The organism is Mesorhizobium sp. M6A.T.Ce.TU.002.03.1.1 (assembly GCF_003997275.1).
Taxonomy (GTDB): domain Bacteria; phylum Pseudomonadota; class Alphaproteobacteria; order Rhizobiales; family Rhizobiaceae; genus Mesorhizobium; species Mesorhizobium mediterraneum.
Genome location: NZ_RZTI01000002.1, coordinates 12125 through 69354, shown reverse-complemented (window position 1 = coordinate 69354; position 57230 = coordinate 12125). Strand labels below are relative to the sequence as shown.

Genomic DNA, 57230 nt, shown 5'->3' with positions numbered 1-57230 from the left:
ATCACGCCGGAGGGATACACCTTCTTGGCGATCCAGTATTCGATGTCGGCGATGTCGTAGCTGTCCGGCTGGGTCACCGCGCGCTGGGCGGCGGCGTCGGAATCGGTCGCCGTCATCTCCAGCGTGATGCCGAGGTCGGCCTTGCACTTGTCGGCGATGGCGTTGAGGTTGGACACGCCGGTGCCAAACTGGCGCAGCGTGATCGGGTTCTGCGCCCAGATCGTCGGGAAGCCGGTGATGACGCCGGAGCCGGCTGCAAAACCGACGGCGGCGGCACCTGTCTTGAGCAGCGAGCGGCGGGAAATTCCTGTCTTCTTGTCGGTGGTGTTGGTCATGTCAGTTCCCCTTTTTTGATTGGTTGTTCTGGTTCAGGAATCGAGACGGCCAAGGACGATCGCGTCCTCGGGGTCCCAGGCGATCGGCACCGCGTCGCCGACGGCGACCGGCTTGGCGAAAAAGCTGGTGTCGTCGACGATCACCGTGAAATCCTCGATGCCGGCGCCATTGACCGAGAGCTTCACGGTCGAGCCGCGGTATTCGACGTTGGAGACGATGCCGGTGAAACCCAGCCCCACGGCCGGCGGGTCGCCGATCCGCACATGGTCGGTTCGAATGGCGATATCGATCGGCTCGCCGATCGCCTTGCCCTGGCCGCTGGCCGCAAGCGAGGCGCCACCCGGAACATCGAAGACAATCATGCCGTCCCGGCTGCCGCTGACGCGGCCGGAGACGACGTTGTGATCGCCCATGAAACGGGCGACGAAGGCGGTGGCCGGCCGCTCAAAGACGATGCGCGGATGCGCCGCCTGCTCGATGCGGCCGTCGTTCATCACCACGATCAGATCGGCGAGCGCCATCGCCTCTTCCTGGCTATGGGTGACGTGAACGAAGGTGATGCCGAGCGACGTTTGCAGCTTCTTCAGTTCGGCCCGCATCCTGATCTTCAGGAACGGATCGAGTGCCGAGAGCGGTTCGTCGAGCAGCAGCGCCTCGGGGTCGGTGATCAGCGCCCGGGCCAGAGCGACGCGCTGCTGCTGTCCGCCCGAAAGCTGCGCCGGGCGGCGGCCGGCATAGGCTTCCATCTGCATCAGCTTCAGCATGACGAGCGCCTTGGCGCGGCGCTCCTCCTTGCCGACACCCTTCATCTTGAGGCTGAACGCAACATTGTCGATCAGGTCGAGATGCGGAAACAGCGCGTAGGACTGGAACATCATGGCGGTGCCGCGCCTAGCCGGCGGCAGGTCGGTGACCACAATATTGCCGAGCCGCACGTCGCCGCTCGATATGCTCTCGTGCCCGGCAATCATGCGTAACGTCGAGGTCTTGCCGCAGCCGGACGGGCCGAGCAGGCAGCAATAGGTTCCCGCGGGAATTTTCAGGCTGATGTCTTCGACGGCAGTCGTTGCGCCATAGATTTTCGAAACGGACACGATGTCGATTTCGGCGGCTTTGGACATCCGGCTTCCTCTCTAAATCAACTTAAGCAAAGCATCATGCATGCCAATTGCTCCACATCGGCCTCAAGCGATTGAAAGCTTAGGAAAATCAGGATTGCATCCGGCTGGCTGCCGAAACGGCACGCTTGTGCAATGCACAAATTATAGGCGATAGCGGGCGATTCCCGCAAAAATCGTATGCAATCTTTTTTGGGATCGTATTCACTTTGGCCCTCGTGCACGCGACCCGATTCAGGGTAGAAAGGTGCAGGGACTACCATCATGAATATAGCCGACCAGACTTTCCCTGCTGTCGACAATGCCAACGAGGACCGCGCCCAAGCGATCCGCGACCAGTTGCGCGACGCGATCGTCGATCGCCGGCTGGCGCCCGGAACCAAGCTGTCCGAAGGCGAGGTCGGCACTTTGTTCGACGTCAGCCGCACCGTGGCCCGCGCGGCGCTGCAAATGCTCTCCTTCGAAGGTTTGGTGCGGACCGAGCGCAACCGCGGCGCCTTCGTCGCCAATCCGTCGCCGGAGGAAGCGCGCCAGGTTTTTGCTTCGCGCCGGCTGATCGAGCCCGGCATCGCGATCGCCGCGGCCGGGCGCATGACGCCGGCGCATGTCGTTGCGTTCAAGGCCCAGCTCGATGAAGAGGGCCGCTTCATCGCCGAACGCGGACCAAGCGCAAGACGGTCGGAGATCAAGGCTTCTGGCGATTTTCACCTGCTGCTGGCGTCGGTCGCGGGAAACGTCATCCTTCAGCGTTTCATGGAGGAGCTGGTCGCGCGTTCATCGCTGGTGATCGCGCTTTATGGCCGCTCGGGCGTCTCGAGCTGTGGCCATAGCGAGCACATGAATATCCTCGAGGCGCTCGAAAATGGCAATTCCGAACGCGCCAGCGCACTGATGCTGCACCACATCGACCATATCGAGGCCGACCTCGATCTGCGCGTCAGGAGCGGTCCGGCACTCAGACAGGCGCTCGAATTCTGACGGTCATTCCGGAGGGACGCGAAAGACACGCCCCTCAAAGCCGTTCGGCACGGGTTTTCAGGATCTGGTGCAGCATGTCCCGAATGCGCCGCAGCCTCATCAACCATCTCTGGCTCATCTGCTTTCCAGTTCTGTTTGCCCACCGCGCGCCGGTTGCTTCACTCGGAAGAGGTCCCTTACTCAGAAGGCTTGGACCGCCATGGCCATTCCAACCAGCGAGGTGGCGATACCCGCGGTGCGGACCGTCGTCGGCCAACGGGCGAGCGTGAGGACGGACAAGACCCCGATCGCATGCAGCATCGATGTGCCGAGCACGAAGCCCGCAGCGTAGGCGATGCCGCCGGCGCTCTCGGGAATTTCGAGGCCGTGGGCATTGCCGTGGAAGAGGCCGAACAAGGCCGTCAGTGCAGCCGCGGCAGCAAGCGGCAGAGGTCTGGCAAGGCCGATCATGGCGCCGAAGACGACAAGCGACAGCGCGATGCCGGTTTCAAGGGAAGGCAGGCCGATGCCGGCCATGCCGAGCAAGGCTCCGGCGACCATCGCCGAGACAAAGAACAGCGGCACAAGGGCAATGCTGCGCCCGCCGGCGCGGGCGCCAATCATGCCGACCGCGACCATGGCGAGCAGATGATCCATGCCGAGGAGCGGGTGTTCGAGGCCGGCGAAAAGGCCGTGGACGTGAAGGCCGCCGCTATGGGCAAACGCCAGCGACGGTGTGAGGGCGGCCATAGCTGAAAGTGTGCCAAGTCTTGCTAGTGTTTTCATGCCTGCGAATGTTTTCATGGTTGTACCTGTTCGATGAGAGTGACGGGTTCTGGTTTCAGTGCCCGGGAACGGTGAATTGCGAAGCGGCGGAACGGTCCGCGAGAGCGCGCGCCGCGGCGAAGCCGAGAGGCTTTTGCTCACTGCCATCGTGATAGATGAAAGCGAGGCGGCGGCGGTGCGATGTCAGGCGCGCCGGCAACGGGTGATAGGCGACGCCGGTGCCGCCGACGAGCGGCATGACCGCGCCGACATCGACCAGATCCTCGGTCTCGACGCGCAGCAGATGAAGCCGCACGCCGTCCGCCCTCTCACCGACAAACGGTATGCCGGCCAGACGTAGAAAGCTGGACGGGTCCGGCGCCCGCGCAAAGCCTTCGAGGAAAGCGGATTCGACAAGATCGAGGTCGACCGTCGCTGGATCGGCCGGCGGCTCGTGAGCCTGGTCCGGCAGGTGCGGCGTCTGCCATTGCAGCGGCTTGCCCGCGGGCCCGTTGTGGCCGAGCGCGTGCGGATGGTCGTGGTGATGGTGGCCGTCGCCATGGTCGTGACTGTGGTGGTGGTGATCGTCGTGCATGGTCAAAAACTCACCGGTTTGTCGATGATCGATTTATGCTTGCCGAGATTGCCGTGAGCGACCATCGAGCCGAGCGCCTCGACGACGACCCGCACGCCGAACAGCGCTGTGATGTCCGACGTGTCGTAGGGCGGCGAAACCTCGACCACTTCCAGCCCGCAAATGCCCGGCGCCGTCACCAGCCCAAGCAGCTTGAGCGCCTCGCGCGGCAGGAAGCCGCCCGGCTCAGGCCAGCCCGTGCCCGGCACGAAGCCGCAGTCGAGGCTGTCGACGTCGAAGGAGATGTAGACGGCGTCGGTGTCTTTCCATGCGAGCTCGAGCGCGATTTCCGCCGCCTTCTCAAGCCCCATCTGCTCGATGTCGGCAATGGTGAGCACGTTGGTGCCGCGTTTCCTCGCTTCGGCGACGCCGTAGCGGGGAACCTGCCAGCCGCCGATGCCGAGCTGCACGAGATTGGTCGCCGAGACATTCGGCAGGTTGGTCGCCCAGTACCAGGGCGTGGTGTGCATGCGCTCGTCGAGATCCTTTTCCTGGATGTCGATATGGCGGTCGAAATGGATGATGCCGATGCGTTTCGAGGTCACGTCGGCGATGCCGCGCACGCAGGGAAATCCAATCGAATGGTCGCCGCCAAGCATGATCGGCAGCGCGCCGGACGAGGCGACATGGCTGACGCCCTTGGTGATCTGGTCAAAACTCTTTTCGAGATTGGCGGGAATGGTGAAGACGTCGCCGGCATCGCACAGCGTCATCTGCTCGCGCAGGTCGACACCGAGCTCGTAGTTGTATGGCGTGTAGAGCGCCGAGATGCGACGAATGCCTTGCGGGCCGAAGCGGGTCCCCGGCCGGTAGGTGGTGCCGCTGTCGAAAGGAATGCCGATGACGGCGGCATCATATTTGCCGACGTCGCGGACGTTCTCGACATAGGGCGCCTTGAGAAAGGTGTTGATGCCGGCGAAATGCGGCAGCTCGCCGCGCGCGAATGTCGGGATCGACTTGTCGACGATCGACTCCGATCCCGGCAGGCCCATGTCGAGCGCCCATTGCTGCTCCTTGCGCCAGCCGCTTTCCGGCAGCTTTCCCTCGGCCTCGATCGACTTCCAGCCCTGCGTTCCGCGGGCATCGAAATCCGGGTGGTGGAAGCGTTCCCTTGCCTCCCGAGCGACGAGCCCTGCCCGGCGGTGGCTGCGTTCGGGGATATTTCTGAACATACACGGTCTCCGTTACGACGCCGTCGTCGCCATTGCTGTATCCGGCCGGGTCGTCCCGACCATCGCGGCCACCTTGGCCAAGTGATGAGAGGAAGCCCGGGTCTTGCGATCGAGCCTCAAGTCGTAGGTGATCGTCGCGCCATAAGCCGACGGAAACTGCGGATCGTGGCGCACCTTGTCGAAGACCAGCACGCGGGTGCCGAGCTTGAAGGCCTCGCCGATATCGTGGGTGACCATCACCACCGTCATGCCGTGCTCGGTCCAGAGCTCGGTGAGCAGCTCGTGCATCTCGACGCGGATGCCCGGATCGAGCGCACCGAACGGTTCGTCGAGAAGCAGTATCTGCGGCCGGCCGAGCAAGGTCTGCGCAATCGCAAGCCGCTGCTGCATGCCGCCGGAGAGCGATGTCGGATACAGGTCGCGCGCATGGGCAAGCCCGACCCGTTCCAGCATGGTCTCGGCCTCTTGCCTGGCGTTTGCGCGCCTGGCGCCGAAGACGCGGCCAAACGGCCCGCCCGAGCGAAAGTCTTCGACCAGCTGCAGGTTCTGGATGGCGGTCAGATGGGGAAACACCGAATAGCGCTGAAAGACGATGCCACGCTGCGGCGTCGGCTCTGGGACGATCGGGCCATCGCCGACGATGACGACGCCACTGCTCTGCTGCTCCTGGCCGAGCAGGATGCGCAGGAACGTCGATTTTCCGCAGCCGCTGGCGCCGACCAGCGACAGGAATTCGCCGGCTTCGGCAGTGACGTTGACCCGCTCGAGCACGCGGGCATCGCCGTAGCTCTTTTCCAGCCCATGGACGACGATGCGGCTCATCTGGCCTCCACGGGATGCGCCCAAGGGGAGACCGCCCGCGACAGCCGCACCAGCAGCCAATCGGTGATGACGGCAAGCAGCGTGATCCAGGCGACATAGGGCAGGATGACGTCCATCGAGAGATAGCGGCGGACGAGGAAGATGCGGTAACCCAGCCCTTCGGTCGAGGCGATGGCTTCGGCGGCGATCAGGAACAGCCAGGCCGGCCCGAGCGCCAGCCGCACGCAAGTGATGAGGCGCGGCATGACTTGCGGCAGCACCAGCCGCAAGACCATGGTCCAGCTGTTGCCACCAAGCGTCTGTGCCTTGGCCACCAGTTCGGACGGCAACTCCATCACCCGGTTGGCGATGTCGCGCACCATCACCGGCGCGACGCCAAGGGCGATCAGCGTGATCTTGGCCGTTTCGCCGAGGCCGAGCGCGATGAACAGGATAGGCAGCAGCGCCAGCGGAGGGATGACGCAGACGACGGTGACGAAGGGCAGCAGGAAGGCCCGCACCCGTGGAATGAAGCCGATGGCGACGCCGAGCGAAAGCGCCGCGAAGGTGGCAACACCCACGCCGGCGAACAGCCTGAGGAGACTGGCATAGGTGTCGACCCACAGGATGAGATCGCCCGAGCGTTTGTCCGGAACCGTGGCAAGGTCAAGAAAGGCCGACCACATCTGTGCCGGCGAAGGCAGCAGCTTATCGCTGGGATTGACCGCCAGTCGTTGCGCCGAGGCGATCAGATAGGCGATCGCCACGAACAAGAACGGCAAGCCGCCGAGGAACAAGGCGCTGCCGCGCGAGACCTTCGCATTGATCATGCGAAGGCGCACCTTCGGCCTTGGCCGGGAAGGACGCATGCCCTCCCCGCCCGTTTCGGAGACTGTATTCATGTCGCTCGGTCCCCTGGCCAACATGTCGTGTCAGGGCGTTGCGGTTGCGGCCTCGGCCATAAAGGCTGGATCGAAACGCAGCTTGACGTTTTTGGCGTCGCCCAGCGTGGATCCGTCGGGAAAGCTCATGCCGATCACGTCGACACTCGCCGCGTTGGTGCCGAGAATGCCGTGGCTGAACAGGAAGTTGCGGACAAGATCCATCGTCTTCGGCAATTCGGCGCCGTTGGTGAACTCGACCGCCTTGGCAGGGTCGAAGAACATCGCCGTCGAGGCGAGCTGCGCGTCGAAGCCGGCGAGGTCCGTGCCGGACGCCTTGGCCATCTCCTCCTTGGCTGCCTTGCCTTCCGGCGTGTCGGAGGTCATCAGGTCCATCGCTTCGTACCATGCGCCGACAAGCGCCTTGCCCAGCGCTGGATTGTCCTTCAGCGTCTCGGTGTTGACGACCATCATGTCGATGATCTCGCCGGGAATCTGCGAGGAATCGAACACTTTGCGAGCACCCGGCATGGCGGTGATCTCGGAAACCAGTGGGTTCCAGGTGACGACGGAGGTGACGTCGCTGGTGCCATAGGCGGCGACCATGTCGGCGTCGGATGTGTTGACGACGGTGATGTCCTTCTCGGCGAGCTTGACCGTGTCCAGCGCCCGCGCCAGCAGGTAATGCGAGACGGAGAGCTCGACGAGATTGACCTTCTGGCCGGCAATATCGGCGAGCGCGGACTTGTCCTTGAGGATCACCGCATCATTGCCGTTGGAGAAGTCGCCGATGATCACGGCGGTGGTGTCGACGCCGCCGCCAGCGGGGATCGACAGCGCGTCCATGTTGGTCATCGAACAGCCGTCGAAGCCGCCGGCGGTGTACTGGTTGATGCTTTCGACATAGTCGTTGATGCGGGTGATTTCGACATTGATGCCGTATTTGTCGGCCCATTTCTTCATGATGCCGCTGTCTGAGAGATAGCCCCACGGCATCCAGCCGACATAGATCGACCAGCATATCTTGAAGTCTTTCTTGGGCGCCGCGTCGGCGGCGGAAATCATGGGAAGGCTGAGTGATGCGGCTAGGATGATTGCGGCCAGCTTGCGAAGCATTGCGTACCCCTGTTCGCGATCCGGATTGCGTCCGGACTTTATGTTGGGGTTTACGGAGCGCGCATCCGGGAGAGGTTCGCGCCAGCAAACCCGTGCAGGGTTCTCCCGGGATTTTGGCCCGCCGTGTTCCGCCGGATGCCTCAGTGCACCCCTGGCGGTCGCATCTCTTGGACCAGCACCGCTTTGTCGCGGCCGGAACCCTAGACGCTCTGCACATCACCAACGATGCAAGGAGCATGCCAATGCCGAATTATGCCAAAAGGCCGGCATCTGTGGGCCTGTGCGGCTTCGAGCATTCGCACGAGTGACGCGAAAATCATCGCATCGCCGACGGATTGGGCAGTTTGCCTGATTGCTAGTGGTCCCGCTTGACATAAGAGTCCGACGGGAGATTCTCTTTGACGCGTGCGACTCGATGCCTACTCACTGGGGGAGGCCAGCGAGACGGAGGCTCTCAGCGAGGTATTGGACGTGCGGACCACGCTGGGCGGTTATCTCTAGCCAGGTCCTCACAGTAAAGCTTGGGCTTTCCGCCAGTATGCCTGCCACCACCCGTCGCGCTTCTTCAACTAGCCCGAGGCGAGCGTACGAGGCGGCGAGCACCCGCCGCACGAATGGAGGAGGTTCTGGATGTTCTCGCATGGCGCGGAGAGACCATTCCAATGCCATCTCGTGCCTTCTTGCCGCAAGGTGGCACTCAGCAATCGAGGCATGAAAAAGGTACAACAGCGGGTCGAACGGGCTCAATCGCATTGCCCTTTCCAACGAAGGGATCCCATCAAGTCCGATCCAGGAAGTCACCCAACCTTTTGCTGCCCAGGCCTGTGCGGAATTATGGTCGATTGCCAACGAGCGCTCGATCAGCTCGAGAGCATGTTCATGTTCGTGTACGACACTTGCGAGCGCCGTAGCGGATGCCCACAGTACGGCTGGATCTTCCATATCGAGCTTGAGCGCTTCCCTGGCAAACCGAACACACAACTCCTGCTGGTCGGGCCGCCAAGAGTGCCAACCCGAATTCTTGCTGAACATCAAAGACCAGGCCGCCATCGCGTAGGCATACGCATAAGAAGGATCGACGGCGGTTGCTTTTTGAAGGAGATCGTGGGCGATTGCACTCCTTTCGGGCGACCCTGACCAGGCATGTGGCAGGGCACGCAGAACAAAGTCGTAAGCAGTCAAATCTTCGGTTCGCTTTCGCGACGTGCGATCGATTTCCGCTCGCTGAAGCTTCGGAGCGATCGCACCGACCACGCTCTGGGTCACCCCATCTTGCAGTTCGAATACGTCTTCGAGACTGCCATCAAAGCGATCAGCCCAGACATGATTCCCGCTTTCCGCCTCGATGAGCTGTCCCGTGATCCTGACCCGATTGCCCGCCTTGCGGACACTCCCTTCCAGCACGTAACGCACGCCGAGTTCGAGCCCGACCTGCTTCACATTGACCGCTTTGCCTTTGTAGGTGAAACTCGAATTCCGCGCGATCACGAAGAAGCTGCGCACCCGGGACAGCGCCGCTATGATGTCCTCCACCATGCCGTCGCTAAAATACTCCTGCTCCGGATCGCCGCTCATGTTAGTGAACGGCAGAACGGCAATCGACGGCTTGTCGGGAAGCGCCAAGGCAGGCCGCGCCATCGCCGCTTCGCGGTCCGGCCGCAGTCGGTAGATCCGCACCCGCTCGGCGATGTTCTTGAGTTGCTGCTCGCCGAGATCATCGAATCCGAGCTTCACCTTGCCCCGGACGTGGTTGAAGACAGTGCGAGAGACGACGATGCTCCCAGCATCAGCCAAGGCCTCGAGCCGAGCCGCGATGTTGACTCCATCACCATAGAGATCGCCGCCTTCGACCATCACGTCGCCCAGGTTGATTCCGACGCGCAGCACAATCCGGGAATCTTGGGGCACGTCGGCGTTGGCAGCTGCCATCGCGTTCTGGAGCTCGACCGCGCATTGGACAGCATTCACGGCGCTGGCAAATTCCACCAGCACCCCGTCACCCATCAGCTTGACGATGCGGCCATTATGCTTGGCGAGCAGTGGCTGTAGGATGTCTTTGCGACGGGACTTGATGGCAACAAGGGTCCCAGCCTCGTCCCGCTCCATGAGGCGGCTGTAGCCGACCACATCGGCTGCCAATATCGCAGCAAGGCGGCGTTGGACGCGTTCTTCTGCCATGTCATGCATCAGCCTTCGGAGGCCCACGGGACCGGGATTGTATTGGGGGCCACGCTGCGAGTCCATTGGGCGAGAGTCTGCGATGGGGTGGGTCGGAAAACGTCTTCCACGTCGGGTACCGAGCGTCAGATTTTCACTTGTAGGAAGACACTCCGATCGAATCCGTCTCCGACTTCATCGGGTCAACCGCGGCAAAAACGGCGCTCGCCTCGCTGACGATCGAAACATGATCCTTGGCTGCGTTTCCCGCGGCGGCGCCGTCACCGCGCATGATCGCGGTAACGATGACGTCGTGTTCCTGCCAGGATTTGGCCAGGCGGCCCGGCAGCATGAATTGCGCGCGCCGGAACGGCGCCAGCCGGCTGCGCGTCATGACGGTCAGTTCATAGATGTGCTTGCTGTGCGCGCCGCGATAGAGCCGGGTGTGGAACTCGGTGTTGAAATACTCATAATCCTCCTCCGCAGCCAACTGCACAAGGCGCGCCGATGCCTGATGCTCGACCTCGAGCGCGCGGCGCTCGCCGGCGGTCATGCGCTCGGCCGAGAACCGCGCGCAGATCGCTTCAAGCTCGGCCATGCTCTCGAACATCGAGGCGAGATGCTCCTGCGTCACCACGGCGACGGTGGCGCCCCGGTTGGGCCGCCTTTCGACCAGCCCCATGGCGCTCAGCCGGCCAAGCGCCTCCCTGACGGGGGTGCGCGAGACATCGAAACGGGCCGCCAGCGAGGCCTCGTCGAGCTTTTCGCCGGGGCGCAGGAAGCCGGTGACGATCCGGTCACCGATCGCCCTCACCATCTGATCGACGGTCGTGCCCGACCTGATCAAGCTGCGCTTCCCCGACAATTCTCCTCCGTCCAGTCTGTTCGCGGCTATGCGGCAAGCGGCTCGCCGGCCAGTTTCGACTCGGGCGCGCCTCTCTATGCCTCTATTTTAATCTACATGTCAAACTGGCTATTTGAAAGGCAAAAAGTGTATGCAATTGCCTTTCGCTTGAGCAGGGCGGCTCGGCACATCCGCTGATTTCATTGAATAAATTTTATGTTTTGAACTGGCACACCGATTGCATGCACTTTCGTGAGAAGGGAATTAATCGACCCGGAAAAGGGTCCAACAGGGAGCATTCACATGACCGAGAGATTCATGCTTAGCCGCCGCGATCTGCTCAAGACCTCCGCCGCCGGAGCGGCGCTCGGTCTGGCCTCGGCGTCATTTCCGATCAGCAGGGCGTTCGCCGCGGCCGCCACTGTCGGCTTCATCTATGTCGGGCCGAAGGACGACTACGGCTATAACCAGGCGCATGCCGAAGGTGCCGCGACATTGAAGGCCGTCGAGGGCATCTCCGTTGTCGAGGAGGAGAACGTCCCCGAGACGGTCGATGTCCAGAAGACGATGGAATCGATGATCAACCTCGACGGCGCCTCGCTGATCTTTCCAACCTCGTTCGGCTATTTCGATCCGCACATGCTGGCCATGTGCGCGAAATTCCCCGACGTTCAGTTTCGCCATTGCGGCGGCATGTGGAACAAAGACAAGCATCCGATGAATGCCGGTTCCTATTTCGGCTATATCGGCATGGGCCAGTATCTCAACGGCGTCGCCGCCGGTCATGCCACCAAGACCAAGAAGATCGGCTTCGTCGCGGCAAAACCCATTCCGCAGGTCCTGCTCAACATCAATTCCTTCCTGCTTGGCGCACGCTCGGTCGACCCGGCAATCACCTGCCAGGTGATCTTCACCGGCGAATGGTCGCTGGCGGTCAAGGAGGCGGAAGCCACCAATGCGCTGGTCGATCAAGGCGCCGACGTCATCACCTGCCATGTCGACAGCCCGAAAGTGGTGGTCGAGACGGCGGCGGGGCGCGGCGCCTTCATCTGTGGCTACCACGCCAACCAGAGCCCGCTGGCGCCCGAAAAATATCTGACCGGCGCGGAATGGAACTGGGCAAAAGTCTACAAGATGTTCGTCGATGACCTCATGGCCGGCAAGCCGCTGCCCAATTTCACGCGCGGCGGACTGGCCGACGGCTTCGTCAAGATGAGCCCGCTCGGTCCCGCCGTCAGCGAGGCGGCGCGCGCGCAGTTCGACGGCACGCTCGCCGAGATGATGAAGGGCGGCTTTTCGGTCATCAAGGGTCCCCTGAAGAACAACAAGGGCGATGTCGTCGCAACCGAAAGCCAGACGTTCGTCGAGACCGCGATCGAGCTGGAAAGCATGGACTATCTCGTCGAAGGTGTCGTCGGCTCGACCGCTTGATCATGCATCGGAGACGGGGGCCATGGCAGACACGGTGAGCAGCGCGGGCGCGCCAGCGATGTTCGGCGCCAAAAGCTATCCGGCGGCGCTCGAATGGATCGCCCGGCGAGCGGAAGCCTTCGTCATCCCGCTCGCGGCGCTGATCGTCGGCATGGCCCTGTTCAGCCTGTTCATCGCGCTGGTCGGCAAGTCGCCCGTGCAGCTCTATGAAACGATGTGGCGCGGCGGCTTCGGCTCGTGGTTCTCGATCCAGAACTCGCTGTCGCGGGCCGCACCCCTGCTGCTTGCGGCGCTCTGCGTGGCGCTGCCGGCCCGGCTCGGCCTCGTCGTCATCGGCGGCGAAGGCGCGATCGTGCTGGGCGGCGTTGCCGCGGCCGCCATGGGCGTCGCCACCAGCGGCGCGCCCGCCTTTTTCGTTGTTCTTGCCATGGGCGTGGCGGGCCTGGCCGCCGGCGGCATCTGGATCGGTGCCGTCGGCGCGCTACGCCACTACCGTGCCGTCAACGAGACCATATCGAGCCTTTTGATGGCCTATATCGCCATCGCGCTGATGAACCATCTGGTGGAAGGACCGCTGCGCGATCCCGCCTCGCTCAACAAGCCCTCGACCGAGCCGCTGGCGGAGGCCTACCGCATCGGCAACATTCCGGGCATGGACGTGCATTGGGGCCTCGTCGTCGGCGTCATCGCCTGCATTCTGTCCTGGCTGCTGATCGAAAAGACCCGCTGGGGGTTCGCCGCCCGCATCGCCGGCGGCAATGTCAGGGCGGCCCAGGTGCAGGGACTTGCGGTCGGACCGCTGATCGTCGGTTTCACCGCGCTGGCCGGCGGTTTCGCCGGCCTTGCCGGCATGCTGGAAGTCGCCGCCGTGCAAGGCAGCGCCAACGCCTCGCTCGCCGCCGGTTATGGGTATACCGGTATCCTCGTCGCCTTCCTCGCCCGCCACAATCCGCTCGCCATCATCCCGGTCGCCTTCCTGCTTGGCGGCATCGACGCCTCCGGCGGGCTGATCCAGCGCCGCATGGACCTGCCCGACGCCACCGTGCTGGTGCTGCAAGGCATGCTCTTCGTCGTCATCCTGTTCAGCGAAACCTTCTACGGCCGCTTCAAGGCCTTCAATCCCGACCTCTGGCAGAGGCCAGTTCTTTTGAAGGGGACTGCGTGATGGACTCGACCGAGATCGGCCTCTGGGGCGTTCCGCTCGCCATGCTCGGCGGCGCTATTCGCGTGTCGACCCCCTTCATCTTCGTGTCGCTGGGCGAAGCCATCACCGAGCGTTCGGGGCGCATCAACCTCGGCCTCGAAGGCACGCTGGTCTTCGGCGCGATGACCGCCTATGCCGTGGCGGTGATGACCGGCTCGCCATGGCTCGGTCTGCTGGCCGCCGCAGCCGCCGGTCTTTGTTTCGGCCTGTTCCACGGCTGGATCTGCAAATTCCGTGGGGTCAACGACATCGCCATCGGCATTGCGCTAATGCTGTTCGGCTCGGGTCTCGCCTTCTTCTTCGGCAAGCCGTTCATCCAGCCCTCGGCGCCCGACCTGCCGGCGATCCCCTTTGGCGGCTGGTCCGATGTTCCGCAGGTGCAGGCGGCGCTCAACGTCAACGTGCTGTTCCTGATCGGCGCAGCACTTGCCGTGTTCCTGTGGTGGGCTTTCCGCAACACCCGCGCCGGTCTGATCCTGCGCGTGGTCGGCGACAGTTCCGACGCCGCGCGCGCCATGGGCCTCAACCCGAACACGGTGCGCCTCCTCGCCACCGGCCTCGGCGGCGCGCTGGCCGGAATCGGCGGCGCCTACCTGTCGCTCTACTATCCCGGCAGTTGGACCGAAGGCATTTCGTCGGGCCAGGGGCTGATGGCGGTGGCGCTGGTCATCTTCGCGCGCTGGAACCCGCTTGGCTGCTTTGCCGCGGCGCTATTGTTCGGCGGCGCCGGCGCGCTGGGGCCGGCGCTGCAATCGGTCGGCGTCACGCAAGGCTACTATCTATTCTACGCCGCACCCTACATTCTCACGCTCATCATCATGATCGCCACCTCGTCGCCGAGCCGTTCGCTCGCCGGCGCGCCGGGCGAACTGTCGATCACCAAATGACGTTTCCAGACTGGAGTTTTGCTCAATGAACGCCAGAGCCGAGGTCACGCAGCGCTACATCGACGCCGATCCCTATCCATGGCCCTACAATGGCGAGCTCCGGCCCGACAACACGGCGCTGATCATCATCGACATGCAGACCGACTTTTGTGGGCCGGGCGGCTATGTCGACCATATGGGCTACGACCTTTCGCTGGTGCGTGCGCCGATCGAGCCGATCAAGTCGGTGTTGTCGGCCATGCGGGCGAAGGGCTACACCATCATTCATACGCGCGAGGGCCACCGGCCCGATCTCGCCGACCTGCCGGCCAACAAGCGCTGGCGCTCACGCCGCATCAATGCCGGCATCGGCGATCCCGGACCTTGCGGACGCATCCTGGTGCGCGGCGAGCCGGGCTGGGACATCATCCCCGATCTCTATCCGGCCGAAGGCGAGCCGATCATCGACAAGCCAGGAAAGGGCTCGTTCTGCGCCACCGACCTGGAGCTGATCCTCAACCAGCGCGGCATCGAAAACATCGTGCTCACCGGCATCACCACTGATGTCTGCGTCCACACGACGATGCGCGAGGCCAATGACCGCGGCTTCGAATGCGTGATGCTGGAGGATTGCTGCGGGGCGACCGACCACGGCAACCATCTGGCTGCGATCAAGATGATCAAGATGCAGGGTGGCGTGTTTGGCGCGGTGTCGAACTCGGCGTCCTTCGTTGCCCAGTTACCATGAGGCTCGACCATGAGTGACCGCAAAAAAGCAGTCGGCGTCGAGACGATCGGCATGACAATGCGCTTCGGCGCCTTCACCGCGCTGGACGACGTGTCGATCAAGGTGCCGGCGGGATCGTTCCATGCGCTGCTTGGCGAAAACGGCGCCGGCAAGTCGACGCTGGTCAAATGCATGATGGGTTTTTATCACCCGACCGCCGGCGACATTCTGGTCGACCGCCGCGAGGTCGCGATCACCAGCCCGAAGGATGCCTCGGCGCTCGGCCTTGGCATGGTCTACCAGCATTTTACCCTGGTCCCGTCGCTGACAGGTGCGGAAAACCTGGTCATCGCCCGCGAAAAGGTGCCGGGGATTATCGACTGGCGCAAGGAGCGCGCCGCACTTGCCCAATTCATGCAGCGGATGCCGTTCAAGTTGCCGCTCGACGTCAAGGTGGCCGAACTTGCCGCCGGCGAGAAACAGAAGCTCGAGATCATCAAACAGCTTTATCTCGGCCGCAGTTTTCTGGTGCTGGACGAGCCGACGTCGGTGCTGACCCCCGGCGAGGCGCAGGAAGTGCTCGGCCTCGTGCGCGGCATGACCAAGGCGGGCGACCTCACCGTATTGATGATCTCGCACAAATTCCATGAGGTGACGGCATTCGCCGACGACATCACGGTGTTGCGCAAGGGCAGACTGACAGGAACAGGGAAAGTCTCGGAACTCTCTCACAAGCGGATGGCGGCGATGATGATCGGCGACCAGCCGATTGCCGCGCTCGACAGCCGCGCTCCAGTGCCTGTCGGCGCCCGGCAAATCCTGACGGTGAAGGCACTGAAGGCGCCCGACCGAACAGGGCTGAAGACAATCCATATCGGCGCGCTTGATGTGAAATCCGGCGAGATCGTCGGCGTCGCCGGTATTTCCGGCAACGGCCAGAAGGAATTTCTCGAAGTCCTTGCCGGACAGCGTGCGCGTGATGCCGGCGACGTGCTGGTGAAGGGCTCGCCCTATGGCGCCAGCCGCGCCGAGGCCCGCACGCTCAACGTGCGCTTCATCCCGGAGGAACCGTTGCGCAATGCCTGCGCGCCAAGGATGACGGTGGCGGAAAACATGGCTTTCCGAACCTTCGACCTGAACGAGGCTGGCAAACCGATCAACTGGATCAAGATGAGTGCCATCAGGGACTATGCGGCCCGCCTAGTCGAGCATTTCAAGGTCAAGACGGCCTCGCTCGCCTCGCCGATTTCGTCGCTCTCCGGCGGCAACGTCCAGCGCGCTGTGCTCGCCCGCGAACTGACCGGCGAGGTCGATCTGCTGATTGTTTCGAATCCGTGCTTCGGACTCGATTTCTCCGCCGTCGCCGAGATCCGCGCCCGCATCATGAAGGCACGCAACGCCGGTGCTGCGGTGCTGCTGATGTCGGAGGACCTCGACGAATTGCTGGAACTCTCCGACCGCATCTTCGTCATGTCCGACGGCGCGCTGGTCTACGAGACGCCGATCGCGCAGGCGAGCGTGCAGACCATCGGCGAGCACATGGCTGGACATCATTGATGGCCGAGATCGACGCGCTGCCGTTTCCGTTTGCTTTCAAGCCTGAGGCGGTGGCGCTGGTCGTCATCGACATGCAGCGCGATTTCGCCGAGCCGGGCGGCTTCGGCGCCAGTCTCGGCAACGACGTCAGCCGGGTGGTGGCGATCGTTCCAACGGTGAAGAGACTGATCGAGGGATTTCGCGCCGCCGGCCTGCCGGTGATCCACACAATGGAGTGCCACAGATCAGACCTCTCGGACCTGCCACCGGCCAAGCGCAACCGCGGCAATCCGTCGATCAGGATCGGCGATGTCGGCCCAATGGGCCGCGTGCTGATCGTCGGCGAGCCGGGAACGGCGATCCTCGACGAGCTTGCCCCGCTGCCTGGCGAAATCGTTATCGAAAAACCTGGCAAGGGCGCGTTCTACGCCACCAGCTTCGGCGAGGACCTGAAGCGGCTCGGCGTGCAGCAACTCGTCTTCGCCGGGGTAACGACGGAAGTCTGCGTGCAGACGACGATGCGCGAGGCCAACGACCGCGGCTATGAATGCCTGCTGGCCGAGGATGCGACGGAGAGCTATTTTCCGGAATTCAAGGCGGCCGCGCTGGCCATGATCAGGGCGCAGGGCGCGATCGTCGGCTGGACGGCGATGACGGACCAGGTGCTCAAGGGAATTGCCGATGCCTAACATTGCATATCCGGCTCTCACCGATGGGGCCTGGCGTGATCTGACATTCGAGCATTTTCGCGAAGGCATCTCGGTGCATTGGCTGCTCAAGGGCGGACCGGCTGAACCGTCCGTCGCGATCCTGAACTATCGGCCCGGCGCCGGCGTGCCGCGCCATCGCCATGTCGGGCTGGAAACCATCGTCGTGCTGGAGGGCATGCAGAGCGACGGGAATGGCGACTATCCTGCCGGAAGCGTGGTGCTGAACCCGGCCGGGACCGAGCATTCGGTGTGGACGAAAGACGGCTGCGTCGTGCTGATCCAGTGGAATCTGCCGGTGATCATTCTGGACGAGACGAAATGAGCGAAATCCGCTTCGATATCGGCAGCCTGCACGCGGCCTATGCCTCCGGCATGTCGGTTGCGACCGTCGTTGAAACCGTGTTTCAGCGCATAGCGGAAGCGGACGATCCCGGCATCTTCATCCATCTGGCAAGCAAGGCCGAGATGCTCGCCGAAGCCGAGGCACTCGGCGGATTCGATCCCGTGGCAAAGCCGCTCTGGGGCGTGCCGTTTGCGGTCAAGGACAACATCGATGTTGCCGGCATGCCGACCACGGCCGGCTGCGCCGAATATGCCTACTTGCCGACGAAAGACGCCACCGTCGTCGCGCATCTGAGGGCGGCCGGCGCGCTGGTCGTCGGAAAAACCAATCTCGACCAGTTCGCCACCGGCCTCGTCGGCGTGCGCACGCCCTATCCGATACCGAGAAACGCGATCGATCCTAAACTGGTGCCGGGCGGCTCCTCGTGCGGCTCGGCCGTGGCGACGGCGCGCGGCATTGTTTCTTTCGCGCTCGGCACCGACACCGCCGGCTCCGGCCGTATCCCCGCCGGCCTCAACAACATCGTCGGGCTGAAGCCGACGGTCGGCGCGCTGTCGGCCGCCGGCGTCGTGCCGGCCTGCCGCACGCTCGACTGCGTCTCCGTCTTCGCGCTCACCGTCGATGACGCCTACAGCGTCTTCAGGGCCGCGGCGGCAAAGGATGACGCCGATCCTTATTCGCGCGTTATCGCGGCGCCGTCGCTCGGTCCGCGTCCACCGGTGCCGTCTGTCGGCATTCCGGCAAAGACGGACCGGCAATTTTTTGGCGACGCCGCCATGCAGGCGGGATTCGAAACGGCGCTGCGGACGCTGGAACAGCTCGGCTGCCGATTGGTAGAAATCCCCTTCGGCGATTTCTACGCCACCGCCAACCTGCTTTACGAAGGCGCATGGGTGGCCGAGCGCTATGCGGCGATCGCGGATTTCATGGAAGCGAACGAAGCAGCCATGCACCCGGTGACGCGCACGATCATTGGCGGCGCGCGAAAACTTTCGGCAACGGATGCTTTCAAGGGCTTTTATGCGCTGCAGGCCTACAAGGCCGGGCTGGCGCCTGTCATCGCCTCGGTCGACCTCTTCTGCGTGCCGACGGCGCCGACGCACTATTCGCTGGCGGCTGTTTTGGCCGATCCGATCGTCACCAACAGCCGGCTCGGCACCTACACTAACTTCGTCAATCTGCTCGACATGTGCGGCATCGCCGTGCCGACGGGCAAGCGCGACGATGGCTTGCCGATGAGCGTCACCTTGCTTGCCGCTGCCGGCAAGGACGCTCTGACGGCGGCGCTCGGCAGCGAGCTCCATGCAGCCGGCGGTCTCGGGCTTGGTGCGACCGGCTGGCCAATGCCTGCCTCATCCGCCAAAACGCCTGATTTCGATGACGCCATGATCGAGCTCGTGGTCGTCGGCGCACATTTGTCGGGGATGCCGCTCAACGGCCAACTCTGCGCGCTGGGCGGCCGAATGAGCAGGATCGCCAAGACAGTTGCTTCCTATCAGCTCTATGCGCTTGCCGGCCAATCCGTGCCGAAGCCGGGGCTGGTGCGCGTTGCCGATGGCAACGGAGCGGCGATCGATGTCGAGGTTTGGCGGCTTTCAGCAGACGCGTTCGGACGGTTCGTGGCCGCGATCCCACCGCCGCTCGGCATAGGCACGATCGAGCTCGATGACGGGACATCGGCCAAAGGCTTCCTGGTCGAAACCGCCGGATTGTCACAGGCTATCGACATTTCGGCCTATGGCGGTTGGCGCAGCTTCATCGCAAAAGCCGGCGGAAATCGACTGGGAACCGCTCCGGCCGGTTGAACGATCGGCGTTCGCGCCGCAACGTCAGCGCGACCTCAAATCATAGCAGCGATGCTCGGCTCGCAGTTGATACGGCGAGCCAGTTACGCCGAATGCCGTAAGCGATCCGTAAGCGCGCGTGGTCGAAACGTTGCACCGTGAGTGGCAGGCGTCACCGAGCGCTTGCGACCGCCGGAGACCTCGCGATGCGAACAGGCAGTGCAGTGGCCCCCACGGATTTCGCCGGGACTCATCAGACCCGGCGATGGTCCGCGCTGTCGGGGTTTTCTGCTCGCTGGAACATGGCGACGGCGGCGATACTTGTCGGCCTGCTGCCGACCTGGGCGTTCGCGGGAGATCAGACCCCCAACTGGCGCCTGAACGCGCGTGTCGTCGCGGTCGGGCTGCCCGACGTGGCCGGCGTGCGCGAGGTGGGCCGCTTTCATGTCGGCGGGCCGATTCCAGGAAATCCGGAATTCCTCATGGCGACGCGCGAAGGGCGGGTGCTCGATCCGCTCAGGGTTCTTGTCGCCGTAGGTAGCAATTTCGGCGCGCCGCCGGGCGATCCAGTATTTGAGGTCGGGACGATCCTGTCCATCGATCCGCGCGCGGGCAAGTCTGCTGGCACCATCATCGTTCCGCAAGATCTCACCGGCAAAGACGCGGATGCGAGGGTTCAGCTCTACACGGCGCAGAGCGAACGGTTTCTCAACCGGCGGTACAATGCCGGGGCTCGAACCGCGCGCCACGCAGCTGCGTCCGGACCGCGATACATTTCCATCAACAACGCGTTCGGAAGGCCCTGGATCGCAAACGCGCCTGGCGGGGTCAATGGCGAGGGCAGCGTCACGGTCGTCGACCCCGACGGTGCGCCACTCGCCAACGCGCCAAGCCGCGAGGCCGGCGGCGTGTTCGCCGGCCGGCATACCGATCGCGAGAATACGCCGAAAGCGCAGCCCAGCGGCTGGCTTGGCAAGCTCATGAATTACCAGGCAAGCGGCCAGCTGACATCAGGCGGAATGCAGACGGGCGCGCTCGGAACGGCGTTTCTCGGTCGATCGCCGGACGGCAGCGGCTTTGCCGTGTTCGCCGCCGTCACCGCGGATGGAAGCGTGGTTCAGATCCACGTCCAGGATGGCGTCGACGGCTTGGCCGGCCCCGGCACGGTAAGCACCGGCCTGGGCACGGTAAGCACCGGCCACGGCATCGGCGACGATCCCGGCGTCATCGGCGTCGCCTTCAAGTGGAACCCGGACCGCGCTCTCTACATCGCCGACCCCGGCCGTGACCGGCTGGTGCTGCTTGAACTGGAGGACGACCGGCGGCATTTCGCGGTCGCCAGGAGCCGCACGATCTCGCTGCCGGAATTCGACCGTCCGGTCGATGTCGCCGCGGCCATTCCCGAGATCGCCAATCCGCAATTCTCGAGCCACACGACGCTGGCTGGCGGGTCTGATCTGTTCGTCGCCAATCGCGGCGACGGCTCGCTGCTGCGCTTGAGCCAGGACGGCCGGCTTCTCGCCCGGGCGACGATCGAGATTCCAGGGCTCGGGCCCCTCGGCCCCGATCGCCTTCGCGCGATCGCGACCTCGGCGGATGCACAGCATATCTGGATAACGATTGGCGGCGAGGTTCCGGGATTTCCGGGCCTCGAAGGGGCGCTCGTCGAGGTTGGGGTCTTCGACGAGCACGGCGCGGCGGCAGCGATGCAGGGGACGCAGGGCGCTGCCGCCGACGCCAATCTTGCGGCGCGCGGAAAAAAGTCGTTCCAGACCGATTTCACGCCGCGCATGGGCCTCGGCCCATTGTTCAATGCAACGTCCTGCGTGGCCTGCCATCCCGGCCCTGGCGGTGCGAGCATCGATGAAAACCACTTTGCGCGCAGAATAGCCCATATGGATCCGGGCTCTGGGCGCACGGTTCCGATCGATCATCCCAACAGTCCGGTCGCCAGACGCCATGCGTTGCGCGATGGCGTGAGGATCGTGTCGGCGGCGATGCCAAGCCAGGCCAATGTGATCTCGCTGCGCATGCCGCTCGCACTCTACGGTATCGCTGGGATCGACGAGATACCCGACAGGGTCATCGAAGCGCAGGCGGTCAGCAAGGGCGACGGCATCAAAGGCCGCGCGCATCATGTCGTCGATGGTCAGGGCGCATCGCGGGTCGGCCGATACGGCTGGAAGGCTGACATAGCCACCCTCGAAGACATGGTAGCGAACGCTTTCGCAAACGAACTCGGCATCACCAGCGCGACTGTCAGCCGCGAGGCGGGCTCGCAGCCGATCGAAGACGATACCGCGCAGATCGAGGCGGTCGCCTTCTATCTGCGAACGCTCCGCCTGCCCGACGGGGCAAAGCCATGAGCCTCGCCCTGACGCTCTCCCATGCGCCCGAAAAAATGCGCCCGGTCTTGCCTGGCGTCATCGTTGCTGCGGCACTTGCCCTTGCGGCCGGCTGGATCGCCGGCGGACTGGGCGAGCCGCTGTCGCGCAACCCGGTCCTCGTCGCCATGCTCTTCGGGCTCATGATCGGCAGCAGCTTCGCCTGTCCAGACGCCTTGCGGCCGGGGCTCGACTTCACCAAGCGCTATTTGCTGCGGCTCGCCGTGGTGCTGGTCGGCTTCCGTATCACGACGCGGCTGTTCCTGGATCTGGGGTTCATGCCGCTCGCGTTGGCGGCCATCGAGCTGATCCTCGTGCTGACGCTGCTCTACGCCATCGCGCGCAAGCTGTTCAGGCTCGACGCCGAGATCGCGCTGCTTGTCGCGGTCGGCAGCGCCGTCTGCGGCGCCGCGGCGATCCTCTCCATGGCCGCGCTGGTGCGTGCGCGCGACCAGAGTGCCGGCATCGCCATCGCCCTGATCACGCTGAGCGGCACCGTGGCGTTGCTCGCCTATCCGGTCATGTTCCTGAGCGGATGGCTGCCGCATCTCGACGACCGCCTCTATGGCGTGTTCGTCGGGGCGAGCATTTTCGAGCTGGCGCAGGTCTACGGCGCCTCCTTCGCCATTTCCGATGGCGCGCTGAACACCGCCACGCTGGTCAAGCTCAGCAAGGTGCTGATGCTCGTCCCGCTTCTGCTCGCCGCCAGCCTGGTCTTTCGCAGCCGCAACAAGGCGCAAGAGGCAGCGCCGATCCCGTTCCCGTGGTTCATCGTCGCGTTCATCGGCGTGGTGATGCTCAATTCGGAGATCACCCTCAATCCGCAACTGCGCCGCGTCATCCTCGATGTCGACCAGTTCCTGTTCCTCATGGTGATGATCGCGCTCGGCATCACCACCCGGGTCAGCCGACTCGGAGAGGCCGGCGGCGCCTGGCGCCTGGTCGGCGTGGGCCTCGTCGGGTTGGTACTGTCGGCGGCGCTGGCCTATGGCGCATTGCTCCCATTCTCGTCGACCTTCCGGACCGCATCGCCTTCATCGAGCCACAGCGCGATGCTCGGCAGCCATGGCGGACGGCTTTTCGCCTCGGTCGGTTGCGCCAAATGCCATGTGCCGGCGCTGGAAGGTGTCAACGGCGAAGTCCGGCTTTATTCCGACCTTTTGCTGCACGACATGGGGCCGGCACTCGACGACAAGATCGTCCAGGGCGATGCCATCGGCGCCGAATGGCGGACCACGCCGCTCGTCGGCATCCGCCTGCGCCAACGCTACCTGCACGACGGCCGCGCGAACACGCTGCGCGATGCCGTCTTCGCCCACGGCGGCACGACGCAGATCGTGCGCGACCGTTTCTTCGACCTGGACGAGACCGACCGCCAGGCGATCCTCGATTTCGTGGCGAAGCTATGATGCGGCCTTGTCACGCCACCACCGTCTTTGACCGGCCGAACCGCGATGTATGAAGCTGTCGTCGCAGAGCTGAACCATCTCGACGGGCCCGACCTGCTGGCGCCGCTCGTCACCGATCTGTTTTGTGGAAACATAGCGCTCGTGTCCTCGTTCGGCGCAGAATCCGCAGTGCTGCTGCATATGGCAGCCTCGATCGACCGTTCGCTCCCCATCATCACGCTCGACACCGGAAAGCTGTTCGCGGAGACGATCGCCTATCGCGCGCAGCTGACGGCTCTGCTCGGTCTCACTGATCTGCGCGTCGTCAAGCCTCAGACCGACGTCTTGCGCGTGCTCGACGGCGCTGGAGCGCTGCACCGCCGCGATCCGGACCGGTGCTGCCACATCCGCAAGGTTCTGCCGCTCGAAAATGCGCTGACCGGTTTCAAAGCCTGGATTTCCGGTCGCAAGCGATATCATGGCGGGCTTCGCGCGGATGTTTCGACACTGGAGGAAACTGACGGGCGCCTGAAGATCGACCCGCTTGCCCGCTTCACCCGCCAGCAGATTGAGGACTATCTCGACCGTTATCATCTACCCCAGCATCCGCTCCTCGAAAAGGGCTACCTCTCGATCGGCTGCGCGCCCTGCACGGTCAAGTGCGGCAGCGCGGACAATCCGCGCGCGGGCCGCTGGAGCGGCCTGTCGAAGATAGAGTGCGGGATCCATCGGTCGCCCGCCGGCGCTGCCTCTCGCAATTCGGTCTCATCTGCGTCCTGATTTCGCGATCGCGCAGGCATCCAGTCGACGGCTGGAATCGGCCATCGTCGCTTCATCGGCGAAGCCACTACGAATTGTCGCACGATTGCGCTACCCTAGGGTCAATCTGGGCGGCGGGACGGTCACGGCGGCACGACCGGCGCTCGATGATTGGTCGAGCGCGAGCCCCCATGACCCCTCTAAACGCCATCGAAGCCGATGCGAGGCGCCCGCTCTCGGGCACAGGCCGGATCGCCAAGCTGGCGGCGCCGCGCAGCGCCAGGATATTGCGGCGGAACCGCGTTCTCGCAGCGATCGATCGGAAGTCGCAATCAACCATATGCTGGGTGGCGGCGCCGGCCGGCTACGGCAAGACGACGGCGGTCATCGACTATCTCGAAAGCGTCGAGGCGCCGCATGTGTGGTTCCGCGTCGACGAGGGCGATCAGGACATTGCGCACTTTTTTCAGTATCTGACGCAGTCACTCGCCCCACCTGCGGTTGGCGACATGCCGGTGTTCGGCGTCGAATATGCCGAGCAGCCGAAGGAGTTCGCCAGGCTCTTCTTCAGAGCCTATTTCGCGCGGCTGAAACCCGACACCATTCTGGTTCTCGACGATCTGCACGATGCCGACACGCCAGAGTTTCGTGGCGTGCTTTCGGTGATGTTCCGTGAGCTTCCGGACACGGTTCGGTGCATTTGCGCCTCGCGAACGCTGCCACGGGAAGAACTTAGCGACCTAGTCCTCAGAGGCCAGATGGCCGTCGTCGACAGGTCGGCGCTCGAATTCTCGACCGCGGAAGCGCGCGATCTCGTCCAACTGCGTTCCGAGAACGCCTCAGTCGATGTCGAAGCCGCGCGCGGCTGGGCGATCGGACTGGTTCTGCTCGCGGACCACGGCTCGACGGTCGGACCTGATGACACGAGCGGCGGGCAGAACGCGCTGTTGGATGTCCTTGGCCGTCATTTCTTCCTTTCCCTCCCCGCCACCGACCAGGATATGCTGCTGAAGCTCAACTTGCTGCCTGAGATCAGCGCCGAACTGGCCGACGAGATGATAGGATCTGGCGAGGCGGGAAAACTGCTCGACAGGCTCTACAAGCGGCAATTGCTGGTCACGCGTACGGAAAGCAGCCGCGACGTCTTCTACCTGCATGATCTGTTGCGGGATTTCCTCGACCGAAGTTTCGCTGAGCGCGTGCCACGAGAAGAGCAGAGATTGCTGAAACGAAAAGCGGCGACGATCCTCGTCGAGGCGGGCCGTCTGGATGAAGCCATCCCGCTTGCCTTGCAGGCGGAGGACTGGGGGCTTGCCAGCAAACTCATACTGAGCCGCGCGGAGGATGTGCTGGCGCAAGGCGGCCGGGCGACTTTCATCGACTGGTGCGGCCGATTGCCGGAAGCGCTGATGAGCGGCTGGCATTTTTATTGGCTGGGCGTTGCCCACGTGCCGGACGACGTCGCCGCGGAGCGCTGGCTGGCGAAGGCATGGCAGGCTTTTGGCGAGGCGGACGATCAGCGCGGCCTGTGTCTCACCGTGTCGCGCGCCGTCTTGGTCAAGACCGCCAGTTGGCGCACCTACGAAGGCCTTTCCATGTGGACCCGCCGGGCATTCGAGCTGATCGAGCGCGGTCTTCCGGAACTCCCTCGCGAGGAAGCGATGCTGGTGCGCATTGGCATGATGCGGGCGCTGAACTTCGGCGACGACTACTACCGCGGCAGCCCGGCCGGACAAGCACTGGAAGCCGAACTGCTGGAGCGACTGACCAAGAACTCCGGCCAGGATCCGAGCGGATTTCGGTTGCTTGCGAGCGAAACGCTGATCGATCTTTCGGCGTCGACCATGCGGGCCGATCTGTTCGCGAAGGCCGTCGACAGCGTTATCGACGATTTAGGCGAGAAGGACGTGCTGCCCTGGATCCTTGGCATGTGGTTGGTCGCCTTCGGTGCGGAGAGTGGTCGTTACTTCCCCTACAAAAGAAGAAATTTTCCTTATCCTTCGTCCGAAGCGGCGTTGCGGGAGGCGATCGCCATTGGCGAGCGCGAGTCGCTCAAGAGCGTGGAGTTCGGCGGGCTCTACCATCTCCAGATGCAGATGAAGGTCCGCAACGATTTTGCGGAGTTCCACCAGGTGGTCGAGCGCCTGGCCGAGATCGCCGACAGCCGCTTCACCACGCAAGTGGCCGTCGTCGCTGACTGCCACGCCGCGCTGCATGCCAGGCAAGGCGATTTCGCGGCCGCCTACCGGGATTGCGAGCGCTTCATGGAGGCCATCGAGGCCGCCAACGAGCCGATGGTTGAGCGCTGGCCGCACTACATCACGAAGTTCCAGGTGCTGCTGGCCGACAGGAAGCCTCGCGAAGCCGCCGCGCTGCTCAGCGACCTGCTGCCGCGGCTGGACGGCGGCGCCCGCAAGCGAACCGAGATATGCATTCTGGCGGCGGAGGCGCTGGAGACCCTGTGGGGCGGAGATTCGCACTATGGCGACCGGCTGAAGATCTTCCTGAAGGCGCTCCGCGACATCAGCTGGCCAATGGTGCTCCTCAACGTTCCGGACTTGCTCGCCGAACTGCTTGGCGATGCGCTTGAGCGCGGCATCGAGCCCAAGCTTTGCCGGTCGCTGATTGGGGAACGCCGGTTGGACGTGCCGCAGCGGCGGCCCGCGGCCTGGCCGTGGCCGCTCAAGGTCCATGTTCTCGGAGGCTTCCGGCTCGAACTCGACGGAAACCCTCTTCCTCTCGGCGCCAAGCCGCCGACGAAGGCCCTCGACATCCTGCGGGTGCTGGCGATCTCGAAAGACAACACCTGCTCGCTGGAGACCCTTCAGGACTGGCTGTGGCCCGACCTCGACGGCGACCAGGCGCGGGCGGCCTGCGAGCAGGCGCTGCATCGGCTGCGCAAGCTGCTCGGGCGGACCGATCTCATCGTCCAGCGCGAAGGCAAGCTTCGCCTCGCGTCGGACAAGGTCTGGGTCGACCTCGCCGACTGGGATGCACGGCTCAAATCCCTCACGACAACCAATGGCGAGACGGCCGGACTGCGCCCGGAAGCGGAAGCGCTCTTCCTCGCATTTCCCGGTCCGCTGTTTCTGCACGAGCGAGCCAGTTTCTGGTCGTTCGCTGCCGCTGAAAAAGTCCGTCGCGACCTGATCGATTTCGGATTGCGGATCGGCCTGCGGCTCGAGGCGACCGGCAACGCCCATGAAGCGCGCTCGATTTATCTGAGGACGTTGGACCTTTATCCCGACGCCGGGCCCGTCTGCAAGGCGCTGATCAAGGAGCGGCTGTCGCGCCGTGATTTCGAAGCCGCGGTCGACGACTATGGACGTTACGAACGAGCGCTGGATGCTGCCGGCGAAGCGGCGCCCGCCGCGGAAATACGCGCCTTGGTCGAACCCTATCTCGTGCGGCACAGGCGCTGAAGACGATGTGCGGCGCTGCCTAGCAAAACAGCGGGCCATCGTTGGTATGGCGGTCACCGCTCAAGCCCCGTTCAGGATGTTTACAGCCAGGAGAAGGGCTGCCAGGATCAGAACGAGACCTGCGACCGCGTCCATCCGCTTGCGGTAGATCGGGCTGTCGAAGTGGCGGGACAGGCTCACCCCGGCCAGGCTCCAGCCATAGAACTTGATTGCGGAGGCGGCGAGGAACCCGGCGGCGAACCCCGCCTGTTCCCCGCTGCCATAGCTGAATGAGAGCACGCCGACGAGAAACATCGCCTCGAACCAGGCCAGTGGATTGAGCCAGGTGACGGCAAGCATCGAACCTATCGCACGCAATCGGGATTTGCGGCCTGACGCAACAGTCTCCATGCGGGATGTCCCGTTGACCGCGAGCAAGGTGCGCGCGCCCAACCAGGCGAGAAATCCGGCGCATGCGGCCTGCAGCATGCCGGAGATCGCGGGATTGTCGGTTAGCAGCGTTCCAAATCCGCCGATTCCCATGGTCACCAGGGCGATCTCCGAGACGTAGCCTATGGAAGCGACCGCGAAAGGATGGCTGCGCGTCAATCCTGCCTGGATAAGCATTAGGTTCTGGGGCCCGAGGGAAAAGATCAGCCCGAGGCCGAACACGAAGCCGGATAGCGTTGCCGGCGACAACAGGGCGTCATGCGACGTCACCCGGTTTTTTCGATCGCGCGCTTTTGTGCATCTGCGGCCTCCTACGCGACGCAGTGTGGAAGGCAGGCGCATATGGATCGCTTACGGCAAAGCCGGCAGTCCCGTTCCCAGATTCACGGTTCGGGGATCACAGCTGACTTGCCGAAATCGCACGAAAAAATGGCCGGGCTCGAATGCGGCCCGGCCAAAAGAAGGTTACAACCTTCAGAGGGGAACACCGTTCAGCGGAATGGGAGGAAACCGTCGAACGGTCTTACCTGTTTGAGCTTGTTTGGGCGCGTTGGCGACGAATAAAATTCCAAAGCCGCCGGGGATGACGAAAATTTCTGTTCTATTTGCTCCGACGCCTTCAGACAGGTGACGCCCTCGTTTCGAGAAGATCGGCATAGTGCCGGCGCGCCACGTCAGGATGCGAGCGCAGGCGACTTTTCAGCACGTTGGTTCCAACGTCGCGAAACAGCGGATTTTCCGGATCGCTCGCGGGTCCGCGCGCTTCGGCAGCCAGTTCTTCAGGCAGGGTGAGCAACGGGATCGTCGCATCGAGCCGGGCGCTGAAGAAGAAAGGAATGGAAATCCGCTCGACACCGGCCAGTGGCGTGACGACACGGTGCACCGTCGCCTTGAGGTAACCGTTCGACGCCAATTCGAGGAGCTCGCCGATGTTGACCACCAGCGTTCCGGGGATCGGATCCACATTCACCCAGCTTTCGTCATATTCGACCTGCAGCCCCTTATTCTCGTCCTGAAGCAGGAGCGTCAGGAAGCCGCCGTCCTTGTGCGCGCCGACGCCCTGGTCGCCACCGGTTGCGTCGCGTCCGGGATAGCGCACGATCTTCATTCGATGGTTGGGCTCACCGCTATAGATCGGATCGAAAGCGTCCTCGGCCTGGTCGAGCGACAGCGCGAAGGCCTTGAGCAGGCGGATCGCCACCGCCGTTGCCCTGGTCTGCCATGCCAGCAGCGCCGGCTCGAGTTCCGGCAGGGCCGAAGGCCATTGGTTCGGCCCTTGCAGCCGCGTCCAGGCAGGAATGCCCGGCTCCTGTGGCACGGGTCGGCGCTCGACGCCGATGTCGAGCTGTTCGCGCCAATCGGCCTTGCCCTTGGTCAGTTCGCCACCGGTGCGCGTATAGCCGCGGAATTGCGGTGACTTGACCATTTCGATGGCCAGCTTGTCGGCTTCGGGCAAGGCAAAGAACCGACGCGAGGCGTCGAGCACCTCGTCAATCTCCGCAGCCGAAATCCCGTGGCCGCTGAGATAGAAGAAGCCGACGTCACGGGCCGCCGTGCGCAGGTCGAACAGAAAGGTCCGACGCTCCGACGCGCCCTGTCCGAGACGGCTGAGATCGAGCACGGGTACAATCCTGGCCATGGTCAACCTCCTTCTGCCTCAGGCTTGGATCAGGCCTCTACGGTGACACGCAGGTCGTTGCGATCAAAGCAATGCTCGATCCAATCTCGACGCCAATGGAAGAAAGTCAGCGCTGCGTTTGGCGGCCGGCAGGCAAATAATGTCCGAAAGGATGCTCCAGGGCGCGACGGAACCCTGGAGCCGCGGCGCTTCCGGCCGATGCCGCCAAACGCTCAAACACGCTTCCCGTATTCGCCTCCTGCGAGAGCACGTTCACCGTGCGCCGAACCTGACCGGCGCCGTGATCGTCTTGTTGGCGCCGGGCGGAGGTGCGGGAACGGGGGAAGCGCGGCGCATCAGACGACGCCGCGCTCGCCCGCCAACTCTCTGGGCCCATGAAATTGGTGAAATAATAGGCATGCCTACCGATTGACAAAATTTGCAACAGGCGACCAAGATCATATGACCATCAACGATCTTTGGTCCCGAGGTTGCCCCTCGGCATTGGCGTAAAGGAGAGCCAGATGCCCATTCAGCAGAGAGTGACCCATCGTTCGAAACAACATCCCGCCATCCTTGCTACCGCACTGCTCAGCCTGAGCCTGATCACGACGCCCGGCATCGGCCATGCCGAGGGGATCACGCTCAAGGTCTTCGGCGGTTCGGCCCTCGACCAGCTCGCTCCGCGTCAGGCGCCGGACGAGCAGAAGAAGATCCAGCAGCAGGTCATTGACGGCTTCCTCAAGGCCAACCCCGACGTCTCGAAGGTCGAGTGGGATGCCCAGGGGCCGCAGACCGATTCCATCCAGCGCCTGATGACCGCCAAGCTGGCGAGCCAGGAAATGGACCTGATCGCCTGCCCGGCCTTTTACACCAATGGCGCCTACGTCAGGCGCAAGCTGGTCATGCCGATCACCGACAAGATCAAGCCGTTCCAAGACAGGATCGACGCCGCCGCGCTTGGCGCCTTCACGGTCAGCGGCCAGGTCTATGGTGTCCCGATCTCGACGCTGTCGACATCGACGATCTTCTACAATGTCGACCTCTTTCAGAAGCTCGCTATCCCGGTCCCGCCGACCTATGGCGACCTGAAGGCGGCCGTGCCGAAGTTCAAGGACGCGGACGTCATCCCTCTCCTGCATCAGGGCTCGAACACCGTGATGTGGCCAATGTGGTTCTTCGAAACTTTTTCGCAGGCCTCGGGCGACCCGGTCGGCAAGACGCAGAAGAATCTGGAGGGCACGGCAAAGTTCACCGATGCGCCTGACGTCGAAGGCTTCAAGCTGATCAAGCAGTGGGTCGACGACGGCATCCTTTCCAAAGACTCGCTTTCCGTCGACCAGGACGGAATGCGCGCAGCTTTCGCCGCCGGCAAGAGCGCCATGTATTATGGCGGCACCTGGGAAATCCCGTCGCTCCAGTCGAGCGTCAAGGACTTCAAATGGGGCGTCTTTGCCTTTCCGAAAATGGATGGAACGCCGGGCGCGCCAGGCCATGGCGGCGGCGCCGACAACGGGATCTGCGTCGCCTCGTCGATCCCGCCCGAGAAGCTCGATGCGGCGATCAAGTTCATCGAATATCTGACCCAGCCTGAGGTTGCGACGCTCTACCTTGCGCCGGAGCAGCCGATCGCAGCCTCGATCAAGGGCGTGCCGCAGGTCGACGACGCCTATGCGGTCGAGCTGCGCAAGGAAGCCTTCCCGAGCACCATCAAGTTCCTCGACTGGATCTGGCCGTCGGAAGTCGCGACAGCCACCGCTTCGGCGATCGCCGGCATCGTTGGCGGCACGACGACGCCCGAGGAGGCGGCGGCCTCGATCCAGACCACCTTCGACGACCTCAAGGCGCAGGGCAACTGGCCGCCCAAGTGAGCTCGCATGCAGGCGAGCGCATCCAGCCGAGCTGATGCGCCAGGGCAAGAAAACGGGGCCGCCCGTCTCGGGCTGCCTCTCTTACCGGAGACAGAGACATGACGACAAATCGCGCCGAGCGGCAGCGCTTCTCGATCGGCTATCATCTGAACAGCTGGGACCTCACCGGACTACCGCTCAGGCCGGCCATCAAATTCCTGGCCGATCAGGGTTTCGGCTGGTTCGAGATCCTCGCCTTCACCAGCCTCTCGGACCAGTACGCCCGCAAATATATGCAGCTCGGCAACCAGGCGCCGATGGGCGTGACGACCGATACCGACATTTTGCGGCGCTACGCGCTGCTGTCGGAAGGCCAGAGCGAGTATGGCATCAAGCTCTCCTCTTTCTACGTGAATGCGATCTTCACCAACCCTGTCGCCTGGCCTTATGAGCGCGATGTGCTTGTCGCGCTGACCAGGATGTTGAAGGGCTTCGGCTCCCCGGTCCTGGTTCTTGGAGGCGGTCCCTCTGAAGCCATTGCCGGCCCGCATACGGCCGACGACTACCGCGCCTTTTGCCGGGCGCTCGAAGATATCGGCAAGCGGACCAAAGACCTTGGCATCGAGACGGTCTATCACCCGCATCTCGACACTTTCATCGAGCGCCGCGACCAGCTCGACCGGATGATGGATGAGTTGGACACCGGTCTGGCCGGCCTGTGCATCGATCCGGCGCACCTCGCCCATACCAATTCCGATCCCGTCGATGCGGTCAAAACCTACATCTCGGCCGTGCGCTACATGCATTTCAAGGATACCAGGGTCGACCCTGCGCTGAAGGGCTATGACCGCTACGGCGCCTTTTGCGAGCTTGGCGCCGGCGTCGTCGATCTTGCCGGCATCGTCGACGTGCTGCTCGACGCAAACTATGACGGCCTCGCCATCATCGAACTCGACGCATCGAAGAAGACGGCCGAGCAGAGCACGCTGGAGAGCATCGCCTATATCCGCAATACGCTCGGGCTGGCGCTGACACCGAAAACCGCGAAGGCCGCATGAGCACGCGACCGCAAGAGGCGGCTCCTTCCGCGAGCCGTTTCGGGCGCTTCGTTTCAGGCGACGGCGCGACCGCCTTCGTCATGATCCTGCCGGCCGCGATCCTCTTCGGTCTGTTCTACCTCTGGCCGTTCGGCAACGGTTTCTGGCTCAGCCTGCACAATTGGGATGGGTTTTCCGACCCAAGCTGGGCGGGCTTCTCCAATTATCAGCGCCTTGCACATGATCGCATCTTCCTCGCCGCGCTGCGCAACAATTTGATCTTCGTCGTCGCAGTTGTCGTCTTGAAAAACGTGCTCGGCCTTGGGCTGGCGCTGCTTCTGAATCGGGTGGTCCTCGGCCGCACCTTCTTTCGCGCCGCCGCCTTCGTCCCGGTGACGATGTCCTTCGTCGCCGTCGGGCTGCTCTGGTCCTGGATCTACAATCCGGTCTTCGGGCTGCTCAATGGCGGCCTCGATCTGTTCGGCCTCGGTGGGCTGAAACAATCATGGCTTGGTGACGCCGATATCGCGCTCTATTCGATCATCGTCGTCGACGTCTGGAAATGGCTCGGCTTCCACGCCGTGATCTATCTCGCTGGGCTGCAGACGATCCCGGCGGAACTCTACGAATCGGCGAAGATGGACGGCGCGGGACCGGTCCAGCGCTTCTGGCATGTCACCTTGCCGATGATGATGCCGATCGTCTTCATCAACACCATTCTTGGCCTGTCCGGCGCCTTCGTGCGCAACTTCGACATCGTCTATGTCTTGACCAAGGGCGGGCCGAACCACGCCACCGAAGTCGTGCTCACCTACATGATGAGCAAGGCCTTCCAGGACGGTGCCATGAGCTATGCCGCGGCCATCGGCTATGTGCTCTTCCTGATCGTCGGGCTGGCCAGCGTCGGGCTGCTCGCCCTGATGCGGCGGCAAAGGCTTGAGGTCTGATGAGCGCCGCGGCCAACCCTCCGCTTTCCCGGGACAACGGCACGGTCGGCCATCGCCGCAACGCGCGGCGCCTCGGCGCGCGAGGTATTCTCGAACTTGCAGGCATCTATGCTGCGCTCGTCCTGGTGCTGCTGGAGACGCTTTATCCGCTGCTTTGGGTGCTCTTCGGCTCACTCAAGACCAAGCAGGAAATGCTCAGCAACATCTGGGGCCCGCCGTCGAGCCTTGTGTTCCAGAACTATGCCGATGCCTGGCGCATCGCCGGCATGGGATCGCGCATCGTCAGCAGCGTCTTCGTCACCGGTTCGGCATTGATCATCCTGGTGGCCGTGGCGACGCCCTGCGCCTATGCGCTGGCGCGCCTTCGTTTTCCCGGACGCGGCCTTGTGCTGGCGGTGGCCGTGGCGGCCATGCTGGTGCCGCCGCAAGTCATGGCCATTCCGCTGTTCATGGTGGCGCGCGATCTCGGCCTGATCAACAATCGGCTCGGCATCGCCTTCGTTTATGCCGCGACGTCATTGCCGCTTTCGGTCTTCATCCTGCGCAGCTTCTTCGTCACGTTGCCCGCCGACCTCGAAGACGCCGCGCGTATCGATGGCGCCAGCCGGCTGGCGATCCTGATCCACATCATGCTGCCGCTGATCCGGCCGGGCGTCGCGCTGATCCTGATCTTCGGCTTCATCGAGATCTGGAACGATTTCTTCCTCGCCTTCCTGCTCCTGCGCGACCCGTCCGTGCAGACCATCCCGCTCGGACTTGTCAGCTTCTTCCAGCAATATGACTCGCTCTGGGCGCTCTACTTCGCCGCGTTGACGATCACGACACTGCCGGTGATCGTCGTCTTCATCGCCATGCAGCGGCAGTTCATCGCCGGCCTGACGGCCGGCGCCGTTAAGGGTTGACATGCAGGATCGCGTTATCGGCGTTGGCGTTATCGGTTGCGGCGAAATCGCCCAGTTGATGCACTTGCCCTATCTCCAGGAATTGCCGGCGTTTCGCATCGCCGCGCTGTGCGATATCTCACCCGGAACGGTCGACAAGGTCGGGGAGCACTACGGTGTCGCGGCCCGCTATACCGACCATCGCGCCCTGCTTGCCGATCCTGGTGTCGATGCCGTGGTGATCTGCACCTACGACCATGGCGAGATGGTTGCTGACGCCATCCGCGCCGGCAAGCATCTGACCGTCGAGAAGCCGCTTGCCTTCACGCTTGAGGAGGCGCACCCGCTGATCGAGCAGGCTGAACGCAGCGGCCTCGTTGCGCTTGTCGGCTATATGAAGTTCTATGACCCCGGCTACGAGATCGGCCTCGAGCGCATCGCCGCCATCGGCCGGCCGAAGTCGATCCATGTCCATGATTTCGCCGGCCGCTTCGACCTCTACGGCAAACTCTATACGCAAATCCATATCGCCGATGTGCCGGCCGATCTGCTCGCGGCCGGGCGAGACGCCGTCGCACGACGCGTCGAGGCGGCGCTGGGGCTGGACCATGCCGGCTATCGCGATCTCTATCTCCTGCTGCTTGGCCTGAGCAGCCACGATCTCGCCGTCATGCGCGGCGCCTTCGGCACGCCGAGCCGTGTCGTGCACGCGCAGCAGACCGGCGCGAACCAGCTTCTGGCCGTGCTCGACTATGACGGCGTTCCCTGTCTCTTCGACATGGCGCTCGCCCAATATGAATGGTGGGACGAATGGATCCACGTGCATGGCGAGCACGCGGAAGTGCGGATCGATTTCCAGAACCCCTATTTCCGCAATGCCTCGGCCATCGTGCGGGTGCGCGAAGCGGCCGGCGAGACGGCATCCGAACGCGTGCTGCCGGGCATCCCCGACACCGCATTCCGTCGCGAATGGCTGCATTTCGCCGATTGCATCCTGGCCGGCGCAAAACCGCGCACGCCGCTTTCGGGCGGTCTCGCCGACCTTGATCTCGCCGTCCAGATCATCCAGGCAATGCCGCCAAAGCGGCTTGAGACGAGGCCCCTTATCTGAATTTCGGAAACACGCCGCCGGCCGGCGCGTTGGCCCAGCTCTGCAAGGTCTGGCCGCCGTCGATCAGCCAATCCGCGCCGGTGACGTGCCTGGCCTCGTCGGAGGCGAGGAACGCCACGGCGGCCGCGACATCGTCCGGCTGGCCGATGCGGCGCAGCGGGATGCGGTCGGCGAAATGCTGCACGCTGCTCTTGAAATCGCCGTCGCCGCTCGCAGGCACGCCGAGCGTCGTCTCGATCACGCCGGGGCAGATGGCGTTGACGCGTATGCCGTAGGGCGCGGCATCGAGTGCTGCGACCCGCGTCAACCCGACCACACCATGCTTGGAGGCGACATAGCCGGCACCGCCCGCGAGCACGTCCCAGCCGGCCATGGACGAACCCATATTGACGATCGAGCCGCCATTACCGGCCTCGATCATCGCCCGAAGCGACGCCTGCAGGACGAGAAACATGCCGCGCAGGTTGATACGAATGATGGTATCCCAGTCGTCAACAGGCAGTTCGTGAACCGGAGCGACGACGCCGGAAATCCCGGCATTGTTGAACACCGCATTCAGCTCGCCGAATGTTTCCACGGTCGTTTCAACGGCGCGCCGCACGTCTGCTTCATCGGTGACGTCGGCTTCGATGGCGATCGCGTGCTCGCCCAGAGATTGGGCCAGTGTCCGCGCCGCCGCGCCGTTGCGGTCGACAATGGCGACGCGTGCGCCTTCTTCGAGGAAGCGCCGGACCGCCGCACTGCCGATCGCGCCGGCGCCACCGGTGACAAGGACGCATCTTTCGTCGAATCGCTTCATTTTCCAAGCTCCGGCTTCGGGTAAGAGCGCCACGAATGGCTCGGCTCAAAGCTGATGGTTTCGCGCGCATGGACTGTGTCGAGCACGGCACCATGGCCGGCGATCGGCCGCGATAGCGGGACATCCGGGTAGACACGGCGCACGAGCGGCTCGGTTTCCTCTTCCATGAACGTGTCGGCGGCGCTGAGCAGGACGCGGAGATGGCCGTCGCCTTTCCATTCCAACGCCTGCAGGAAGCCCTGCCCCGCGTCGCGCGCATCGAGATAGGCCCACAGGTCACGGGCGCTGTCGGCAGTGGCGCGGCGCGGGCCGACGCCCGCGAAAAAGCTGGCCGGGGTCTGGATCCATGGCATACGAATGCTGACAGCCGAGAATGCGCCGCGGCGCACCGCCGCGGCGACGATTTCCTCACCGAGCCATTTCGACAGGCCGTATGGATCCTGCGCGCCGACCGGGTGATCCATATCCACCGGCAGATAGGGCGGGCGCACCGTCTTCTCGAAGAACGGATAGCCGAAAACGCTGAAGGACGAGGCATAGACGAAGCGCGCGGCGCCAGCCATGGCCGCCGCCTCGACGACATTGTAGGCGGTCGCGACATTGGTCTTGAACACTTCGCCGCCGGCCCGCCCGGTCGGGCGCGGAATGGCCGCGACATGAACCACAGCGTCGCAATCGCGCACCAGCTGCAGCGTCGAGCCAAGATCCGTCAGATCCGCGGTTGCATGCCGCCATGCCACGTCACCCGGGGCGGCGGCATCAATGCCCATCACATCATGACCGGCCGCGACCAGCGCCGCGGCGACATGGCGGCCAAGCAGACCGCTGGATCCGGTGACGATCGTCTTCATGTCTCAGCCCTCGACGCCGCGAATTCAGCCAATTGAATATCATTGATGGTCATACAAATCGAACACCCGATTGCCGAACCTTGTCAATGCCATTCCGCATCGGAGAACGGCGCGGACCTTTGCCGGCGCGTCCCGCGCGCACCAGACGACAAGGCTTTGCCCCGAACGGGATTGACTTGGCATCCGCGACGGTTTTTTGTATGAGCATCAACGATCGACCAAAGGAGCTCGCCATGCCCGTGGACAGTTTTTCCTCACATCGGCACGATGACGCGATGCGCCTCGATCCGCAACGCGCGGCGGTTATTGTCATCGACATGGTCAATGAATTCTGCAAGCCCGGCGGGGCGATGGTGCTGCCGGGATATGAGACGCTTGTCGCACCGCAATTGGCGGTCATCGAGGCCGCGCGCGCCGGCGGTGTGCCGGTTATCTGGGTGCACGACACCCATAGGGCCGGCATGCGCCGCGAGCGCGAATGGGTGAAGCGCACGCCACATTGTCTCGAGGGTAGCTGGGGTCCTGAGATCATCGAGGACCTTGGCGCCCGCGACGATGAAATCCATCTGATAAAGCGGCGCTACTCGGCGTTTTTTCAAACCGACCTCGACCTGACGCTCAAAGACATGCAGGTCGATCAACTGGTCATCTTCGGCGTGGTCACCAACATCTGCGTGCGCTCGACCGTCCATGACGCCTTTTTCCAGGGTTATGAAGTGGTGGTGCCAAGCGATTGCTGCGCGGCGACGGGACCACGCGAGCAGGAAAGCTCGCTCTACGATATAGCGACGCATTTCGGCGTGGTCAGCGATTCGGCAAGCGTCGTCGCAGCCCTTCGCGACGGGACGTCGCTTCAACCGGCTGAAGTCGCGGCTTGAACTTTTTCGAGCCTGCGGCATCCGAGACAGCGGCAAGAGGAGCCCGGCGTGACGACTGATATCGAATCGCAACCCGAAAGTGCGGCACCCAAAGGGCCGGGCGACAGTGCTAAGCCGCTGAGCCGCGAACAGGTGCTGCAGCGATACGCCAAGACCGGCTACGAACTGGACCGCCATCCGGCGCACGTGATCCGCCGGGCACATCAGCGCGCGACGCTGCGCTTCCAACAGGTCATGGCCGGTGAGGATCTTTCGCCAACGCAATTCGCCGCCCTCGCCACCATTCTCAAGCAGGGCGAGGTCTCGCAGAACCATCTGGGACGGCTGACCGCGATGGACCCGTCGACCATCAGCATCGTTGTCCGCAAACTTCTCAAGAACGGGCTGATCACCCGCAGCGCGTCCGATACCGACCAACGCCTGTCGATGATCGCGCTGACCGACAAGGGAACCAGATACACGCTCGACCGGCTCGAACGCAGCGTCGAAGTCGGACGGAGATTTCTGTCGCCGCTTTCGCCCACGGAACAGGCGACGCTGCTTCGCCTGCTCAATCGCATCAATGACGACGACCCATCGAATGGCGATAGCGGGAAGTAACTCGCGTTCCAAAATTCATGGAAATAACAAACGAGGTGCCGATGTCGCCCGACCCGAAACCCAACACGCTTGTCGTGCGCAACATCGGCCTGATGCTTTCCGGCGATCTCGCCCAACCGATCCTCGACGCCGACACGATCGTCGCGGTCGACGGCAAGATCACCGCCATCGGCAAAGCCGGCGCCCTTGATACCAGTGCTGCCGGCACCGTGATCGATGCAATGGGCTGCGCGGTCGCGCCGGGCCTCATCGACAATCACGTCCATCCGGTAGCCGGCGACTGGACGCCGCGGCAGAACCAGATCGGCTGGATGGATTCGACCGTGCATGGCGGGGTCACCACCATCGTCTCGGCGGGGGAGGTCCACACGCCGGGCCGTCCGCGCGACCTGGTCGGATTGAAGGCGCTTGCCATCGCGGCGCAGCGGACCTTTTCCAACTTCCGCCCGAGTGGGATGAAGATACTGGCCGGTGCGCCGATTCTGGAGCCCGGCCTGGTCGAGGAGGACTTCCGCTACCTCGCCGAAGCCGGCGTCACGCTTGTCGGCGAGGTCGGCCTAGGCGGCGTCAAGGACGGGCCGACCGGACGGCAGATGGTCGCCTGGGCGCGCGAATACGGCATGACCTCAATGACCCACACCGGTGGCCCGTCCCTGCCCGGCTCCGGCCGCATCGGTGCGGATGTCGTGCTGGAGGTCGACGCCGACATTGTCGCCCATGTCAATGGCGGGCCGACGGCACTGCCCGAAGCGGAAATCCGGCAGATCTGCGAGAAGGGCTCGCGGGCGCTCGAGATCGTCCATAACGGCAATCTGCACACCGGACTGTTCGTGCTCGATCTTGCTAGGCAGCGCGGCGAACTTTCGCGCATCGTGCTTGGCACCGACAGCCCGGCCGGGTCCGGCGTGCAGCCGCTCGGCATACTGCGGATCCTCACCATGCTGGCTTCGCTGGGCGGTGTCGCGCCGGAAGTGGCATTCTGCTTTGCCAGCGGCAACACGGCGCGCGTGCGCAAGCTGCATGATCGTGGCATGATCGAAGTCGGCCGCGCCGCCGACCTGATCTTCATGGACCAGGCGATCGGCGGCGCCGGCGACGGGCTGCTCGACAGCGTGGCGCAGGGCAACCTTCCGGGGATCGGAATGGTCGTCATCGACGGCCTGGTGCAGACCCGTCGAAGCCGCAACACCCCGCCGGCAATGCGGGTGCCTGAAGTCATTCAGGGATAGCGACGTTTAGCTGACGCCATCCTTGCCGACGATCTTGTCCTTGGTCAGCCCGCCAACGCGTGGATGGGGCCGGCCGCAATCGGTCACGGCGATGGCGATGACGATCTCGTCGGCGCGCGGTGCGTCAGGAACTCGGACCTCCATGCCATCGAAATGGCTGCGCACCCGCGCCGCATCCTTGTGGCCGAGCGGGATGTCCAGCGGCACGCCGAGGCCGCCACGCTTCTTCGACGAGGGAATGAGCGCCGCACCCTTGCCAAGCACATCGCGGAACGGGGCGCCGAGCTTGGGGTGAAGGATGGCGGCGGCGTGCTCGAGTTCGCCGTCGGCGCCGACGGCGGCTGCCTTGCCGAAGCTTTCGACTTTATTGCCGGGAAAGCCAAGTGCTGCGACCGCGCGCTTCGGCAAAATGTCGCCCAATTCCTCACCAATGTCGCTCAACGCTGACAGGTCTTCGACGTAAGTGCCTGCGTACGGGTTGCGGATCACGGCAATGGCCGCCGCGCGGCGGGTCGGCGGATCGACGGGACGGCCGCCCTCGATCAGGGTTTCCTCGATGATGGTGATGATCCGGCGGATTTCTACGCTCATCTCAATCCGTCCTCGCCTTTGATATCCGCGGCGGCAAGGCCGCCCACCCGCGCGTGAACGCGCGCGCCTGTCGTCATCGCCAGGATGACCGCCATCTCGTCTGCGCGCGGCGCGTCAGTGACGCCGACCTCGATCGCGTCGAAATGACTGCGCACGTAAGAAGCGTTTATGTGCGTGATCGGAATGTCGATCCGCGTTCCGGGGCCGCCGACCTTCTTGGTCGACGGCACGATTGCCCTAGCGTTTCCGAGCAGCTCGCGCATCGCGTAACCGCCTGGATTGTGCCAGAGCGCGCCGTGTTCGAGCTCGCCGGCAGCACCGACGATGGCGCCCTTGCCATAGCCTTCGATCGCCGAGACGCCCTCGCCGATGGCATCGATCAGGCGTCGCGCCATATCGAGACCGAGCGGCTTCAGATCGTCCATGAAGCCGGTGATTTCCTGGACATAGCGCCCGGCAAAGGGGTTGGCGATGACGGCGACGATCGCGCCGCGTTTGGGCGGACGTGCCGCAAGTGGGCCGCCCTCGTGGAATATCTCCTCGACCTGAACCAGAAATTTCCTGACCACCACAGCCGGCATTGTCCGCTCTCTTTCTTCCCGTCGTTCACACAAACTCGTTAGAGTATCAACAATTATCCCCAGCCGATATTTGTCAAGCTTCGACACGCAAGAAGCGAGAAATGGCACAACGAAACTGCCTCGCAGGACGATTGACAGCCTGCGGGGCCGCTCATAAACTCATATGACCATCAACGAAAATAGCCGCCGTCTCGGCGATAGCGCGGATGGTTAAGGCGTGGCTTCAAAAGCTGAAAAAAGCTGAAGGGGAATGACATGAAAAGGGCGCTCAAAAATCTATGTCTGGCCGGCACGATGCTTGCCGTGTCGTTCGGATCTGCCGCGGCACAGGACAAAGTGTCCGTGGCCGCCATCTCGGGATACTTTGCACAGGGCTTCGGTGTTTCCATCGTCAACGGCCTCAACAAGGCCAAGGACGAATTCGGCATCGACCTGAAGCTGGTCGACACCGGCAATCGCGCGCTCGACTACGAGGAGCAGTTCGAGAACCTTGCCAAGGCCAAGCAGTACGACCTGATCTTTGTGATGGGCTGGGAACTGGTGGACTCGCTGCAGAAGGTCAGCAAAGCCTATCCCGACCAGCGCTTCGTGTTCATCGACGGCGTACTCGACAATCCCAACATGATCTATGCCAATTTCGCGGAGGAGCAGGGATCCTTCGTCGCCGGCGCGCTCGCCGGCATGATCGAGGCCAAGGGCAGCGAATTCCCTAAGATCGGCGACGGCATGGCGATCGGCTTCGTCGGCGGCCGTGATATCCCCGTGATCCGCAACTTCCTCGGCGGCTACGAGCAAGGCGCGAAATATGCCGCGCCCGACGTGAAGGTGAACTCCGTCTTCGCCGGAACCTTCGATGACCCGGCCAAGGGCAGCGAGCTTGCCCAGGCGCTTTACGGCCAGGGCGCCGACATCGTCTACAACGTCGCCGGCCCGACGGGCGAAGGCGTGATGCAGGCAAGTGCTGCGGTCGACAAATACTCGATCGGCGTCGACATCGACATGTGCGGTACGGCCCCCGGAAATGTGCTCGCAAGCATGCTGAAGCGCGGCGACATCGCCGTCTACACGCTGATCAAGGACGAAGTCGAGGGCCGTAAGGTGGCCGCCGGCACCCGCACCTTCGACCTCGCTTCGGGCGGCGTCGAGGTCAAGGTCTGCGATGATATCGCCCCGACGATCCCGGCCGATGTGACGGCAAAGCTGGACGAGATCAAGAAGGCCATTCTCGATGGCAAGATCGAGATCGCCAAGGCGAAGTAAGACAACAACCGCGCATCCTCCCAGGAAAGCGCTACGCTGATCCGCTACGGCTTGCGGCGACGGATCAGCGTCCAATTTGCGAGAAGCAAGGTGTCGAACGCGTCGGGGTCTTCGACCCCCCACAATGCCGGCAACAATGCGGCCGGCGCCAATGTCGCTGGCCCCGATGTCGCTGGGATGGCTGTCGCGCTGACGGGCATCACCAAGCGTTTCGGCGCATTCATCGCCAATGACGGCATCGACCTTGCCGTGCGCCGGGGCGAAATCCACGCCATCATCGGCGAGAACGGCGCCGGCAAGACGACATTGATGAACATCCTGTTCGGTCTCCTGCAACCCGACGAGGGCTCGATCCGGCTGAACGACGAGGAGACGGTGGTCGCCGACCCCGCCGTCGCCATCAAGGCCGGTCTCGGCATGGTGCATCAGCATTTCAAGCTGGTTCCCTCGCTCTCGGTCGCCGACAATGTTTTTCTCGGCATGGAGATCCGCCGCCATGGGCTGATCGATCACGCCGCGCAGATTGCGCGCACGCGCGAACTGTCGGAGCGTTTCGGGCTGCGGGTCGATCCGACCGAGCGCGTCGGACTGCTCTCGGTCGGCATAGAGCAACGCATCGAGATCCTGAAGGTGCTGGTGCGCGGCGCGCGCACCATCATTCTCGACGAGCCGACCGCGGTGCTGACGCCGCAGGAGAGCCGTGAACTGTTCCAGACGCTGCGCAGCTTCGTGGCGGATGGCATGACGGTGATCTTCATCTCGCACCATTTGGAAGAGGTGATGGAGGTCTCGGACACCGTGACGGTGCTGCGCAACGGCAGGAGGGTGGCGACGCGCCCAACCGTTGAGCTCAGCAAGGACGAACTGGTGCGCATGATGGTCGGCCGCGAGGTCAGCTTCGATCGCCGTCCGCGCGAACCGCAGCACGGCGATGTGATCCTCGAAGTCGAGCAACTGTGGGCGCGCGACGACCGCCGGTTGCCGGCGCTGCGCGACGTTAACTTCAACATCCGCTCCGGCGAGGTGGTGGGAATCGCCGGCGTTGCCGGCAATGGCCAGACGGAACTGGCAGAGGTGCTTTCGGGCCTGCGGCCGGCAAGCCATGGCGTAGCCCGGCTGAAGGGCCGGAACCTCGCCACCTTCTCCCCCGCCGAAATCCGCGAGGCCGGCTTGGCGCATGTTCCCGGCGATCGGATGGTGCGCGGGGTCGACCGCAATGCATCGATTGCGGCAAACATGCTGATGGGACGCCAGCATCGTGCGCCATGGAGCCGCGGCGGCGTGCTCAACTGGAACGCCATCGGCCAAAACGCTTCCAAGTTGATCAAGGATTTCGATATTCGCGCGCAAGGATCGGGCGATGCCGTCAAGCGGCTTTCGGGCGGCAATATCCAGAAGGTCGTGCTGGCGCGCGAGTTCACCAACGGCGCCGACTTCCTGCTGATCGATCAGCCGACGCGCGGCGTCGACATCGGCGCGCAGGAAGCCATTCATGACGAGATCATGCGCCAGCGCGCTGCCGGCCGCGCAATCCTGCTGATTTCCGTGCAACTCGACGAACTTGCCGCCCTTGCCGATCGCATCCTGGTGATGTTCAACGGACGGATCATGGGCGAGGTCGCCGGCGACGATGCCGATGAAGACCGCATCGGCATGATGATGGCAGGCGTGGCCGTGCCGGAATTCGCCGCGGAGCCTGCATGATGCCGGAGTCTCCAAGATGAACGATCGTTTGCGTGCCGTGTCCGGTCAGATCATCGCCGTCGCCGTGGCGCTGCTCATGGGCGCGATCATCATCCTAATGGTCAGTGAAAGCCCGGTACGTGTCTTCATGACGCTGTTGCGCGGCGCCTTCGGTGATCAGGCAAAGATTGCCGGAACCTTGCTGCAGACGACACCGATCCTGATCTGCGGCGTCGCTGCTTGCGTCGGCCTGCGCGGCGGCATGTTCAACGTCGGCATCGAGGGCCAGCTTTTCCTCGGCGGCTTTGCTGCCGCCTGGGTCGGCTTCGCCTTTCCCCTGCCCGCGGGCATTCACATGCTGGCAGCGCTGGCACTCGCGATTGTGGCGGGTGCCGCGTGGGTTGCGATCCCGGCCTATTTCCGCGCCCGCTACAACACCAACGAAGTCGTCTCGACGATCCTGTCGAACTACGTTGCGGTGCTGCTGACCTCTTATTTCACGATCTTTCTGTTCAAGCGACCAGGTGGCTGGTCGGAGACGCCGCCGATCCTGCCGACGGCCTATCTGCCGGGGATCTTCGACTTTTCCCGGTTGAACGGGGGCCTGGTCATCGGTCTGGTGCTGGCGATCGGCGCGGCACTTGTCTTTCGCTACACCAGCTGGGGCTATGGCGTGACGATGGTCGGTTCGGCGCCGAAATTCGCCGAATATGGCGGCGTCAACGTGAAACGACAGGGCTTTTTGGTTCTGCTCCTTTCAGGGGCCGTTGGCGGACTGGCCGGTGGCGTCGAGACGCTCGGCGTCCATCACCGGTTCATGGAAGGCTTCGCTCCCGGTTTCGGCTTCGACGGGCTGATTGCTGCCCTGCTCGCCAATGGCTCGCCGGTCGCCACCATCTTCACCGCGCTGTTCTTCGGCGCGCTGCGCAACGGGTCGCTGCTGCTCGAGGTCGATACCGGCGCGTCGCGCGAGATCATCACCGTGATCCAGGCGCTGATCATCCTCAGCGTGTCGGCGCAGGTTCTGGTCAGGCGGCGCGGCGACAGCCAGGCAGGGGAGCGGCGATGGAAATTCTAGACAAGCTCGTCAATGTCGCGCTGATCGCAGCAACGCTTCGCACCACGGCTCCCATTCTTCTGGTCGCACTCGGCGGCTCATTCACCACCAAGGCCGGCATCTTCAACATCGGCCTCGAAGGCCAGATGCTGGCAGGCGCCTTCTTCGCCGTCCTCGGCTCGATCTGGACAGGTTCCGCGCTGCTGGGCGTCGCCTGCGGTGTTGCGGCGGCGCTCGCCTTTGCCCTGGTTTTTGCCGTTCTGGTGGTGAGCTTCCGAGCCAATGAAGTGGTCGTCGGGCTGGCGCTCAACATTCTCGCCGGCGGCATGACGATTTCGCTGATGAAGGCGATCTTCGGCACGCGAGGCTCCATCGTCGGCCAAGGCATCGTCGGCCTGCCGAAAGTCCAGCTGCCCGGCGCCCGCGACCTTCTCGGCTCATGGGCATCGCTGATCTCCGGCTTCACGCCGATGGTCTATGTCGCGTTCATCGCGGTGCCGCTGCTGGTCCTGTTCTATAACCGCACCCGGCTCGGGCTTTATATCCGCGTCGTGGGCGAGAAGCCCGAAGCCGCCGAGGCGCTCGGCATCTCGATCACGCGCGTCCGTTACACCGCGTCGCTGCTTTGCGGATTACTGGCGGGGCTGGCCGGCGCGCATCTGTCGCTCGGCTACATAACTATGTTTACGGAGAACATGTCATCGGGCCGTGGTTTCATGGCCGTGGCAATCCTGATCTTCTCCAACGGCGATCCGCTCAAGGTACTGGCCGGCTGCCTGCTGTTCGGCTTCGCCGATGCCTTCTCGCTGCGCCTGCAGACATTCGGCTATCCGTCCTATCTGGTCCTCACAGTTCCTTATGTCGTCGCGCTCACGGCGCTGTTCGCCCTCTCGTACCGGGCGCGCCCAAGGATCATCATGGAGACGCTGGCTTCAATGCAAAAACTGCTGTCGGTGGACAAGAATCCCGGGCCTGACGGCAAACATCCCTCATGAAGGAACTTTCCATGGAACGCATAATCCTCGACGTGGATTCTGCCGGCGACGATATTCTCGCCGTGCTGTTTGCCGCGGCGAACCCAAACCTCCGGCTCGAAGGCGTGACCACCGTGACGGGTGCGGCCGGCCCGATCGAGCAGGTCACCAATGTCGTCCTCAACACGCTCCGGCTTGCCGGGCGCGACGACATCCCGGTTCATGCCGGTGCATGGCGGCCGATCGTCGGCAACGCCAAGGCCGATATGGAAGCGCCGGTCCATTTCGAAAAGCGGCTCGTGGCGCGGTTCGGCGACCGCCTGAAGAAATTCAATCCACCGGCGCCGAAGCCGTCGCGCCAGGCAAATCCGGGACACGCTGTCGACTTCATCATCGAAACGGTGATGGCCAATCCCGGCGAGATCACGCTGGTGACGACCGGCCCGCTGACCAACGCGGCGATGGCGCTGCTGCAGGAACCCCGGCTGACGGAGGTGCTCAAGCGCCTGCTGGTGCTCGGCGGCAACTTCCAGACGCCCGGCAACATCACGCCGCTGTCGGAATACAACATCTGGGCCGACCCGGAGGCCTCGCGCATCGTGCTGAACGCCGATGTCGACAAGATCCTCGTACCGCTCGACATCTGCGAGGACAACCGCGTCGCCGCCTCGATGCTGACGCGCGACGACCTCGCGGACATGCAGGCCGGCGCCAAGGACAATCCCGTTCTCGAGATGATCGCCAACAGCTTTCCGATCTATATCGACATCTGGCGCGAATTCTTCGATCTGGTCGGCTTCCCGATGGACGACGTGATCACTGTGGCGCTGGCTTTCGATCCGGGCCTTGCCACGATGACCGAGCCGCTGTTCGTTGACGTCGTGCTGGACGGGCGTATAGCGCGCGGACAGACCGTCGCCTATCGCGGCAGGCAATTGCTGCCCGGCGGCGGACCGAAGACCACGCGCATCTGCACCGACCTCGACGGCCGGCGCTTCCTCAACATGTTCAAACAGACCGTCGCGCAGTACGAGCGGCCGGCGTGAGGAACGATACGATGACCACTGCAACTCCCATCCTGTTCGATTGCGATCCTGGTCACGACGACGCCATTGCGCTGGTCATGGCGCATCGCTCGCCGGCCATCAAACTGCTCGGCGTCACCACGACCTGCGGCAACGCCGAGGTCGAGAAGACGACGGCCAATACGCTGCGCATCCTCGAATTCATCGGCGCCGGCGACGTTCCGGTGGCGCAGGGCTGCCACCGTCCGCTGGCGCGGCCCTTGGTGCTTGGCACCGCCGACGGGCCAAGCGGCCTGGAAGGCTCCCCCTACCTGCCGCAGGCAACGATCAAGCCGGTCAAGCAGCACGCGGTCGATTTCCTCGCGGACACATTGCGCGCCTCGCCCGAGCCGATTCTGGTGGTCGCCACCGGCCCGCTGACCAATATCGGCCTGCTGATCCTGAAGCATCGCGACGTGCTGCCCAAAATTAGGGAATTGATCTGGATGGGCGGCGTGTTCTATCGCAGGAGCGAGATCATCACGCCGACCGAGTTCAATGCCTTCTGCGACCCGGAAGCGCTGAAGATCGTCCTGGACAGTAGTGTGCCGATCCTGATGGTCGGCCTCGATGTCACCATGCAGGTGCTGATCGAGGCGCCACAATATGCCGAGCTCGCAACCATCGACACGCCGCTCGGCCGGCTCGTCAACGACTGGCTGCTGTTCTACGAGAAGCTGCATCGCAACTCGATGGGCGTCGGTGGGGCGATGCACGATCCTCTGGTGCTGGCGCTGGCCATCGACCCGACGCTGGTGCGCACGCGTCCCGCCCATATCGGCGTCAATCTGTCGGGCAGCTACGCATTCGGTGCGACCGTTGCCGATTTCTGGGGCGAGCGTGGCGAACAGGACAATGCCCGCATCGCGCATGAAGTCGATGCAGACCGCTTCTTCAAATTGATGTTCGATCTGCTGCGGGATTAGACTGGGTCTTTCGGTCCTAGCCTCCTGCGGATATACATCTCGCCGGACGTACATCTATGGGAGAGCGTGATGCGGGTCTCGAAGTAGGGCGACAGTCTCGCCATCCGTCTTCCCGCCGTTGTCGTCGAGGCGCTCGAACTCAGGGAAGGCGATGAGATTGAAATCCATGTGACCGATGCCGGACGGCTTGGCGTCGCGCGCAAAGCTGCGCCCGAGGAATTGCTGAAACGGCTTCGCGCCTTCCGCGGTCGCCTTCCCGCCGACTTCAAGTTCGACCGGGACGAGGCGAATGCCCGGTAGAACGAGCCGCGGAATGTTTATCAGCCGGTCAGTTAGGTCTTAGCGGCACATATCCTGTGCAGGTTTGCTTTTCCCGAAGATCTGACCGACAGCCGGCAATCAGGCTTCCGGAAGCATGACGACGTTTTCGGAGTCCCAGAAAATTTCTGCCTTCTCACCTGGTTTCGGCAAGCTGGTGCGGGTGCTCCGCTGAACTTGAATCCGAACGCGAATGCCGTTAGCCAGGCAGATGGTATAGAACGATCTGCTGCCGATGAAGATGACATCCTCGACCTGCCCGGTCGCCGATTGCGTGGTGTCATTGTCTCTGGCGAAGCGGAAAGATTCCGGTCGGATTGAGACGATCACCTTGCCGCGCAATTCGCCGGCGGGAACGACAGAACTGTGAAAGCGGAGCCCCGATGCGGTGACGGCAGTCATGCCGGAAGCATCGTCGCTTGCCATCGTCGCCTCGAACAGATTGGTCTCGCCGAGGAACTTGGCGGCGAACAGCGACCTTGGCGCTGCGTACATGATTTCGGGCCGGTCGATCTGAACGATGCGGCCTTTCTCCATGAGAACGACACGGTCGGAGAGGATCATCGCCTCATCCTGATCGTGCGTGACGTAGACGAAGGTGGCGCCGGTCTCGGCGTGAATGCGCTTCATCTCGACCAGCATGTGCTGGCGGATCTTCAGATCGAGGGCGGCAAGCGGCTCATCGAGCAGCAGGACTTTCGGACCATTGACGAGCGCGCGGGCGAGCGCCACGCGCTGGCTCTGGCCGCCGCTCAACTCGTTGATATAGCGGTTGGCGAAGCTGTCGAGCTGAACGATATGCAGCATGCGCTGGACCCGCTCGCGGATTTCGGCCTTGGGCGTGCCCTTGACCTTCAGGCCGAAGGCGACGTTCTCGAAGACGTCGAGATGCGGAAAAAGTGCATAGCGCTGGAAGACCATGTTCACAGGCCGCCGCTCGGGCGGCTGGTCGGCACAATCCTTGCCATCGATCTTGACGGTGCCGGCGGTCGCTGCCTCGAAGCCGGCTATGAGCCGCATCAGGGTTGTCTTGCCGCAGCCGCTGGGGCCAAGCAAGGTTACGATCTCGCCCTGTTCAATGGACAGGTCTATGTCGCTCAGCGCCTGAAACGAGCCGAACATTTTTTGGGCAGCGGCTATCTCGATCACGGGCGGGCGGATTGTCATGCTTGTCGATCCTTATGAAACGGTGCGGCCTGCGACGGCAGACCTTCTGCGCAGATGGCCGATGAGCCAGGCAATGAAGAGGATGGCGACCGAGAACAGGAGAGCGAGCGTCGAGATGGCGTTGATGAGCGGGGTGACGGTGCGGCGCATCATCGACCAGATATACATGGGCAAGGTCGTCTCGGTGCCGGCGACGAAGGAGGTCACGACGAACTCGTCGAACGATACTGCAAACGCCAGGATGGCCGAGGCGATCAAGGTCGGTGCGATCAGTGGCAGCGTCACCCTGCCGAAAGTCTGGATCTGGCTGGCGCCGAGATCGCGCGAGGCTTCCTCCAGGGATGGATCGAACAGCGCGAGCCGGGCGCGCATCGCCACGATCAGGATCGGCAGGGCCAGCACCACGTGCGAGATGACGATAGTGACCGTCGAGAGCTGGACGCGTGCCTGGGCGAACAGCACCAGAAGCGAGACGCCGACGAAGAGGCCTGGAAGCGCGATCGGCGTCAGGCACAGCACCTCCAGCAAGGCGCGACCTCCCGGCCCCAGGCGAAGCCAGGCGAGCGAGGCAGCCGCACCGAGGACAAGCGTGATCAACGCGGTGAAGCTGGCGACGGCGAGGCTCTTGACCATTGCCGAGCCTAGCTGGGCGTTGCCAAGCACATCGGCGTACCAGCGCAGACTGAAGCCGGCAAAGGGAAAGGACAGCGACGGGCTCGCGTGGAACGAGAACAGAACGATAATCACCAGCGGCATCAGCAAGAACGCCAGGATCGACCAGACCACAATTCTGAGGACCACTGGCTACGCTCCCGCTTTCTTTGCAGGCCGGCGCTTCACGATCAGACCTGTTGCACGCCCAAGCCCCATCACGGCGAAGTAGATGGCGATCGACACCAGAAACATCAGGAAGGCCTGGGCGGCACCGAGGGGCCAGTTTCCGGTCTTGCGGAACTGATCGGCGATCAGCAGCCCCGTCGTCTGGCCCGACGAGCCGCCCAGCATCTGCGGCGTGACATAGTCGCCCGCGACCATGACGAAGGTCAGCATGAAGGCGCCGACCAGCCCGTTGGCGGCATTGGGCGCGATGACGCGGAAGAAGGCGCCAAGCGGCGAGGCGCCAAGGTCGCGCGCGGCGTCAACAAGGTCCTTCTTGATCTCGCTGAGCGACGACACCACCAGCAGGATGCAGAATGGCAGGTAGATGTGGATCAGCGTGATCGCGACCGCAAACCGGCTGAACAGGAATACCCCGACCGGCGTGTCGACGATGCCGGCCTGGAGCAGGATGGTGTTTAGGACGCCGCTGGTGCCAAGCAAGGTGCGCCAGGCATAGATGCGCACAAGATAGCTGGAGAACCAGGTGATCAGGATGAGATAGAGGATGACCTGCGAGCGGCTGACATAGACGAGGTAGTAGCCGACCGGGATCGCCAGTATCAGCGTGATCGACGCCGTGACCAGCCCGATCAGGATGGCGTTGATCGTCACCGTCCAGAATAGTGGCGACATCAGCGAATTCAGATAGTTCGAAAACACGAAGTCCGGCACGATCTTATACGAGGCCGCCGTCCAGAAACTGTAGACGAACAGGATCAGGCTCGGCACGACGAAAAACACGACCATGTACAGAACAGCGGGTCCCGCCAGCAGACTGCCCATGGTAGAGCGTGGTGCCTTCATGAACATTCTCACGGACAAAAATGCGCTATCGGCAATGACGCCGATAGCCAACTCTCAATTCAGCCGACTCAAACGCGGGAAGTCTACATTCCGGCTTTGAATTCCTGCCATGCCGCGACCCAGTCGTCATAGGTGGCATGGGTGTCGGATGCCCGCGGCGGAATGCCGGGCAGGCCGGCTGCGAACATCGTCTCAATGGCATCATAATCGATGCGGCTGCGCGACTTCTCATCGAGCAATGCGACCGCCTTTTTGGAAACCGGCGCCTGAACCACAGCCATGGCGACCTTGGCCTGCACGGCGGGATCGAGCGACTGGTTGATGAAGGCGTGAGCGGCCTCGATATTGTCCGCCGAAATCGGGATGAACCAAGCATCCACCCACAGGACCGGGCCTTCTTTCGGCATGGCCATCTCGATCTTCATGTTCTGCTGGTCGGTCTGCGTGATGATAGAGGGATCGGCGCAAAGTGCTGCAACGACCTCGCCGGAAACCATGAGATTGACGAGCTCGCCCTGGTTGAGGGCGATGACGCGGGCCTGAGCGCGGTATTTGGAGAATTCCGCGAAAGTCTTGCCAAGCTCGTCTTTGGTCAGCAGCGGATATTTCTCACCAAAGCCGGCAACGCGCGCGGCGACCGGCCAGGAGCTTACCGTGTCGTCCATGATGGCGATCTTGCCCTTGAGCGAAGGATTGAGCAGGTCGGCGTAGGATGTCGGCTTGGCCAGCTTGTCGGCATTGAACAGGATTGTGTTGAACCCCCAGATATAAGGCGATCCCCAATGTTGCCCGTCGGCGAACCATGTCGGCTGGTCGTAGAACTGGCCGAAGAGGTTGTCGGGATTGTAGTTCGGCACTTTCGACATATCGATCGGATTTACGATCTTCATTTCCCGGACGTAGAGATCGGCATAGGCCTGATTGTATTCGGCCAAATCGATGGGCGGCGGATTGCCGGCCACGAATTTTGCCTGCACGTCATCCTGGTTGGCGATCGACGTGGCCTCGACCGTCACGCCGTTTGCCTTGCGCCAGTCCGAAAGCTCGTTGGTCAGGTCATAGCCTTCCCAGGCCATGACCTGGAGTTCGCCGCCCGCAGCGGCCTGTGCAGGCAGCGTGGACAGCCTCAACAGGAATGCCCCGCCTCCCAAACCGGCCATTCCGGTGAGTACGGCTCTCCTGCTGATCGCTGACGTGAACAAGCCCGAATTGACCTCGTCTCCTGCTTTGCGTGTCATTGCGAATTCCCCTTTTTTGGTGGCAATTTACGACAATCTTGCTTTACAGGATATTGGATACAATAATCTTGAGAGTCAAACGAATTCGCCCTACCACCGCTCGGCTTTGATTGTCTTGCGAAGATTTTGCGGAGGCGTCACGGCTATCCAGATCGGCTGCGCTCGCGTCAGCCGATTTTGAACGACAGGCAGATGTGCGCCCGGATTCGACGAAACGAAAAGGCCGATACGGCTGAAGCAGGATCAGCCGGCGGCTTCGCCTCGCTTCAGTTGGCTGACGATTTCTTCGGCCGCGTCGGCGACATGCTTCTTGAGCAGTCTCGATGTCTCGGCGGCGTCACGCAGGCGATAGGCTTCAAAAATGTCACGATGCTCCTGCAGCGCTTTGGTCTGCGCCTTCAACGGCTCGATCTGCAGGCGCAGATAGCGATCCGCCGAACTGTAGAGCGTTTGTAGCACCGCCATCGAACGCGGTCGCATCGACGGCTCGAGCAGCGCCGTATGAAAGGCCCAGTTGAGACGGCTGAGCTCCTTCGGATCGCCCCTGGCGATAGCAGCCTCATAGTCACGAAGCGCTCGCTCGACATTGGCGATGTCCTGATTGGACAGGCGCGCTATGGCCTTTTTGACGAGGAAGGGTTCCAGCAGAAGCCGCGCATCGAACAGGTCGATCGCATCGTCAGCCGATAGATCGGAGACGACTGCGCCGCGATGCGTCCTGATGACGACAAGACCTTCGGCTTCCAGTTGCAGAAGCGCCTCGCGCACCGGAATCCGGCTGACGCCCAACTCGGCCGCTATCGCCTCTTGGCGAATCTGGTGGCCGCCAGGATAGTCGCCACCGATAATTTTGGCGGCTATATATTCGGCCACCATCGCGGTTACGGTCTGGCGCTGCAACAGAGGCTTGGGCGGTGTCGGCATGGCAGGCGCTTTCAGAATCGTTCTACTTGTCGCAGGATCGTATCCAATATTTCATTGAGGTCCAATGTCGGCGTTGCATCAACGCTGATCCGCATAATCAACCGTCTCTGGCGGCAGCGGCGCGCGCCCACGCACGCGGTCGACAAGCTTTTCCGCAATCATCATGGTCGGGCAGTGCAAATTGCCGCTGGTGATGCGCGGCATGACCGACGCATCGATGACACGCAACCCCTCGGTCTCGTGCACCTTGCCGTCGGCGTCGACGACCGACATGTCGTCGACGCCCATACGGCAGGTCGAGCACGGGTGGTACTGCGTGCCGAGGTTTTCCTTTAGCCAGGCAAGCACTTCGGCATCGGGCATCGTCCTGAGCCCTGGCGTCAGGGCTTGCCCGCGCATGCCGTCCCAGGCGCGTTGCTGGATGATCTCGTCGGTGTGACGCACGCCGTCGATCAGATCCCGCTGGTCCTGCGGATGCGCGAGGTAGTTGGAAATGATCGACGGATGCATCCGCGGGTCAGCCGATTTCAGTGTAACAGCGCCTCGGCTCTCCGGCCGCATCAGACAGGTCTGGTATTGGAACCCCTCCTCGATGTTGACCTTGCCGTGCATGAGTTCGCCCAGCATCGGCAGAAACTCATGCTGGATGTTGGCATAGTCGGCAGCCGCACTGCTCCTGAAGAACGTGCCGACCTCCCAAAGATTTGTCACGCCGAGCCCGGAGCGCATGAACAGCCATTGCGCGCCGATCAGGCCCATCTTGAACATGTTCAGGTCCATGGCGGGCGAGACGCCGCGACGCGATGCCCTGTAACGCACCGAAACGGCAACATGGTCGACCAACCCCTTGCCGACACCGGGCACGTCCGCGACCGACTTGATACCCAGACTGCCCAGTTCGTCTGGGCGACCGACGCCCGACAGCAGCAAAAGCTGCGGCGAATTGAAGGCGCCGCCGCACAGCACCACCTCGCGCCCTGCCTCAACTGTGTGGGTCGCACCATCAGCCTCGTAGGTAACGCCGACCGCGCGCTTGCCGTCGAAATTGACCCGGTGCACCAGCGCATTCAGCTTCAGCTCGACATTGCCCTTGCGGATTGCCGGCCTGAGATAGGCCCTGCCGCCGCTCGCCCGCACACCCCTGTCGATATTCGCCTGGTAGATATGGACGCCTTCCTGGCGATAGGCATTGTAGTCGGGATTGAGTGGATGACCGGCCTGTTGACCAGCCTCGAGAAACGCCTTGAAGACCGGCAGATTGCCTTTGAGCGTCGTGATCGCGATGGGGCCATCGCCGCCTCGATAGGCATTGGCGCCGTTGTCATAGGTCTCCAGCCTTTTGAAATAGGGCAGGCAATGGGCATACGACCAATCCGGCAGACCGTCCTGCGCCCACCCGTCGAAGTCGCGCGGATTGCCGCGGACGTAGACCATGCCGTTGAGCGACCCGGACCCGCCCAGCATCTTGCCCCTGACATGCGTGATCATGCGCTCGCCGAGCGCGGCCTCCGGTCCCGTCTCGAAACTCCAGGTCCGGCGCTGGTCGGTCAGCGGGTAGGACATCGCCGCCGGCATGCGCACGTAGATGGAATTGTCGCTCGGCCCGGCCTCCAGCACCAGGACCCGAACGCTCTTGTCCTCACCCAGCCTGGCGGCGACGATCGAACCGGCGGCACCTGCCCCGACGACGATATAGTCATACGCCTTGGAAGCCATGTCGATTTACCTTCACTTGCATCTGACCGGATGTTTCGGGCCAGGCTGAGTTCCTATGTCGCCCACCAGATGCTTTTGGTACGGGAATACTGGTCGAGCGAATGAATGCCTTTGTCCTTGCCGCCGAAGCCGGACGTCTTGAAGCCGCCGAACGGAGTCGTGAAGTCGCCCTCGCAGAAGGCGTTGATCGCCACGAATCCCACGTCGAGCGTGGCCGATGCCTCGCGAACTGCGTCTGGATTCTCGCCGAAGACATAAGCACTCAGGCCGTATTGCGTGTCATTGGCGCTGCGGATCGCGCCATCGAGATCGTCGTAGAACCTGACGGACAGAACCGGGCCGAAAATTTCCTCTCTCCAGGCATCGGCACTTTCGGCGACATTGAAGAACACGACCGGCTCGACCAGGCGCGGCGATGTGCCGGTAATTTCTGCTGCCGACATGCTGAGATCATTGTTGTGCCGCTTCTCGGTATCGATGGCGCGATTGACCTTGGCCGCATGGGCGTCGCTGACCAGCGGCCCGATGCGCGTGGCCGGATCGAACGGATCGCCGATCGGCCATTCCTTCATCTTGGCGGCGAGCATGTCGCGAAGATCGCCTTCCAGCGTGCGCGGCGCGAGAACCCTCGATATGGATGAACAGAGCTGGCCGGAATTCATCAGGAAGCCGGTCGAAAGGCCATCGGCGAAACGGTCGAGCGATTTGACATCAGGCAGGATGATGGCAGGATTCTTGCCGCCGCATTCCAGCGAAATTTCCTTCAAATTCGAATCGGCCGAATAATGCAGGAAGCGCCGCCCTGTGGCGGTCGAACCGGTGAAATTGATCGCCGAAACGTCGCCATGCAGGCCCAGCGCCTTTCCGGCAACCGCGCCGGTGCCGGGCACGACATTGATGACGCCAGCCGGGAAACCCGCTTCGACCGCGAGTTCCGCCAGCCGCAGCGTGGTGAGCGGCGTATCGTCGGCCGGCTTGCAGACCACCGCGTTGCCGGCGGCCAGCGCCGGGCCGATCTTCAGCGCCAGCGTGGTCAGCGGATAGTTCCAGGGCAGGACGATGCCGACCACGCCTTGCGGCTCGCGCACGATCTGGCTGAGCACGCCATTGCGACGGGCGGGGCTGAGATCGTAGGCGGTTTCGGTCAGGCTGGCATACCAGCGCAGCACGCCGACCGTCGTCGGCACATCGTCATTGTAGGAATGCAGGATCGGCTTACCGACGTCGAGGCTTTCGAGAAGCGCCAATTCGAGCCGATTCTTTTCGACGGCGTCCGCCAGCGCACGGATCAACGCCGCACGTCCTTCGTGCCCCATCGTGCCCCAGTCCGCCTTGAGCGCCGTACGGGCAGCCTGCACGGCGAGATCTACCTGCCTCTCGCTGGCAAAGGCGACTTCGCTGATCGTCTCCCCGTCGAAGGGAGACATGATGTTTCTGACTTCGGAGCCGCCGTCGCGGGAAAACCCATCGCCAATCCAGGACGTGTCCAGCCGCCGCGCTGTATCGCGCGTCTGCCTCAGGTCGGACACGCCGAACATTGGAACTTTATCCATACAATCCATCCCTGACACATCCATCGGCTGCGGCTTTCGAAGCGCAACCGACGACGCGGAGCTTTGCGCGCCGACCCAGACGTCCGCGTGTGATCAGGCGGCCCGGCGTGATTGCGCCTGCTTAAGCTGCTCGATCGTCGCCTTGATCGTGGCAACGACGCGCTCGCGCTCCTCGCCGGCCAGTGGCAGTCGCGGCGCCCGGGTCCATTCGGGCGCGCCGTAGACGAGGTGCTCGGCCATCTTGATGTACTGAACCAGCTTCACATGCGTATCGAGATGGAAGGACGGCGTCATGATGCGATAGAGATCGCGTGCCCCGGCAAAATTCCCGGATGCGCACAGGTTGAAAATCTCGACGCATTCCTTCGGCCAGGCATTGGTCATGCCCGAAACCCAGCCCGTCGCGCCGAGCGACATGCTTTCGACGATCTGGTCGTCGACGCCGCAGAAGATATCGAAGCGGCTGCCCAGTTCGATGAACATGTCGGTGACCCGGCGCACGTCACCGGTCTCTTCCTTGACCGCCACGATCGTTGGGCATTCGGCCAGCACCTTGAGGATGGCGGGCGTGACGTCGACGCCATAGGCGATCGGGTTGTTGTAGATCATGATCGGCAGGTCGCTGGCGCCGGCGATCGCCTTGTACCATTCGGCCGTTTCGCGCGGGTCGGTCTTGTAGCCGAGGCTCGGAAACACCATCAGGCCTTCGGCACCGTAATCCTGGAACTTGCGAGCGCCCGCGGCCGCGCCGGCGGTCGAAATCTCGGCAAGGCCGGAGAGAAGCGGAACGCGGCTGGCAACGGCTTCCTTTGCTGCCCGGATGACGGCTTCCTTCTCCTGCGGCAGCAGCGAGGCGTTCTCGCCCAGCATCGGCAACACGATGATGCCGGAAACGCCATTGTCGATGAGGCGGTTGATGCTTGCCTGTGT

General features: G+C 63.2%; 51 protein-coding genes, 1 pseudogene and 1 riboswitch (1 of these 53 cut by a window edge). Of the genes and pseudogenes, 28 read left to right on the top strand and 24 right to left on the bottom strand.

Features of this window, described 5'->3' with window-relative positions; genetic code table 11:
- Together EOC93_RS01240 and EOC93_RS01235 are read right to left on the bottom strand one after the other, a co-directional pair.
- Nucleotides 1–335, bottom strand: the 5' portion of a protein-coding gene (locus EOC93_RS01240) for a PotD/PotF family extracellular solute-binding protein (RefSeq protein WP_095483794.1). It extends 955 nt beyond the left edge of the window; only the first 335 of its 1290 coding nucleotides appear in the window; it begins with the start codon at nt 333–335; the stop codon falls past the left edge of the window.
- Nucleotides 336–368: 33 nt separating this feature from the next.
- Nucleotides 369–1457 (bottom strand): ABC transporter ATP-binding protein, encoded by a 1089-nt coding sequence (locus EOC93_RS01235; protein ID WP_095483793.1) that lies wholly within the window; start codon nt 1455–1457, stop codon nt 369–371.
- A gap of 261 nt (nt 1458–1718) precedes the next feature.
- Between EOC93_RS01235 and EOC93_RS01230 the strand changes: the two genes are divergently transcribed.
- Nucleotides 1719–2432, top strand: a complete 714-nt coding sequence (locus tag EOC93_RS01230; RefSeq protein ID WP_095483792.1) for a GntR family transcriptional regulator — start codon at nt 1719–1721, stop codon at nt 2430–2432.
- Between the two features lie 180 nt (nt 2433–2612).
- Here EOC93_RS01230 and EOC93_RS01225 read toward each other — a convergent pair whose 3' ends face one another.
- From EOC93_RS01225 to EOC93_RS01190, 8 genes are all read right to left on the bottom strand, one after another.
- Nucleotides 2613–3215 (bottom strand): HupE/UreJ family protein, encoded by a 603-nt coding sequence (locus EOC93_RS01225; RefSeq protein WP_206532206.1) that lies wholly within the window; start codon nt 3213–3215, stop codon nt 2613–2615.
- Nucleotides 3216–3252: 37 nt separating this feature from the next.
- Nucleotides 3253–3771 (bottom strand): hypothetical protein, encoded by a 519-nt coding sequence (locus EOC93_RS01220; protein ID WP_095483790.1) that lies wholly within the window; start codon nt 3769–3771, stop codon nt 3253–3255.
- 2 nt (nt 3772–3773) lie between these two features.
- On the bottom strand, nt 3774–4982 hold the full coding sequence (locus EOC93_RS01215; RefSeq protein ID WP_095483789.1) for an agmatinase family protein: 1209 nt from the start codon (nt 4980–4982) through the stop codon (nt 3774–3776).
- Nucleotides 4983–4994: 12 nt separating this feature from the next.
- On the bottom strand, nt 4995–5804 hold the full coding sequence (locus EOC93_RS01210; RefSeq protein ID WP_095483788.1) for an ATP-binding cassette domain-containing protein: 810 nt from the start codon (nt 5802–5804) through the stop codon (nt 4995–4997).
- Nucleotides 5801–6652, bottom strand: a complete 852-nt coding sequence (locus tag EOC93_RS01205) for an ABC transporter permease (RefSeq protein WP_164547257.1) — start codon at nt 6650–6652, stop codon at nt 5801–5803. The genes EOC93_RS01210 and EOC93_RS01205 overlap by 4 nt, the downstream gene beginning before the upstream one ends.
- Before the next feature lie 63 nt (nt 6653–6715).
- Nucleotides 6716–7780: a putative urea ABC transporter substrate-binding protein gene (locus EOC93_RS01200; protein ID WP_127203634.1), complete on the bottom strand. Its 1065-nt coding sequence runs from the start codon at nt 7778–7780 to the stop codon at nt 6716–6718.
- Nucleotides 7781–7880: 100 nt separating this feature from the next.
- A riboswitch (guanidine-I (ykkC/yxkD leader) is annotated at nt 7881–7995 on the bottom strand.
- Nucleotides 7996–8203: 208 nt separating this feature from the next.
- Nucleotides 8204–9958: an adenylate/guanylate cyclase domain-containing protein gene (locus EOC93_RS01195; protein WP_095484007.1), complete on the bottom strand. Its 1755-nt coding sequence runs from the start codon at nt 9956–9958 to the stop codon at nt 8204–8206.
- Between the two features lie 133 nt (nt 9959–10091).
- Nucleotides 10092–10784 carry a GntR family transcriptional regulator gene (locus tag EOC93_RS01190; protein ID WP_185928188.1) on the bottom strand — a complete coding sequence of 231 codons (693 nt, stop codon included), beginning with the start codon at nt 10782–10784 and terminating at the stop codon, nt 10092–10094.
- A gap of 300 nt (nt 10785–11084) precedes the next feature.
- Between EOC93_RS01190 and EOC93_RS01185 the strand changes: the two genes are divergently transcribed.
- The 12 genes from EOC93_RS01185 to EOC93_RS01130 all read left to right on the top strand — a co-directional run bounded on the left by EOC93_RS01185 (nt 11085) and on the right by EOC93_RS01130 (nt 27335).
- A complete protein-coding gene (locus EOC93_RS01185) occupies nt 11085–12212 on the top strand; it encodes a BMP family ABC transporter substrate-binding protein (protein WP_127203633.1) in 1128 nt (375 codons plus the stop codon).
- Between the two features lie 58 nt (nt 12213–12270).
- Entirely contained in the window at nt 12271–13377 is a 1107-nt protein-coding gene (locus tag EOC93_RS01180; protein WP_245329789.1) for an ABC transporter permease, read from the top strand.
- Entirely contained in the window at nt 13377–14303 is a 927-nt protein-coding gene (locus tag EOC93_RS01175; protein WP_095483782.1) for an ABC transporter permease, read from the top strand. Before EOC93_RS01180 ends, EOC93_RS01175 begins: the two co-directional genes overlap by 1 nt.
- Before the next feature lie 25 nt (nt 14304–14328).
- Nucleotides 14329–15030 (top strand): isochorismatase family cysteine hydrolase, encoded by a 702-nt coding sequence (locus tag EOC93_RS01170; protein WP_095483781.1) that lies wholly within the window; start codon nt 14329–14331, stop codon nt 15028–15030.
- 9 nt (nt 15031–15039) lie between these two features.
- Entirely contained in the window at nt 15040–16566 is a 1527-nt protein-coding gene (locus tag EOC93_RS01165; protein WP_095483780.1) for an ABC transporter ATP-binding protein, read from the top strand.
- The gene (locus EOC93_RS01160) at nt 16566–17234 is read left to right on the top strand and encodes an isochorismatase family cysteine hydrolase (RefSeq protein WP_095483779.1); all 669 of its coding nucleotides are present in this window, start codon (nt 16566–16568) and stop codon (nt 17232–17234) included. Before EOC93_RS01165 ends, EOC93_RS01160 begins: the two co-directional genes overlap by 1 nt.
- Complete coding sequence (locus EOC93_RS01155) at nt 17227–17577, top strand: cupin domain-containing protein (protein ID WP_127203632.1); 351 nt, start codon at nt 17227–17229, stop codon at nt 17575–17577. Before EOC93_RS01160 ends, EOC93_RS01155 begins: the two co-directional genes overlap by 8 nt.
- Entirely contained in the window at nt 17574–19403 is a 1830-nt protein-coding gene (atzF, locus tag EOC93_RS01150) for an allophanate hydrolase (RefSeq protein ID WP_095483777.1), read from the top strand. The genes EOC93_RS01155 and atzF overlap by 4 nt, the downstream gene beginning before the upstream one ends.
- A gap of 185 nt (nt 19404–19588) precedes the next feature.
- On the top strand, nt 19589–21748 hold the full coding sequence (locus EOC93_RS01145; RefSeq protein ID WP_245461343.1) for a di-heme oxidoredictase family protein: 2160 nt from the start codon (nt 19589–19591) through the stop codon (nt 21746–21748).
- Entirely contained in the window at nt 21745–23175 is a 1431-nt protein-coding gene (locus EOC93_RS01140) for a putative sulfate exporter family transporter (RefSeq protein WP_127203631.1), read from the top strand. The genes EOC93_RS01145 and EOC93_RS01140 overlap by 4 nt, the downstream gene beginning before the upstream one ends.
- A gap of 45 nt (nt 23176–23220) precedes the next feature.
- Nucleotides 23221–23934 (top strand): phosphoadenylyl-sulfate reductase, encoded by a 714-nt coding sequence (locus EOC93_RS01135; RefSeq protein ID WP_127203630.1) that lies wholly within the window; start codon nt 23221–23223, stop codon nt 23932–23934.
- Nucleotides 23935–24104: 170 nt separating this feature from the next.
- A complete protein-coding gene (locus EOC93_RS01130) occupies nt 24105–27335 on the top strand; it encodes a hypothetical protein (RefSeq protein WP_127203629.1) in 3231 nt (1076 codons plus the stop codon).
- 60 nt (nt 27336–27395) lie between these two features.
- Here EOC93_RS01130 and EOC93_RS01125 read toward each other — a convergent pair whose 3' ends face one another.
- Both EOC93_RS01125 and EOC93_RS01120 read right to left on the bottom strand, forming a co-directional pair.
- Nucleotides 27396–28034, bottom strand: a complete 639-nt coding sequence (locus EOC93_RS01125; RefSeq protein WP_126103467.1) for a LysE family transporter — start codon at nt 28032–28034, stop codon at nt 27396–27398.
- 349 nt (nt 28035–28383) lie between these two features.
- A complete protein-coding gene (locus EOC93_RS01120) occupies nt 28384–29403 on the bottom strand; it encodes an isopenicillin N synthase family oxygenase (protein WP_127203628.1) in 1020 nt (339 codons plus the stop codon).
- Nucleotides 29404–29906: 503 nt separating this feature from the next.
- On the opposite strand from EOC93_RS01120, the gene EOC93_RS01110 reads away from it, so the two are divergent.
- The 5 genes from EOC93_RS01110 to EOC93_RS01090 all read left to right on the top strand — a co-directional run bounded on the left by EOC93_RS01110 (nt 29907) and on the right by EOC93_RS01090 (nt 35208).
- Nucleotides 29907–31253, top strand: coding sequence for an extracellular solute-binding protein (locus EOC93_RS01110; RefSeq protein ID WP_126103469.1), 1347 nt, complete (start codon nt 29907–29909; stop codon nt 31251–31253).
- A gap of 98 nt (nt 31254–31351) precedes the next feature.
- Nucleotides 31352–32290 (top strand): sugar phosphate isomerase/epimerase, encoded by a 939-nt coding sequence (locus EOC93_RS01105; RefSeq protein ID WP_126103470.1) that lies wholly within the window; start codon nt 31352–31354, stop codon nt 32288–32290.
- Nucleotides 32287–33216 carry a sugar ABC transporter permease gene (locus EOC93_RS01100; protein WP_127203627.1) on the top strand — a complete coding sequence of 310 codons (930 nt, stop codon included), beginning with the start codon at nt 32287–32289 and terminating at the stop codon, nt 33214–33216. The genes EOC93_RS01105 and EOC93_RS01100 overlap by 4 nt, the downstream gene beginning before the upstream one ends.
- Nucleotides 33216–34118 (top strand): carbohydrate ABC transporter permease, encoded by a 903-nt coding sequence (locus tag EOC93_RS01095; protein WP_126103472.1) that lies wholly within the window; start codon nt 33216–33218, stop codon nt 34116–34118. The genes EOC93_RS01100 and EOC93_RS01095 overlap by 1 nt, the downstream gene beginning before the upstream one ends.
- A 1-nt stretch (nt 34119) precedes the next feature.
- The gene (locus EOC93_RS01090; protein ID WP_127203626.1) at nt 34120–35208 is read left to right on the top strand and encodes a Gfo/Idh/MocA family oxidoreductase; all 1089 of its coding nucleotides are present in this window, start codon (nt 34120–34122) and stop codon (nt 35206–35208) included.
- Here the strand turns inward: EOC93_RS01090 and EOC93_RS01085 are convergent.
- Nucleotides 35201–36007 carry an SDR family NAD(P)-dependent oxidoreductase gene (locus EOC93_RS01085; RefSeq protein ID WP_127203625.1) on the bottom strand — a complete coding sequence of 269 codons (807 nt, stop codon included), beginning with the start codon at nt 36005–36007 and terminating at the stop codon, nt 35201–35203. The genes EOC93_RS01090 and EOC93_RS01085 overlap by 8 nt on opposite strands.
- Nucleotides 36004–36858: an NAD(P)-dependent oxidoreductase gene (locus EOC93_RS01080; RefSeq protein ID WP_127203624.1), complete on the bottom strand. Its 855-nt coding sequence runs from the start codon at nt 36856–36858 to the stop codon at nt 36004–36006. Before EOC93_RS01080 ends, EOC93_RS01085 begins: the two co-directional genes overlap by 4 nt.
- Before the next feature lie 233 nt (nt 36859–37091).
- On the opposite strand from EOC93_RS01080, the gene EOC93_RS01075 reads away from it, so the two are divergent.
- From EOC93_RS01075 to EOC93_RS01065, 3 genes are read left to right on the top strand one after another with little or no spacing between them, the layout of a single operon-like run.
- The gene (locus EOC93_RS01075) at nt 37092–37736 is read left to right on the top strand and encodes an isochorismatase family cysteine hydrolase (protein ID WP_127203623.1); all 645 of its coding nucleotides are present in this window, start codon (nt 37092–37094) and stop codon (nt 37734–37736) included.
- 48 nt (nt 37737–37784) lie between these two features.
- A complete protein-coding gene (locus tag EOC93_RS01070) occupies nt 37785–38336 on the top strand; it encodes a MarR family winged helix-turn-helix transcriptional regulator (RefSeq protein ID WP_095483766.1) in 552 nt (183 codons plus the stop codon).
- A gap of 41 nt (nt 38337–38377) precedes the next feature.
- Nucleotides 38378–39565, top strand: coding sequence for an amidohydrolase family protein (locus EOC93_RS01065; protein WP_127203686.1), 1188 nt, complete (start codon nt 38378–38380; stop codon nt 39563–39565).
- Between the two features lie 6 nt (nt 39566–39571).
- Here EOC93_RS01065 and EOC93_RS01060 read toward each other — a convergent pair whose 3' ends face one another.
- Together EOC93_RS01060 and EOC93_RS01055 are read right to left on the bottom strand one after the other, a co-directional pair.
- Nucleotides 39572–40156, bottom strand: coding sequence for an amino acid synthesis family protein (locus tag EOC93_RS01060; protein WP_127203622.1), 585 nt, complete (start codon nt 40154–40156; stop codon nt 39572–39574).
- The gene (locus EOC93_RS01055) at nt 40153–40737 is read right to left on the bottom strand and encodes an amino acid synthesis family protein (protein WP_095483764.1); all 585 of its coding nucleotides are present in this window, start codon (nt 40735–40737) and stop codon (nt 40153–40155) included. The genes EOC93_RS01060 and EOC93_RS01055 overlap by 4 nt, the downstream gene beginning before the upstream one ends.
- A 255-nt stretch (nt 40738–40992) precedes the next feature.
- Between EOC93_RS01055 and EOC93_RS01050 the strand changes: the two genes are divergently transcribed.
- The 7 genes and pseudogenes from EOC93_RS01050 to EOC93_RS35280 all read left to right on the top strand — a co-directional run.
- Nucleotides 40993–41997, top strand: a complete 1005-nt coding sequence (locus EOC93_RS01050) for a BMP family ABC transporter substrate-binding protein (RefSeq protein WP_095483763.1) — start codon at nt 40993–40995, stop codon at nt 41995–41997.
- A 177-nt stretch (nt 41998–42174) separates the two neighbouring features.
- A complete protein-coding gene (locus tag EOC93_RS01045; protein ID WP_164759008.1) occupies nt 42175–43701 on the top strand; it encodes an ABC transporter ATP-binding protein in 1527 nt (508 codons plus the stop codon).
- A 16-nt stretch (nt 43702–43717) separates the two neighbouring features.
- Nucleotides 43718–44758 (top strand): ABC transporter permease, encoded by a 1041-nt coding sequence (locus EOC93_RS01040; protein ID WP_127203620.1) that lies wholly within the window; start codon nt 43718–43720, stop codon nt 44756–44758.
- Nucleotides 44746–45732: an ABC transporter permease gene (locus EOC93_RS01035; RefSeq protein ID WP_095483760.1), complete on the top strand. Its 987-nt coding sequence runs from the start codon at nt 44746–44748 to the stop codon at nt 45730–45732. The genes EOC93_RS01040 and EOC93_RS01035 overlap by 13 nt, the downstream gene beginning before the upstream one ends.
- An 11-nt stretch (nt 45733–45743) precedes the next feature.
- Nucleotides 45744–46757: a nucleoside hydrolase gene (locus tag EOC93_RS01030; protein ID WP_095484004.1), complete on the top strand. Its 1014-nt coding sequence runs from the start codon at nt 45744–45746 to the stop codon at nt 46755–46757.
- Nucleotides 46758–46768: 11 nt separating this feature from the next.
- The gene (locus tag EOC93_RS01025; protein ID WP_095484003.1) at nt 46769–47701 is read left to right on the top strand and encodes a nucleoside hydrolase; all 933 of its coding nucleotides are present in this window, start codon (nt 46769–46771) and stop codon (nt 47699–47701) included.
- 99 nt (nt 47702–47800) lie between these two features.
- A pseudogene (locus EOC93_RS35280) lies at nt 47801–48001 on the top strand (AbrB/MazE/SpoVT family DNA-binding domain-containing protein); the annotation flags it as partial.
- A 99-nt stretch (nt 48002–48100) separates the two neighbouring features.
- Here EOC93_RS35280 and EOC93_RS01015 read toward each other — a convergent pair.
- The 8 genes from EOC93_RS01015 to EOC93_RS00980 form a co-directional block, all read right to left on the bottom strand.
- A complete protein-coding gene (locus EOC93_RS01015) occupies nt 48101–49186 on the bottom strand; it encodes an ABC transporter ATP-binding protein (protein WP_095483759.1) in 1086 nt (361 codons plus the stop codon).
- Between the two features lie 12 nt (nt 49187–49198).
- Nucleotides 49199–49987, bottom strand: a complete 789-nt coding sequence (locus EOC93_RS01010; RefSeq protein WP_127203619.1) for an ABC transporter permease — start codon at nt 49985–49987, stop codon at nt 49199–49201.
- A 3-nt stretch (nt 49988–49990) separates the two neighbouring features.
- Nucleotides 49991–50869: an ABC transporter permease gene (locus tag EOC93_RS01005; RefSeq protein ID WP_127203618.1), complete on the bottom strand. Its 879-nt coding sequence runs from the start codon at nt 50867–50869 to the stop codon at nt 49991–49993.
- A gap of 83 nt (nt 50870–50952) precedes the next feature.
- Nucleotides 50953–52107 (bottom strand): PotD/PotF family extracellular solute-binding protein, encoded by a 1155-nt coding sequence (locus EOC93_RS01000; protein WP_127203617.1) that lies wholly within the window; start codon nt 52105–52107, stop codon nt 50953–50955.
- Nucleotides 52108–52350: 243 nt separating this feature from the next.
- The gene (locus tag EOC93_RS00995) at nt 52351–53031 is read right to left on the bottom strand and encodes a GntR family transcriptional regulator (protein ID WP_127203616.1); all 681 of its coding nucleotides are present in this window, start codon (nt 53029–53031) and stop codon (nt 52351–52353) included.
- A gap of 78 nt (nt 53032–53109) precedes the next feature.
- Nucleotides 53110–54747, bottom strand: a complete 1638-nt coding sequence (locus EOC93_RS00990) for a choline dehydrogenase (RefSeq protein WP_126103489.1) — start codon at nt 54745–54747, stop codon at nt 53110–53112.
- Between the two features lie 53 nt (nt 54748–54800).
- Nucleotides 54801–56300 carry an aldehyde dehydrogenase family protein gene (locus EOC93_RS00985; RefSeq protein ID WP_127203615.1) on the bottom strand — a complete coding sequence of 500 codons (1500 nt, stop codon included), beginning with the start codon at nt 56298–56300 and terminating at the stop codon, nt 54801–54803.
- A 93-nt stretch (nt 56301–56393) separates the two neighbouring features.
- Nucleotides 56394–57230 (bottom strand): dihydrodipicolinate synthase family protein (locus EOC93_RS00980; protein ID WP_245461342.1); only part of this gene is annotated, 837 nt, incomplete at its 5' end.

What these genes read in the sequence shown, in the direction of transcription:
- EOC93_RS01135 (WP_127203630.1), top strand. Translation starts at nt 23,221, where the DNA reads ATGTATGAAGCTGTCGTCGCAGAGCTGAACCATCTCGACGGGCCCGAC.
- EOC93_RS01075 (WP_127203623.1), top strand. Translation starts at nt 37,092, where the DNA reads ATGCCCGTGGACAGTTTTTCCTCACATCGGCACGATGACGCGATGCGC.
- EOC93_RS01145 (WP_245461343.1), top strand. Translation starts at nt 19,589, where the DNA reads ATGCGAACAGGCAGTGCAGTGGCCCCCACGGATTTCGCCGGGACTCAT.
- EOC93_RS01230 (WP_095483792.1), top strand. Translation starts at nt 1,719, where the DNA reads ATGAATATAGCCGACCAGACTTTCCCTGCTGTCGACAATGCCAACGAG.
- EOC93_RS01205 (WP_164547257.1), bottom strand. Translation starts at nt 6,652, where the DNA reads ATGCGTCCTTCCCGGCCAAGGCCGAAGGTGCGCCTTCGCATGATCAAT.
- EOC93_RS01090 (WP_127203626.1), top strand. Translation starts at nt 34,120, where the DNA reads ATGCAGGATCGCGTTATCGGCGTTGGCGTTATCGGTTGCGGCGAAATC.
- EOC93_RS01210 (WP_095483788.1), bottom strand. Translation starts at nt 5,804, where the DNA reads ATGAGCCGCATCGTCGTCCATGGGCTGGAAAAGAGCTACGGCGATGCC.
- EOC93_RS01055 (WP_095483764.1), bottom strand. Translation starts at nt 40,737, where the DNA reads ATGCCGGCTGTGGTGGTCAGGAAATTTCTGGTTCAGGTCGAGGAGATA.
- EOC93_RS00985 (WP_127203615.1), bottom strand. Translation starts at nt 56,300, where the DNA reads ATGGATAAAGTTCCAATGTTCGGCGTGTCCGACCTGAGGCAGACGCGC.
- EOC93_RS01130 (WP_127203629.1), top strand. Translation starts at nt 24,105, where the DNA reads ATGACCCCTCTAAACGCCATCGAAGCCGATGCGAGGCGCCCGCTCTCG.
- EOC93_RS01120 (WP_127203628.1), bottom strand. Translation starts at nt 29,403, where the DNA reads ATGGCCAGGATTGTACCCGTGCTCGATCTCAGCCGTCTCGGACAGGGC.
- EOC93_RS01160 (WP_095483779.1), top strand. Translation starts at nt 16,566, where the DNA reads ATGGCCGAGATCGACGCGCTGCCGTTTCCGTTTGCTTTCAAGCCTGAG.
- EOC93_RS00990 (WP_126103489.1), bottom strand. Translation starts at nt 54,747, where the DNA reads ATGGCTTCCAAGGCGTATGACTATATCGTCGTCGGGGCAGGTGCCGCC.
- EOC93_RS01040 (WP_127203620.1), top strand. Translation starts at nt 43,718, where the DNA reads ATGAACGATCGTTTGCGTGCCGTGTCCGGTCAGATCATCGCCGTCGCC.
- EOC93_RS01165 (WP_095483780.1), top strand. Translation starts at nt 15,040, where the DNA reads ATGAGTGACCGCAAAAAAGCAGTCGGCGTCGAGACGATCGGCATGACA.
- EOC93_RS01080 (WP_127203624.1), bottom strand. Translation starts at nt 36,858, where the DNA reads ATGAAGACGATCGTCACCGGATCCAGCGGTCTGCTTGGCCGCCATGTC.
- EOC93_RS01175 (WP_095483782.1), top strand. Translation starts at nt 13,377, where the DNA reads ATGGACTCGACCGAGATCGGCCTCTGGGGCGTTCCGCTCGCCATGCTC.
- EOC93_RS01025 (WP_095484003.1), top strand. Translation starts at nt 46,769, where the DNA reads ATGACCACTGCAACTCCCATCCTGTTCGATTGCGATCCTGGTCACGAC.
- EOC93_RS01195 (WP_095484007.1), bottom strand. Translation starts at nt 9,958, where the DNA reads ATGGCAGAAGAACGCGTCCAACGCCGCCTTGCTGCGATATTGGCAGCC.
- EOC93_RS01000 (WP_127203617.1), bottom strand. Translation starts at nt 52,107, where the DNA reads ATGACACGCAAAGCAGGAGACGAGGTCAATTCGGGCTTGTTCACGTCA.
- EOC93_RS01100 (WP_127203627.1), top strand. Translation starts at nt 32,287, where the DNA reads ATGAGCACGCGACCGCAAGAGGCGGCTCCTTCCGCGAGCCGTTTCGGG.
- EOC93_RS01035 (WP_095483760.1), top strand. Translation starts at nt 44,746, where the DNA reads ATGGAAATTCTAGACAAGCTCGTCAATGTCGCGCTGATCGCAGCAACG.
- EOC93_RS01235 (WP_095483793.1), bottom strand. Translation starts at nt 1,457, where the DNA reads ATGTCCAAAGCCGCCGAAATCGACATCGTGTCCGTTTCGAAAATCTAT.
- EOC93_RS01050 (WP_095483763.1), top strand. Translation starts at nt 40,993, where the DNA reads ATGAAAAGGGCGCTCAAAAATCTATGTCTGGCCGGCACGATGCTTGCC.
- EOC93_RS01105 (WP_126103470.1), top strand. Translation starts at nt 31,352, where the DNA reads ATGACGACAAATCGCGCCGAGCGGCAGCGCTTCTCGATCGGCTATCAT.
- EOC93_RS01155 (WP_127203632.1), top strand. Translation starts at nt 17,227, where the DNA reads ATGCCTAACATTGCATATCCGGCTCTCACCGATGGGGCCTGGCGTGAT.
- EOC93_RS01045 (WP_164759008.1), top strand. Translation starts at nt 42,175, where the DNA reads ATGGCTGTCGCGCTGACGGGCATCACCAAGCGTTTCGGCGCATTCATC.
- EOC93_RS01180 (WP_245329789.1), top strand. Translation starts at nt 12,271, where the DNA reads ATGTTCGGCGCCAAAAGCTATCCGGCGGCGCTCGAATGGATCGCCCGG.
- EOC93_RS01170 (WP_095483781.1), top strand. Translation starts at nt 14,329, where the DNA reads ATGAACGCCAGAGCCGAGGTCACGCAGCGCTACATCGACGCCGATCCC.
- EOC93_RS01095 (WP_126103472.1), top strand. Translation starts at nt 33,216, where the DNA reads ATGAGCGCCGCGGCCAACCCTCCGCTTTCCCGGGACAACGGCACGGTC.
- EOC93_RS01185 (WP_127203633.1), top strand. Translation starts at nt 11,085, where the DNA reads ATGACCGAGAGATTCATGCTTAGCCGCCGCGATCTGCTCAAGACCTCC.
- EOC93_RS00995 (WP_127203616.1), bottom strand. Translation starts at nt 53,031, where the DNA reads ATGCCGACACCGCCCAAGCCTCTGTTGCAGCGCCAGACCGTAACCGCG.
- EOC93_RS01005 (WP_127203618.1), bottom strand. Translation starts at nt 50,869, where the DNA reads ATGAAGGCACCACGCTCTACCATGGGCAGTCTGCTGGCGGGACCCGCT.
- EOC93_RS01015 (WP_095483759.1), bottom strand. Translation starts at nt 49,186, where the DNA reads ATGACAATCCGCCCGCCCGTGATCGAGATAGCCGCTGCCCAAAAAATG.
- EOC93_RS01030 (WP_095484004.1), top strand. Translation starts at nt 45,744, where the DNA reads ATGGAACGCATAATCCTCGACGTGGATTCTGCCGGCGACGATATTCTC.
- EOC93_RS01060 (WP_127203622.1), bottom strand. Translation starts at nt 40,156, where the DNA reads ATGAGCGTAGAAATCCGCCGGATCATCACCATCATCGAGGAAACCCTG.
- atzF (WP_095483777.1), top strand. Translation starts at nt 17,574, where the DNA reads ATGAGCGAAATCCGCTTCGATATCGGCAGCCTGCACGCGGCCTATGCC.
- EOC93_RS01225 (WP_206532206.1), bottom strand. Translation starts at nt 3,215, where the DNA reads ATGAAAACATTCGCAGGCATGAAAACACTAGCAAGACTTGGCACACTT.
- EOC93_RS01215 (WP_095483789.1), bottom strand. Translation starts at nt 4,982, where the DNA reads ATGTTCAGAAATATCCCCGAACGCAGCCACCGCCGGGCAGGGCTCGTC.
- EOC93_RS01065 (WP_127203686.1), top strand. Translation starts at nt 38,378, where the DNA reads ATGTCGCCCGACCCGAAACCCAACACGCTTGTCGTGCGCAACATCGGC.
- EOC93_RS01085 (WP_127203625.1), bottom strand. Translation starts at nt 36,007, where the DNA reads ATGAAGCGATTCGACGAAAGATGCGTCCTTGTCACCGGTGGCGCCGGC.
- EOC93_RS01200 (WP_127203634.1), bottom strand. Translation starts at nt 7,780, where the DNA reads ATGCTTCGCAAGCTGGCCGCAATCATCCTAGCCGCATCACTCAGCCTT.
- EOC93_RS01220 (WP_095483790.1), bottom strand. Translation starts at nt 3,771, where the DNA reads ATGCACGACGATCACCACCACCACAGTCACGACCATGGCGACGGCCAC.
- EOC93_RS01140 (WP_127203631.1), top strand. Translation starts at nt 21,745, where the DNA reads ATGAGCCTCGCCCTGACGCTCTCCCATGCGCCCGAAAAAATGCGCCCG.
- EOC93_RS01110 (WP_126103469.1), top strand. Translation starts at nt 29,907, where the DNA reads ATGCCCATTCAGCAGAGAGTGACCCATCGTTCGAAACAACATCCCGCC.